The 57,671-nt window shown below is 43.3% G+C and carries 54 protein-coding genes and 2 riboswitches (1 of these 56 running past the window's edge); of the genes, 36 read left to right on the forward strand and 18 right to left on the reverse strand.

Annotation, left to right across the window (positions count from 1 at the left end):
• The coding region (locus tag EZ437_RS19795; protein ID WP_225869589.1) for a DUF6266 family protein at nt 1-204 on the reverse strand (204 nt) is incomplete at its 3' end.
• A 533-nt stretch (nt 205-737) separates the two neighbouring features.
• Here EZ437_RS19795 and EZ437_RS19800 point away from each other — a divergent pair.
• From EZ437_RS19800 to EZ437_RS19830, 7 genes are all read left to right on the forward strand, one after another.
• Nucleotides 738-2,435, forward strand: a complete 1,698-nt coding sequence (locus EZ437_RS19800) for an ABC transporter ATP-binding protein (protein WP_131597826.1) — start codon at nt 738-740, stop codon at nt 2,433-2,435.
• On the forward strand, nt 2,425-4,212 hold the full coding sequence (locus EZ437_RS19805) for an ABC transporter ATP-binding protein (protein WP_131597828.1): 1,788 nt from the start codon (nt 2,425-2,427) through the stop codon (nt 4,210-4,212). The genes EZ437_RS19800 and EZ437_RS19805 overlap by 11 nt, the downstream gene beginning before the upstream one ends.
• Before the next feature lie 62 nt (nt 4,213-4,274).
• Nucleotides 4,275-5,177, forward strand: coding sequence for a helix-turn-helix domain-containing protein (locus EZ437_RS19810; protein ID WP_131597830.1), 903 nt, complete (start codon nt 4,275-4,277; stop codon nt 5,175-5,177).
• A gap of 153 nt (nt 5,178-5,330) precedes the next feature.
• Nucleotides 5,331-6,098 carry an SDR family NAD(P)-dependent oxidoreductase gene (locus tag EZ437_RS19815; RefSeq protein WP_205942772.1) on the forward strand — a complete coding sequence of 256 codons (768 nt, stop codon included), beginning with the start codon at nt 5,331-5,333 and terminating at the stop codon, nt 6,096-6,098.
• Nucleotides 6,099-6,160: 62 nt separating this feature from the next.
• A complete protein-coding gene (locus tag EZ437_RS19820; protein ID WP_131597831.1) occupies nt 6,161-7,126 on the forward strand; it encodes a YpdA family putative bacillithiol disulfide reductase in 966 nt (321 codons plus the stop codon).
• A 103-nt stretch (nt 7,127-7,229) separates the two neighbouring features.
• On the forward strand, nt 7,230-8,507 hold the full coding sequence (locus EZ437_RS19825; RefSeq protein ID WP_131597833.1) for an AAA family ATPase: 1,278 nt from the start codon (nt 7,230-7,232) through the stop codon (nt 8,505-8,507).
• On the forward strand, nt 8,482-9,165 hold the full coding sequence (locus EZ437_RS19830; RefSeq protein ID WP_131597835.1) for an RloB family protein: 684 nt from the start codon (nt 8,482-8,484) through the stop codon (nt 9,163-9,165). The genes EZ437_RS19825 and EZ437_RS19830 overlap by 26 nt, the downstream gene beginning before the upstream one ends.
• Before the next feature lie 101 nt (nt 9,166-9,266).
• On the opposite strand, the gene EZ437_RS19835 is transcribed toward EZ437_RS19830, so the two are convergent.
• A complete protein-coding gene (locus EZ437_RS19835; protein ID WP_131597836.1) occupies nt 9,267-11,840 on the reverse strand; it encodes a PAS domain S-box protein in 2,574 nt (857 codons plus the stop codon).
• A 174-nt stretch (nt 11,841-12,014) separates the two neighbouring features.
• Here EZ437_RS19835 and EZ437_RS19840 point away from each other — a divergent pair, with 174 nt between their 5' ends.
• On the forward strand, nt 12,015-12,197 hold the full coding sequence (locus EZ437_RS19840; RefSeq protein WP_131597837.1) for a hypothetical protein: 183 nt from the start codon (nt 12,015-12,017) through the stop codon (nt 12,195-12,197).
• Between the two features lie 55 nt (nt 12,198-12,252).
• Here EZ437_RS19840 and EZ437_RS19845 read toward each other — a convergent pair whose 3' ends face one another.
• Complete coding sequence (locus tag EZ437_RS19845) at nt 12,253-13,440, reverse strand: PQQ-dependent sugar dehydrogenase (RefSeq protein WP_131597839.1); 1,188 nt, start codon at nt 13,438-13,440, stop codon at nt 12,253-12,255.
• 58 nt (nt 13,441-13,498) lie between these two features.
• Here EZ437_RS19845 and EZ437_RS19850 point away from each other — a divergent pair, with 58 nt between their 5' ends.
• The 10 genes from EZ437_RS19850 to EZ437_RS19890 all read left to right on the forward strand — a co-directional run bounded on the left by EZ437_RS19850 (nt 13,499) and on the right by EZ437_RS19890 (nt 20,903).
• On the forward strand, nt 13,499-14,122 hold the full coding sequence (locus tag EZ437_RS19850; protein WP_131597840.1) for a M23 family metallopeptidase: 624 nt from the start codon (nt 13,499-13,501) through the stop codon (nt 14,120-14,122).
• 53 nt (nt 14,123-14,175) lie between these two features.
• Nucleotides 14,176-14,499, forward strand: a complete 324-nt coding sequence (locus EZ437_RS19855) for an ArsR/SmtB family transcription factor (RefSeq protein WP_131597842.1) — start codon at nt 14,176-14,178, stop codon at nt 14,497-14,499.
• Nucleotides 14,500-14,505: 6 nt separating this feature from the next.
• Nucleotides 14,506-14,973 (forward strand): SRPBCC family protein, encoded by a 468-nt coding sequence (locus EZ437_RS19860; protein WP_131597843.1) that lies wholly within the window; start codon nt 14,506-14,508, stop codon nt 14,971-14,973.
• A 6-nt stretch (nt 14,974-14,979) separates the two neighbouring features.
• Nucleotides 14,980-15,363, forward strand: coding sequence for a DoxX family protein (locus tag EZ437_RS19865; protein WP_131597845.1), 384 nt, complete (start codon nt 14,980-14,982; stop codon nt 15,361-15,363).
• An 11-nt stretch (nt 15,364-15,374) separates the two neighbouring features.
• The gene (locus EZ437_RS19870; RefSeq protein WP_131597846.1) at nt 15,375-15,941 is read left to right on the forward strand and encodes a DUF4256 domain-containing protein; all 567 of its coding nucleotides are present in this window, start codon (nt 15,375-15,377) and stop codon (nt 15,939-15,941) included.
• Between the two features lie 92 nt (nt 15,942-16,033).
• Nucleotides 16,034-17,500 carry a PAS domain-containing sensor histidine kinase gene (locus EZ437_RS19875; RefSeq protein ID WP_131597848.1) on the forward strand — a complete coding sequence of 489 codons (1,467 nt, stop codon included), beginning with the start codon at nt 16,034-16,036 and terminating at the stop codon, nt 17,498-17,500.
• Between the two features lie 71 nt (nt 17,501-17,571).
• Nucleotides 17,572-17,697, forward strand: coding sequence for a hypothetical protein (locus EZ437_RS21985; RefSeq protein WP_262708939.1), 126 nt, complete (start codon nt 17,572-17,574; stop codon nt 17,695-17,697).
• A gap of 21 nt (nt 17,698-17,718) precedes the next feature.
• Nucleotides 17,719-18,738: a DUF3500 domain-containing protein gene (locus EZ437_RS19880; protein WP_131597849.1), complete on the forward strand. Its 1,020-nt coding sequence runs from the start codon at nt 17,719-17,721 to the stop codon at nt 18,736-18,738.
• Between the two features lie 14 nt (nt 18,739-18,752).
• Nucleotides 18,753-20,030: a hypothetical protein gene (locus EZ437_RS19885; RefSeq protein WP_131597851.1), complete on the forward strand. Its 1,278-nt coding sequence runs from the start codon at nt 18,753-18,755 to the stop codon at nt 20,028-20,030.
• A 30-nt stretch (nt 20,031-20,060) separates the two neighbouring features.
• Entirely contained in the window at nt 20,061-20,903 is an 843-nt protein-coding gene (locus tag EZ437_RS19890; protein WP_131597852.1) for an endonuclease/exonuclease/phosphatase family protein, read from the forward strand.
• A 4-nt stretch (nt 20,904-20,907) separates the two neighbouring features.
• Here EZ437_RS19890 and EZ437_RS19895 read toward each other — a convergent pair whose 3' ends face one another.
• Nucleotides 20,908-21,330, reverse strand: a complete 423-nt coding sequence (locus EZ437_RS19895; protein ID WP_131597853.1) for a c-type cytochrome — start codon at nt 21,328-21,330, stop codon at nt 20,908-20,910.
• A gap of 2 nt (nt 21,331-21,332) precedes the next feature.
• Nucleotides 21,333-21,983: an SCO family protein gene (locus EZ437_RS19900; protein ID WP_131597854.1), complete on the reverse strand. Its 651-nt coding sequence runs from the start codon at nt 21,981-21,983 to the stop codon at nt 21,333-21,335.
• 105 nt (nt 21,984-22,088) lie between these two features.
• Nucleotides 22,089-22,284, forward strand: a riboswitch (cobalamin riboswitch).
• A 211-nt stretch (nt 22,285-22,495) separates the two neighbouring features.
• Between EZ437_RS19900 and metE the strand changes: the two genes are divergently transcribed.
• The 13 genes from metE to EZ437_RS19965 all read left to right on the forward strand — a co-directional run bounded on the left by metE (nt 22,496) and on the right by EZ437_RS19965 (nt 43,820).
• Nucleotides 22,496-24,823 carry a 5-methyltetrahydropteroyltriglutamate--homocysteine S-methyltransferase gene (gene metE, locus EZ437_RS19905; protein WP_131597855.1) on the forward strand — a complete coding sequence of 776 codons (2,328 nt, stop codon included), beginning with the start codon at nt 22,496-22,498 and terminating at the stop codon, nt 24,821-24,823.
• A 56-nt stretch (nt 24,824-24,879) separates the two neighbouring features.
• The gene (locus EZ437_RS19910) at nt 24,880-25,896 is read left to right on the forward strand and encodes a beta-ketoacyl-ACP synthase III (RefSeq protein WP_131597856.1); all 1,017 of its coding nucleotides are present in this window, start codon (nt 24,880-24,882) and stop codon (nt 25,894-25,896) included.
• A gap of 11 nt (nt 25,897-25,907) precedes the next feature.
• Nucleotides 25,908-26,318, forward strand: coding sequence for a hypothetical protein (locus EZ437_RS19915; RefSeq protein ID WP_225869635.1), 411 nt, complete (start codon nt 25,908-25,910; stop codon nt 26,316-26,318).
• A gap of 225 nt (nt 26,319-26,543) precedes the next feature.
• Nucleotides 26,544-28,850, forward strand: a complete 2,307-nt coding sequence (locus EZ437_RS19920) for a TonB-dependent receptor domain-containing protein (protein WP_131597857.1) — start codon at nt 26,544-26,546, stop codon at nt 28,848-28,850.
• Between the two features lie 2 nt (nt 28,851-28,852).
• Entirely contained in the window at nt 28,853-30,136 is a 1,284-nt protein-coding gene (locus EZ437_RS19925) for a sialidase family protein (protein ID WP_131597858.1), read from the forward strand.
• A 26-nt stretch (nt 30,137-30,162) separates the two neighbouring features.
• The gene (locus EZ437_RS19930; protein ID WP_131597860.1) at nt 30,163-30,606 is read left to right on the forward strand and encodes a hypothetical protein; all 444 of its coding nucleotides are present in this window, start codon (nt 30,163-30,165) and stop codon (nt 30,604-30,606) included.
• A gap of 83 nt (nt 30,607-30,689) precedes the next feature.
• Nucleotides 30,690-33,623, forward strand: a complete 2,934-nt coding sequence (locus tag EZ437_RS19935) for a DEAD/DEAH box helicase (RefSeq protein WP_131597862.1) — start codon at nt 30,690-30,692, stop codon at nt 33,621-33,623.
• A 68-nt stretch (nt 33,624-33,691) separates the two neighbouring features.
• Entirely contained in the window at nt 33,692-34,867 is a 1,176-nt protein-coding gene (locus tag EZ437_RS19940; protein ID WP_131597864.1) for a Pycsar system effector family protein, read from the forward strand.
• A 7-nt stretch (nt 34,868-34,874) separates the two neighbouring features.
• Nucleotides 34,875-36,845, forward strand: a complete 1,971-nt coding sequence (ppk1, locus tag EZ437_RS19945; RefSeq protein WP_131597866.1) for a polyphosphate kinase 1 — start codon at nt 34,875-34,877, stop codon at nt 36,843-36,845.
• Nucleotides 36,842-37,714, forward strand: a complete 873-nt coding sequence (locus EZ437_RS19950) for an SdiA-regulated domain-containing protein (RefSeq protein WP_225869636.1) — start codon at nt 36,842-36,844, stop codon at nt 37,712-37,714. The genes ppk1 and EZ437_RS19950 overlap by 4 nt, the downstream gene beginning before the upstream one ends.
• Complete coding sequence (locus EZ437_RS19955) at nt 37,695-38,825, forward strand: metallophosphoesterase (protein WP_131597868.1); 1,131 nt, start codon at nt 37,695-37,697, stop codon at nt 38,823-38,825. The genes EZ437_RS19950 and EZ437_RS19955 overlap by 20 nt, the downstream gene beginning before the upstream one ends.
• A 28-nt stretch (nt 38,826-38,853) precedes the next feature.
• The gene (locus EZ437_RS19960; RefSeq protein WP_131597869.1) at nt 38,854-41,214 is read left to right on the forward strand and encodes a GAF domain-containing protein; all 2,361 of its coding nucleotides are present in this window, start codon (nt 38,854-38,856) and stop codon (nt 41,212-41,214) included.
• Nucleotides 41,215-41,222: 8 nt separating this feature from the next.
• A complete protein-coding gene (locus EZ437_RS19965; protein WP_131597871.1) occupies nt 41,223-43,820 on the forward strand; it encodes a BamA/TamA family outer membrane protein in 2,598 nt (865 codons plus the stop codon).
• Nucleotides 43,821-43,983: 163 nt separating this feature from the next.
• On the opposite strand, the gene EZ437_RS19970 is transcribed toward EZ437_RS19965, so the two are convergent.
• The 9 genes from EZ437_RS19970 to thiS all read right to left on the reverse strand — a co-directional run bounded on the left by EZ437_RS19970 (nt 43,984) and on the right by thiS (nt 51,498).
• Nucleotides 43,984-44,829: a CvfB family protein gene (locus EZ437_RS19970; RefSeq protein ID WP_131597873.1), complete on the reverse strand. Its 846-nt coding sequence runs from the start codon at nt 44,827-44,829 to the stop codon at nt 43,984-43,986.
• Between the two features lie 131 nt (nt 44,830-44,960).
• Entirely contained in the window at nt 44,961-45,212 is a 252-nt protein-coding gene (locus tag EZ437_RS19975; RefSeq protein WP_131597875.1) for a hypothetical protein, read from the reverse strand.
• Between the two features lie 118 nt (nt 45,213-45,330).
• Nucleotides 45,331-46,443 carry a 2-iminoacetate synthase ThiH gene (gene thiH / locus EZ437_RS19980; RefSeq protein ID WP_131597877.1) on the reverse strand — a complete coding sequence of 371 codons (1,113 nt, stop codon included), beginning with the start codon at nt 46,441-46,443 and terminating at the stop codon, nt 45,331-45,333.
• A gap of 7 nt (nt 46,444-46,450) precedes the next feature.
• The gene (locus EZ437_RS19985; RefSeq protein WP_131597879.1) at nt 46,451-47,224 is read right to left on the reverse strand and encodes a thiazole synthase; all 774 of its coding nucleotides are present in this window, start codon (nt 47,222-47,224) and stop codon (nt 46,451-46,453) included.
• A 6-nt stretch (nt 47,225-47,230) separates the two neighbouring features.
• Nucleotides 47,231-47,899 (reverse strand): thiamine phosphate synthase, encoded by a 669-nt coding sequence (locus EZ437_RS19990; RefSeq protein ID WP_131597881.1) that lies wholly within the window; start codon nt 47,897-47,899, stop codon nt 47,231-47,233.
• A gap of 2 nt (nt 47,900-47,901) precedes the next feature.
• On the reverse strand, nt 47,902-48,684 hold the full coding sequence (locus tag EZ437_RS19995) for a hydroxymethylpyrimidine/phosphomethylpyrimidine kinase (RefSeq protein ID WP_225869637.1): 783 nt from the start codon (nt 48,682-48,684) through the stop codon (nt 47,902-47,904).
• Complete coding sequence (locus tag EZ437_RS20000; protein ID WP_131597885.1) at nt 48,677-49,291, reverse strand: thiamine phosphate synthase; 615 nt, start codon at nt 49,289-49,291, stop codon at nt 48,677-48,679. Before EZ437_RS20000 ends, EZ437_RS19995 begins: the two co-directional genes overlap by 8 nt.
• A 4-nt stretch (nt 49,292-49,295) precedes the next feature.
• Complete coding sequence (gene thiC, locus EZ437_RS20005) at nt 49,296-51,179, reverse strand: phosphomethylpyrimidine synthase ThiC (protein WP_131597887.1); 1,884 nt, start codon at nt 51,177-51,179, stop codon at nt 49,296-49,298.
• Nucleotides 51,180-51,195: 16 nt separating this feature from the next.
• Nucleotides 51,196-51,498 carry a sulfur carrier protein ThiS gene (gene thiS / locus EZ437_RS20010; RefSeq protein WP_225869638.1) on the reverse strand — a complete coding sequence of 101 codons (303 nt, stop codon included), beginning with the start codon at nt 51,496-51,498 and terminating at the stop codon, nt 51,196-51,198.
• A riboswitch (TPP riboswitch) is annotated at nt 51,458-51,546 on the reverse strand. Its footprint overlaps the gene before it by 41 nt.
• A gap of 333 nt (nt 51,547-51,879) precedes the next feature.
• Here thiS and EZ437_RS20015 point away from each other — a divergent pair.
• A complete protein-coding gene (locus EZ437_RS20015; protein WP_131597891.1) occupies nt 51,880-53,352 on the forward strand; it encodes a sialate O-acetylesterase in 1,473 nt (490 codons plus the stop codon).
• Here EZ437_RS20015 and EZ437_RS20020 read toward each other — a convergent pair.
• On the reverse strand, nt 53,349-53,900 hold the full coding sequence (locus tag EZ437_RS20020; protein WP_131597893.1) for a GNAT family N-acetyltransferase: 552 nt from the start codon (nt 53,898-53,900) through the stop codon (nt 53,349-53,351). The two genes, EZ437_RS20015 and EZ437_RS20020, sit on opposite strands and share 4 nt — an antisense overlap.
• Before the next feature lie 26 nt (nt 53,901-53,926).
• Nucleotides 53,927-54,403, reverse strand: coding sequence for a DUF1905 domain-containing protein (locus EZ437_RS20025; RefSeq protein ID WP_131597894.1), 477 nt, complete (start codon nt 54,401-54,403; stop codon nt 53,927-53,929).
• 103 nt (nt 54,404-54,506) lie between these two features.
• Between EZ437_RS20025 and EZ437_RS20030 the strand changes: the two genes are divergently transcribed.
• Both EZ437_RS20030 and EZ437_RS20035 read left to right on the forward strand, forming a co-directional pair.
• The gene (locus tag EZ437_RS20030; protein ID WP_131597896.1) at nt 54,507-54,845 is read left to right on the forward strand and encodes a gamma-glutamylcyclotransferase family protein; all 339 of its coding nucleotides are present in this window, start codon (nt 54,507-54,509) and stop codon (nt 54,843-54,845) included.
• 35 nt (nt 54,846-54,880) lie between these two features.
• The gene (locus tag EZ437_RS20035) at nt 54,881-55,174 is read left to right on the forward strand and encodes a hypothetical protein (protein WP_131597898.1); all 294 of its coding nucleotides are present in this window, start codon (nt 54,881-54,883) and stop codon (nt 55,172-55,174) included.
• Between the two features lie 9 nt (nt 55,175-55,183).
• On the opposite strand, the gene EZ437_RS20040 is transcribed toward EZ437_RS20035, so the two are convergent.
• On the reverse strand, nt 55,184-55,684 hold the full coding sequence (locus EZ437_RS20040) for a DUF1579 domain-containing protein (RefSeq protein ID WP_131597900.1): 501 nt from the start codon (nt 55,682-55,684) through the stop codon (nt 55,184-55,186).
• An 82-nt stretch (nt 55,685-55,766) separates the two neighbouring features.
• Between EZ437_RS20040 and EZ437_RS20045 the strand changes: the two genes are divergently transcribed.
• A complete protein-coding gene (locus tag EZ437_RS20045) occupies nt 55,767-56,351 on the forward strand; it encodes a Crp/Fnr family transcriptional regulator (protein WP_131597902.1) in 585 nt (194 codons plus the stop codon).
• Between the two features lie 60 nt (nt 56,352-56,411).
• On the forward strand, nt 56,412-56,852 hold the full coding sequence (locus EZ437_RS20050) for a carboxymuconolactone decarboxylase family protein (protein WP_131597904.1): 441 nt from the start codon (nt 56,412-56,414) through the stop codon (nt 56,850-56,852).
• Here EZ437_RS20050 and EZ437_RS20055 read toward each other — a convergent pair whose 3' ends face one another.
• Nucleotides 56,853-57,671, reverse strand: partial view of a glycoside hydrolase gene (locus tag EZ437_RS20055; protein ID WP_131597905.1) — the 3' portion only. Its footprint extends 690 nt past the window's final position; only the last 819 of its 1,509 coding nucleotides appear in the window; its start codon lies beyond the right edge, outside the window; it ends in the stop codon at nt 56,853-56,855.

A 57,671-nucleotide genomic window follows, 5' to 3' on the forward strand; every position in this document is an offset into this window, starting at 1 on the left:
TATCGCCACAAACGTTTTTGCCGTGTTGATAAATTTGACTGCTACCGACATTCTCTTTCTTGCCTCGACCTGCTTGTCCGAAGCCTTCTTTTTTTTCTTTTTGGATTTCATCTTAATGTAAGATTTCCCAAATCGGATGTAACCGATTACATCCCCGATTTTTCCTGTAAATCCACCAAGGATTCCGCCTTTTAAAATTGCCATATGTTCTTTTTTTTTGTTTCTGAGTTCTTGTTAATTACTACTCTTAATTTTAATATTTTTGCTTCAAAAATGTTTGGCAGATGCCTTCTACCGTTGCTGTACCGTTCCTGCACCGTTGCTGTACCGTTACTGCACCGTTACCAATAAGGTAGCAGTCGGTAAGCTTTTAGTCTTCAGAAGTAAATGTAATGGGAAAAAAAATAGGCGATGTCGCATTATGTCGTGTTATGTCGCATTATGTCGCAATTAGTACTTTATGTCGCATTTTGTACTTTATGTCGTTTTTATTGGATTAGTTACTGAAAATCAATTGTTTAGCTGCTTGTTTCTGTTTCTTAACATCTGGATTTCACTAAGTTCTTTTCACGACCAGTCGCGAAAAGAACTGGGCAAATGCATTGATTTTTATTCAGACGTACTATTGCCGAGGCTACACGTCTTTCTTTGAAGAGATCATTGCATTATAGCACCTATGTTCAACAGTTTCCTCAAATATTTTTTCAGAGATGTGACCTTATTAATAACTTAGCAGGATGCTTAAACTGCTAAAACCCTACTGGGGTATCATCCTTGTTTTACTGCTGCTGGCCTTATTTGGCAATGCGCTTAGTCTGTTGCTGCCAAAGATCATCGGGAAGGTAATAGACGGCATATCTCATTCGCAGTTTTCGATGGAGAAGGCGATGCTGGAATTCTCAGGCATTACCTTGCTGGTATTTTTACTGGGCTATTTCCAAAGTCTGATACAGATCCATGCCTCCGAACGCGTAGCCAGGGATTTAAGGTCGCGGCTGGCAGATAAGATCTCCAAACAAAGCATTGCATTTATTGAACTGGAAAACCCTTCTAAATTATTGACCAACCTTACGTCTGATGTGGATGCCATCAAGTCTTTCATTTCACAGGCCATTGTATCCATTGTCTCCTCTGTGGTGATCATATTTGGCGCGACCATCCTGCTGTTTAGCATTGACTGGGAACTGGGATTGATCGTGATCCTGATCACTTCCTCCATTGGTGTTAGTTTTTATCTGGTCTTGCGCAAAGTCAAAGCACACTACAAAGCCGGCAGGGAGGTATTGGACCGCCTCAATAAGATCATTAATGAAAGCATATTGGGTGCATTTCTGGTCAGGGTGGTAAATTCACAGGCACTGGAATACGATAAGTTTATGGAATCCAGTGTAAAAGGAAAGGAGCTGGGCCTTAGCATCCTGAGGTTGTTTGCCTGGCTTATCCCGGTCATTACTTTTACGGCGAGTATGGCAGCACTGGTTATCCTGGCTTATGGCGGGCACCTGGTGATCACCGACCGGATGAGCATTGGGGACCTGGCGGCTTTCAACAGCTATCTGGCCATGCTGATCTTTCCGATCATCGTGATCGGTTTTATGAGCAATGTGATTGTACAGGCTACGGTTTCCTATGGCAGGATCAGCAAGGTGCTGGATACGGATGATATTTTAGACAGCGGAACGGTAGATGTGGAGCTGAGCGGACAAATAGAAGTGATGGGCTTAAACCTGAGCTATTCCGGCAGAAGCGTGGTGAAAGATGTTGATTTTACGGTGAGTCCGGGGTCTAAAGTGGCTATAGTAGGGCCGACTGTGGCAGGCAAGACACAATTGCTGCAGTTGCTGGCCGGGATGACCAGACCGGATAGCGGCAAGATACTTTTTGACGGCTATCCTGTAGAACAACTGAAACAAGATGCATTTTATCGCCAGCTGGCATTTGTATTTCAGGACAGTGTGCTGTTTAACCTGAGCCTGCGTGAAAATATTGGTTTTAGTGAACTGGTGACAGACGAAGCGCTGGCACTGGCCATTAAGAGTGCGGAACTGGAGGGCTTTGTTGCTTCGTTACCGGAGGGGTTGGATACAGTGGTCTCCGAACGGGGATTAAGCCTGTCAGGCGGACAGAAGCAACGCCTGATGCTGGCCCGGGCTTTGGCCATCAATCCAAGGATTTTATTACTGGATGATTTTACAGCGCGGGTGGATTTGCAGACGGAGCGGCGCATACTGGACAACATACAGCGCAATTATCCATCCATCACCTTGATTTCGGTGACCCAAAAGATTGCGGCTATTGAAGATTATGACCAAATAATATTAATGATGCAGGGCGAAATTTTGGGTAAGGGCAGCCATGCCGAGCTGATTGCAAAGAGTCCGGAATATGTTCAGATCTATAACTCACAATTAAGCACCAGCGATTATGAACTATAACCTGAACGAGCTACAAAAGAAGGATAAAAAGCCGGTTTTTCAGGAGCTGAAAGGTCTGGTAGATGCGGCGGGAGGTGAACAGCGGAACTTGGTGGTTGCTTTGCTAATCATGCTGCTCAATACGGCCCTCAACCTGTCGGGCCCGCTATTGGTAGGTTATACCATCGACCATTATATACAGACTAAGCAGTTTGACGGTGTTTTGCTTTTTTCGGGTATTCTGCTGGCGCTGTATGTAGTTGTATTTGGAGGGAGTTATCTTCAGACGCGGCTGATGGGTAGCGCGGCGCAGCGGATTGTATTTGGCCTTCGCAATGCTGTTTTTCACAAAATCCAGGCTTTGCCGATAGCTTTCTTTAACCAGAATAAGGCCGGCGACCTGATCTCGCGGGTGAACTCAGATACAGACCGTTTGAACCAGTTTTTCTCGCAGGCATTGCTGCAGTTTGTCAGCAATATCTTTATGCTGGTCGCCTCTGGTTCATTTATGCTGATCATTAATTTTAAGCTAGGTGTGGTGACGGTACTGCCGGCATTGTGTATCTGGTTGTTTGTAAACCGGTTATCGCCCTGGGTACGGAAAAGGAATGCCGCCAATCTGGAAAGTGTGGGACTGATGAGCGGGGAGATTCAGGAGAGCCTGAACAATTTTAAGATCGTAGTGGCATTCAACCGGCGCGATTATTTCAGAAAGCGTTTTAATAAAGTGAACCAGCAGAATTATAAGACTGCGACAGGAGCAGGGATTGCGAATACAGTTTTTATGCCGGTGTTCAGTTTGTTTTCCAACATTGCACAGCTCTTGCTGTTGATCTATGGCGTGTACCTGATCCATGAGGCTTCGCTGACGGTGGGGCTGCTGATCAGTTTTTTTGCCTATGCAAACAGCTTTTACAATCCGATCAGGCAGCTGGCAACGCTGTGGACCAGTTTTCAGACTGCGCTTGCTTCCTGGGACAGGATTTCGCTGATGCTAGGATTGAGCAATGACCTGGAGGTAGTGGCAGACGGTTTTTCTACAGGCCAAGGGATTTTGAAAGACACAAGAGGTGCAGCCATGGATATTTTGGAATTTAGAGAAGTACATTTCGGATATCCTGGCGGAAAGGAGATTTTGCATAATATCAGTTTCAGATTGGAACGTGGAAAAATGTATGCTTTTGTCGGGCCAACGGGTGGTGGGAAGACTACTACGGCTTCGCTGATGGCGCGTTTGTACGATCCTTTGAGCGGGTTAGTGTTATTGAACGGCAGGGATATCAGGTCTTATACCCCGGACGAGCGTGCGTCGAGGATCGGTTTTATCCTGCAGGAGCCATTGTTGTTTACCGGTACTGTGCGCGACAATATTTTGTATGGGAATGAACGCTATACTGGTCTGGATAATATTGCCTTTATGAAGATTGTAGAAGAGGCGGGTCTGGGAGAGCTGCTGGCGGTATTTGATAAAGGACTGGAGACAGCGGTAGCAAGTGGCGGGGCCAGTATGAGTTTGGGCCAGAAGCAGCTGGTCGCATTTATGCGTGCTTTCCTGCGCAAACCTGAGTTGCTGATATTGGATGAAGCTACTGCAAATATTGATACCGTCACCGAGCAGATGCTGGACAGGATATTGGATAAACTGCCTTCGGAGACGACATTGGTAATTATAGCGCACCGGCTGAATACGATTGAAAATGCAGATGAGATCTTTTTTGTGAACTCAGGTGAGGTCGTTAGGGCGGGTTCGTTTAAGGATGCTGTGGAAAAGCTAATGATGGGAAAAAGGGAAAGTTAGCTGTATTTTCTTACATTTGAATTTTGCAAATATTTTGCTGGGTTTGTTTTAAGATCAGGATCATGGAAATCACCTCACTGGAAGAATTTTATAAGGAGACGGCTTCGCTGGTTCCGGAAGGGATCAATAAAGAGATCGGGCATTTTAATGTGTTTAAAATCGAGGACCTGTTTGCGAGAAAAGGTTACCGGGTGATGCCGTACAACAGGAGGGCTTATTACAAGATCAGCATGATCAGCGGGCGCAACAAAGCAGAATATGCGGATAAGGTGGTGGATATTGAGAAGAATGCGCTGCTGTTTGCTACACCCAAGATTCCGTACAACTGGTTGCCAGAGGATGATAACCAGCATGGCTATTTCTGCATTTTTACACATGATTTTCTGGTGCAGAATAAAAGCGGTGTGGTGCTGGACGATTTGCCGATCTTTCAGCCCGGGGGCTATCCCATTTTTCAGCTGACAGATGATGCTTCAGAAGATATAACCTTTATATTCAAGAAGATGTATAAGGAGTTGTCCTCCGATTATGCTTTTAAATATGACTTACTGCGCAATTATGTGCTGGAACTGATCCACTATGGGCAGAAACTGCAGCCTGCCACGTCGCTTTATCCTTCTCATACTGCCTCGGCAAGGGTTTCTTCGTTATTTATTGAGTTGCTGGAAAGGCAGTTCCCGATAGAATCCCCGCATCAGAAACTGAGCTTACGGACAGCTAAGGACTATGCAGATAGGCTGGCCGTACATGTAAACCATCTGAATAAAGTATTGAAGGAAAATACGGGAAAGACTACTACCGAGATCATTACCGGGAGGATTGTGCAGGAAGCAAAGATCTTGTTGAAGCAGACGGACTGGAATATTTCGGAGATCTCTTATTGCCTGGGTTTTGAACAGGTGGCGCATTTTTCTAACTTCTTCAGAAAGCAGACGTCATTTGCTCCTGGAAGTTTCCGGTCCTGATGGGCTGTACCTTAAAATTGTCGCCATCCTGACCTTAAGATAAAGACATACACTGCCTGCTTCGATTTGAATTTTGCAAACATTGGATTGATGCTTGCAAACTCCCGAGCCGGTAACCTCCCTACCTTTACATCATCAATTTAAAACAAAGAAATGATGACAAGTAATAACAACAAAATCGCTTTAGTAACCGGCGGCAGCCGTGGTCTGGGCAAAAACATGGCATTAAGCCTTGCAAAAAAAGGGATCAATGTGGTGATGACTTATAATAGTAAAGAAGATGAAGCAAGGGAGGTAATAGTAGAAATTGAGCAAATGGGTGTGAAGGCTGCGGCATTGCGGTTGAGCGCTGGTGAAGTGGGAAGTTTTGATGGTTTTTTTGAGCAGGTAACCAGGGTATTGAAAGGCTTTGGAGCAGAGCGTTTCGATTTTCTGATAAACAATGCCGGTATCGGGATCAATGCTCCGATCACTGATACAACGGAAGAACAGTTTGATCTTTTGATGAACATCCATTTGAAAGGGGTCTATTTTCTAACCCAAAAGGCCTTACCATTGATCAACGATGGAGGCAGGATAATCAACCTTTCCAGCGGTCTTGCCCGTTTTACAGCCCCTGGCTATTCAGTATATGCAGCTATGAAAGGCGCCATAGAAACCCTGACCAAATATCAGGCAAAAGAACTGGGGGCACGTGGAATTACGGCTAATGTGGTAGCTCCAGGTGCAATAGAGACAGACTTTGGCGGGGGAGCGGTAAGGGATAATCCTGCTTATAATGCCGCCGTTGCCGGAGTTACGGCCCTGGGACGTGCGGGTCTTCCGGACGATATAGGAGGTGTGGTTGCATTTTTATGTACAGAAGATGCCAGATGGATCAACGGACAGCGGATAGAAGTGGCTGGTGGAGCAAATTTGTAGGGATTTGGTAATATCTCTGCCACCCTGTTTTAGATAATAAAGGATTGCCTTATCTTTAAAAAATGGCAGAGAAGGTACTTGATATACTCATTATTGGTGGCGGGCCGATAGGCATTGCCTGCGGATTAAATGCGAAGAAGGCAGGCTTGGATTTTTTGATTGTAGAGAAGGGTTGCCTGGTCAATTCGATCTACAATTATCCATCAACCATGACCTTCTTTTCTACTTCTGAAAAGCTGGAAATCGGCGGTGTTCCCTTCGTGACGATCAGCAATAAACCTACACGGGCAGAGGCGCTGGAGTATTACCGAAGGGTGGCGGTGGCTAATGAATTGCCGGTCAGGTTGTTTGAAGAGGTTACTGAATTGAAAAAGGAAGAAGGTGTGTTTATTGTTAGCAGTTCGAAAGGGACCTATCGCGCTAAGCATGTGATCTTATCGACCGGTTTTTATGACATTCCTGTACTGCTGGATATTCCAGGTGAAGATTTGCCTAAAGTGATGCATTATTATAAAGACCCGCATTATTTTGCGATGCAAAAAGTAGTGGTGGTGGGTTCGAGCAATTCGGCCATAGACGTGGCACTGGAAACTTATCGCAAAGGAGCGGAGGTTACTTTGGTGATCCGTGATGAGGAAGTCAGCCAGCGGGTAAAGTATTGGGTAAGACCTGATATTATCAACCGGATTAAGGAGGGTAGTATCAAGGCCTATGTTAGCTCTGAACTGGTGGCTATCCGTAACGATGAAGTGGATATTCAGACACCGGAGGAGCTGGTGACTATTCCGAATGATTTTGTGATGGCGATGACGGGTTATCAGCCGAATTTTTCGCTGCTCAGGAAATTTGGAATCGAACTTTCTGGAGATAAATTGCAGCCTTATCATCATCCTGAGACAATGGAGACCAATATCAGCGGGCTTTATCTGGCTGGTGTGGTATGCGGCGGCATGGATACGCATTTATGGTTTATAGAAAATTCCCGGGTTCATGCGGATGTGATTGTCGAGCATATTATGAGAATTTGAGGTTTGCATTGTTTCTTGTTCGATAAAATAAGAAATTACTCCAGAGTCGTAATATTGGTATATATAATTGTATATTTACGATTATTTCACAAATATTGATTTTATGCTGATTGAATTTGCAGTAGGTAATTATAGATCGATTAAAGAGATCCAGACGCTAAGTATGGTGGCAGGAAATATTGTATCGAAATCCAAGGAGCTGGATGAGTTAAATGTTGTCCAGGTTACCGAAAAATGGAAGCTGTTGAAAAGCAAAGCTATTTATGGTGCCAATGCTAGCGGTAAAAGTAATATTATTCGGGCGATGGTTGCATTTATCCGGATCGTAAATAATTCGGTTAAGGACGATTCGGTTTTATACCGTTTTATTGAGGAATTCAGACTTTCCTCCGACTGTGATGATCAGCCATCATTTTTTCAGATCATGCTATTGATTGGTGGTGTTTTTTACAGGTATGGATTTGAGGCTACAAGAACAGCTATTATATCTGAATGGCTATATGGGACACCAGGGAAGAAGGAGGTTCAATTCTTTTTAAGACAAGAAGATGATATTACGATCAATGAGAAGCAATTTTCAGAAGGATCGAAACTAAAAGAATTGGTAAGAAAAGATGCCTTGTTCTTAACAGTTGTCAAATCGTTGAATGGAGAAATATCGAAAAAGGTAAGCAACTTTATTTATAGTATTGCGGTAATACCAGGCCTTTCAGATCAGGAAATGATACACAATGCAATAGGATTTTTAGAAAATGAGACAGAGCGACCAAGACTTGTAGAAATGCTTAAAGTTGCTGATACCGGTATACAAGATATTGTGAAGATCGATATCAAAGAAGATGAAGGGGATGGAAATATAGTTAAGGAAGAAAGAGCAAAATACGGTCGTGTAGTGATTGGCTCGGCACACCAGAAGCTGGATGTCAAAACGAATACTAAGTTTCTTATAGGGTTTGATTTCTTGCTCAACGAATCCGAGGGAAGTAAGAAGATGTTTGAGATTAGCCCTGTGATATTGAGGGCGCTGGAAAGAGGAATTCCTGTGATTATTGACGAATTTGATGCCAGATTTCATCCCTTACTGAGTAAAAAGCTGGTGCAATTGTTTAACTCTAGTGTTAATATTAAAAGCCAGTTCATATTTGCTACACATGATACTAATCTATTGGATGCAAGTGTTCTAAGGAGAGATCAGATCTGTTTTGTGGAAAAGGATCAGGGAGGAGCCAGTCATTTTTATACCCTTGCAGAATTTAAAGGGGTTAGGAATGATGCCTCTTTTGAAAAAGATTACATTAGTGGTAAGTATGGAGCGATTCCATTTTTAGGGGATTTTAATTCTTTATTTGATATTGATGCCGAAGAAAACAAGAGCAACTAAAATTACAGATATAAGAGCTGAAAAGGCATGGCTGAAAAAGACTAGACCTTCTGCATATGCTCTTGAAAGCAGGGATAGAAAAAAGACTTTTTTAATAGTCTGCGAGGGTCAGACTGAAGAACAATATTTCAAGTCATTTCCTGTTGTAAGTGCTTCTGTAAAACCTGTACCACTAGGGTGTTCTAAAACTGCTTTGGTTGAATGTACAAAGCAAATAGTAGCTGAGGATAATTATGATGAAGTCTGGTGTGTATTTGATATGGATGTAAAAGGTGATATCGTTGGGCAAAAAGAGGACTATAATCTTGCCATCAGGTCGGCTTTAAAAGCAGGTTTTAAGTGTGCATATTCTAATGATGCTTTTGAACTTTGGTTTGCACTTCATTATAATTATTATGACCAGCAGCAGCACAGAAGCTTCTACTATGAAAAACTCAGTGATTTTTGGAATATAAATTACGAAAAGCATGGTAAGCTACTAAGCTTTTCTAAGACAATTTATACTAAATTACTCGAAGGTGGTGCTGATCAGCTGGAAGCAATTAGGCGGGCCAAGCAGCTGCATAACAAGTATAGTAGTGAGAATTATCATGAGCATAACCCGGTTACTTTAGTATATAAACTCGTTCTAAAGTTGAATCAATATTTGAGAACCTAGTTTTAATTATTGCCTTTAATGAGATAAATCGCCGGACATAAGAACCGGGCTTAATTGATGGAGACGGCAGTACCTTGTAGCTACCCTCTGCAGGGTTTCGCTTAATTCAGGTCATTGTTGAGGAGTGTCTTTGAGGTAATGTTTTTGACGACATCATCGAGTTCGTTTGCGGCGCTCATCAGATAGTCGAGCATTTCTTGTTTTTCATCTTTGCTTAAATCGTTTAGTTTCAACAAGCCCACGAGGCCCATGATGCGGGAGAGCGGTGCACGGACTACGTGAGATTGTATCCAGGAAATTTCTGTAAGTTTTTTATTGTGGTCTTCTATGGTTTTAATATAGGTAACACGTTCTGTAATGTCTTTGAAAAATACGGAGAGGCCTTTGTCGGAGGGGTAGGCGCTAATTTCAAACCAGGCTTGTAAAGGATGGAAGAAATCTTCAAAATGCACCGGCCGGCCACTGTCCATTGCTTCCTGGTAATTTATATGAGAGGTGCTTCCGATAGCCTCATGGAAAGGTTCCCAAAGGTTCTTGCCCAGCATTTCTTCTTTTGATCGCTTCAGTATCTGTACAGCTGCATAATTCCAGTAAGTGACTATCCAGTTCCTGTCTGTCGCAAAAAAAGCATCACCAATACTCTCCAAAATGTTATTTTTCTCGTTAAACAATTCCTTTTTTTCTGTAATGTCTTTTGCTACACAAAACAGCTCATTTTTTTCAGGCTCTTTGGTCGCGGTCCAGGACAAATGCTTGATCTTTCCGGATTTGCTGAGGTACCTGTTTTCAAAATAAAGCGTAAGGCCATCCTGTAGCTGGAAATCTTTCATTCTGTCCAGGCTTTCCTGCAGATCATCGGGATGGATGAGGTCGTTTATAGTCATACTGTGAAGCTCCTGCTGACTATACTCAAGGAGGTTGCACATGGCAGGATTGACCTTTTTGAACTGCCGATTGATGTTTACCACACAAATCACATCTGGTACGGAATTAAACAATTGTATGGTTTCATATTCGAGCTGTTTCCTTTTGATCTCCAGACTCAGAAATGTACCGTACTTTTCGAAAAATCCGGTATAAATATCCTGTTGGTTCTCGTCTCTGTCGAGCCCCAACACAAGCACGCCGAGAAACCTGCCGCCAATGGAGAGTGGAATTCCGTAGGCGCTTTTCAATCCATATTTCCGTGCGCCTTCATTTCTTAAGAACACAGGGTCGCTGCCTAAGTTGCGCCAGTACTGAATCTCACCGCTTTCCCAGGTACGACCGGGAAGACCCTCACCTTTGGAAAATGATTTATTTGATGTGGTGTGTTGGAAAAAGGCAAGGGCGTTCCCTGACGGTGAATAGTGTGTCAAGAGCTCAAGTTGACCCTCTCCACCGAGCACCCAGGCCTCGGCAGACCAAAAATTGCCAAAATTAACCAGCTGTCTGAGAACCTGGGTTAAACTTTCGCGCGTATCGGCGGAAGAGGCAAATGTTAATGTTATGTCGGTTAAAAGTGCCTTTTGAAGCTGGTCATTTTTCCAACGTGTAACGTCTCGTTCAATGGCGATAAAATGACTAGTTTGGCCAGAAATCCCGAGCACGGGGCTCACAGAAAATTGGTTCCAGAATTCTTCACCGTTCTTTTTGTAGTTTATCAACAGGGCTTCATAGGATTCTCCTTTTTCCATGGCTGATTTCAGCCGGTCCAGTTCATCCCGATCGGTTTTGGCACCCTGCAAGAACTTGGGCGAGCGTCCAACGACCTCATCAGGAGTATAACCGCACATTTTTTCGAAGGCCTCATTAGCGTAAATGATGATCGGATCCGGGTCATTTACATTTCCGGCTGTAGTGATTAGCACCGCGTCTGTGGTATTTGTTACTACCGATTCCAGGAGCTTCAGGTGTTCTTCCTTGTTTTTGCGTTCAGTGATATCAGATCGTATGGCTACATATTGATAAGGTTTTCCGCGGTCATTAACGAAGGGAATGATGCTTGTGTCGACCCAATAATAGCTGCCGTCTTTTGCTTTATTTTTAAGTTCGCCGCTCCAGACCTCTCCCGCCGCAATTTTGCGCCATAGTTCTTTGATATAAGACTTGTCATGAAATCCGGAATTAATTATTCTGTGGTCATTGCCAATCAGCTCCTCGCGGCTATAGCCAGAGATGCGCACAAACTGGTCATTGACGTGACGAATTGTTCCCTTTTGGTCGGTGACGGCTACAATAGCGGATTCATCGAGTGCATATTTATAGGCAGATAATTCATCCATGGTTTCGCTCAATTGCTGTTCGGCATTTATTCGTGCAGTCACATCAATATAATTGCAGATAATTGCATGCACGTCAGGATTTTCAAGCATATTGGTAAATACAGACTCCAGCCATATTAAATGGCCCTTAGCGTGCATAAACCGGAAAACACTTATGGCAGATTCGCCAGGTTTTTTAAGAAGACTTTCTAAAGTTTCTTTTACGGAGTTGCGGTCATTAGGATGTACGCTTTGTGCCAGGGCAATGCTCTTGCTGTCGGTATCTGACCACCCGGTGATCCTTTTAACTGAAGGACTGCGGTAGAGCACTTTAAAGTTTTCATCAAGCAAGGAGATGCCGGAGTAGCTTTGATCAATAATTTTTTGGAAAGCCCGTTCGGAGAACCGATCGGGTTTGTCTAAGCGCATCATATTTGGTTGGTTTAGGAAGTTCCGCTGCGTTGCATAGCCAATTTAACACATATATACTGGAATACGCATTCTGGTGGGATATATCTTTTCAATAGGCGGTAAATGGATAGGTAGCAGGTCAGTATGCTGCGGGTTTGTAAGTATTTTATTGAAATGTAGTGTTTTATGGTGTGAATGGAAAAGACTCAGCGTGATTCCTTGGGTATTACGGACTGGCTGGAGTGGTTTTTGGAATGCCTGGGCAGGGCGTTATCTGCAACAGACCAAACGCTGGAATCGGTACTGCGTAAAGCCAGGCTCTGGGAAAAACCAGAAACACATTTATTCGCGTGCTTCTCTGCCTGTTTGCACAGGTAAAGTGATGTAATGAGATGAGGCTGTGTGCTATTTGGCTGCACAGCCTCATTTTATTTTATTGTCCTTTTACCAGTTTATATACTGCTCCCTTGTCGTCATCGAGCAGGTTGGCAAGCAGATAGATCTCTCCGCTCTGGTCTTCCCCAAAACTGTAGATCTGCCATTGTCCTGGTTCTTTGGAGATGCTGAGTTTTTCTCTTTTCCATAATTCCTTATTAACGTCAGTGAGTGTCCAGACCGGGCCCATCAGGTCGCCAAAAATATATTTTCCATACAGCGCGGGAATTTGTTTGCCTCTGTAAACGAAACCTCCGGTGATGCTGATGCCTTCCTGCCGGCCATAATCTGTTATGGGATTGATCCAGTTCCGCGGATCCGGATCGCTTGGTGTTTTGATATGGGTGCCTTCTCTGACGCGCCAGCCATAGTTGCCGCCTTTGGTGACAATATCTACTTCTTCCCAGTTTTTCTGGCCTACATCACCTGCAAACAGCCGTCCGTTTTGTTTGTCGAAGCTGATTCGCCAGGGGTTTCTAAAGCCGTATGCATAGACTTCTGGTCTGGCGTTTTCTTTATTTATGAAAGGGTTATCGGCCGGAATGCCATAAGGAGTCTGGTTTACATCGATTCTCAGGATCTTGCCCAATAAGGTGTTTAAGCTCTGTCCATTGCCTATTTCTCCATGAAGGTCATTGTAGGCACCGCCGTCCCCGAGTGTGATGTAAAGGAGACCATCTGGACCAAACTTGAGGTCGCCTCCATTGTGGTTGGACTCCGGCTCGTCTATGACCAATACGTCTTTGGCGCTGGCGTTGTCGGCCAGGTCTTTGTTGGCAGATGTGGTATATTCCCGGACAATGCTTTTGTGATCTATGCCGGGAGTTTTTGGGATTCGCTTGCTAAAATATACGTAGAACTTGCCATTTTTGGCGTATTGGGGGTGAAAGGCAAGGCCCAGCAAACCCATTTCATCGCCACTGGCCATCATGAGCACTTCGCTGCTGAAATCAAGGAATGGGGTAGTGGTCAATGTGCCATTTTTGATGATGCGGATGCGGCCTTTCTGCTCGCAGACAAATAAGCGGTTGGTTTTGTCATTAGGCGCTGCAAAAGCAGTGGGATAGGACAACTGGTCGGTTAGGAGTCTGAGCGCTACTTTGACAGGGGATTCTGTGGTTTGTGCCGCAAGGCTGATGGCCATAGAAGTCAAAGCAAGGAACATTAAGATAGGACGCTGTTTCATGCTATCAAGTTAGTGATAATTTATTTTGTATATTGGTAGTAATACTAATTCATCTGTCATGATCGCTTTGCTCTTAAATATCTTCTTAATTACCTTCATTGCCAATCCTACTATCGAAAGCGATAAAGCAAGGTGGAAACCTTACTACCTCGATATTGCACCAAGCGCTACGGCGACGGACTGGTACCTGCCTTTTGAGCTGGCCAACCGCAAAGATATGAAGCAGATAAAAGTGATCAGCATATTTGGTGATCACCGGGATAGCTTCCTGAAAAGCCATATTCATACGGCTATCGACATCAATCCGGCGAAGCCTATAGGGAAACTGGTATCGGTATATGCCATGGCAACGGGAATAGTATGTTCGGTTCACCTGGGCGAAAACCAGAAAACCGTAGTAGTGAGACACAAACTGGCAGATGGGAGCACCATGTTTACTTCTTATAAACACCTGAAAGAGGTATATGTACAGCAGGGTCAGCAGGTGGGTCAAAAGACCAAACTGGCCAGGCTGTTTACGGTGCAGGAATCAAAGAAGTATAGGGGCGATTACCATCACCTTCACCTGGAGATCCGTAAGGCTTTTGATGATTATGGCTGCGCCAGCTGGCTGACGATGAACAAGCAGCAATTGAACCTCAGATTTTATAATCCGATGACGTTTTTGAAAGAAAAGCTTTAAATACTTGCGTAGTTAAATAACTACATATATATTTGTAGTCAAATAGCTACGCAATGAATTTAAGAAGAGACGTATTTCAAGCCATAGCAGATCCGACCAGGAGGGCGATCCTTATGCTGGTTGCTTCGCAATCCATGACTGCCGGCGTCATTGCTGCCAACTTTGATACAGCGAGACCGACAGTTTCTAAACACCTGCAAATACTTACCGAGTGTGAATTGCTGAAACAGCAGCAGAACGGCAGGGAGATCTATTATCACCTTAATGCAAAAAAGATGAAAGAGGTAGCGGATTTTATTGAGCCATTCCGCCAGATGTGGGATGACAGGTTTAATAAACTGGAAGCCATCATGAAAAACTACACACCAGAAATATAACATTGTATGGAACGAAAGACAAAAATCCATGCCGAAGACGGCAGACAGGAATTGGTGATCACCAGGGAATTTGACCTGCCCCTGGAATTGCTTTTTAAAGCTTATGTGATGCCCGAGATAGTGGAGCAGTGGATGGGCACGAAAGTGCTGAAGCTGGAAAATAAAAAACACGGCAGTTATCAGTTTGAGACATCTGGCCCTAAAGGAAATGTGGCATTTGTGGCCAGCGGGGTAATCCACGACTTTGTGCCTAACCAAAAAATCACCAGGACATTTGAAATGGAGGGTACACCTTTTGCCCCTCAACTGGAGTTTTTGGAATTTGAAGCAGTCAGCGAGGGAAGCAGCCGGCTCACTATGCACATCGTGTATAAGTCTGTAGCGCTCAGAGACCAGATCCTGCAGCTGCCCTTTGCTCAGGGCATTAATATGGCGCACAACAGATTGCAGGAAATTGTAAACCAATTAAACTAACATAAGATGACTAAAAGAAACAAGATTATCTATTGGGTGGCCACCCTCTGGCTGGCATTGGGAATGCTATCAACCGGAATTGTACAACTGATTAAAATGAAGGAAGAGGTAACGATGATGGAGCATCTGGGATATCCGCTCTATTTTCTGACCATACTTGGTGTCTGGAAGATATTAGGAGTGGCAGCAGTGCTGATCCCTAAATTTCCTTTGTTAAAGGAATGGGCGTATGCAGGCTTTTTCTTTGCGATGTCGGGTGCTACATTTTCACACTTAGCAGCAGGAGACGGAGCTGTGGAATTTTTTGGGCCGGTGTTACTTTTGATCCTGACTTTTGTATCTTGGTATTTCAGGCCTGCGGACCGGAAAATTATTTCTGTAATTAATTAAGTAGAAAAGACATGGATAGTTTAAAAAAGGAGCTGTTGCCGGAACAACGAGAGGAACTGCTCAAAATTTTGAAAGAACGCTTTGAGAAAAACACGAACAGGCATGAGGGGCTGGAATGGGATAAAGTGCAGGCAAAGCTGGAGGCTAATACCGGTAAAATGTGGTCGCTGGATGATATGGAACGTACGGGCGGTGAACCGGATGTGGTTGGTTATGATGAGCAAACGGCTGAATACATTTTTTTTGACTGCGCTCCTGAAAGTCCCAAAGGTCGTAGAAGTATTTGCTATGATCCGGAAGCGCTGGAATCCAGGAAAGAGCATAAGCCGGGAAATAGTGCCATTGGGATGGCTACTGAGATGGGCATAGAGATTTTGGATGAGGATCAATACCGGCTGCTGCAACAGTTTGGAAAGTTTGATACGAAAACATCGAGCTGGATCAAAACACCGGCTGATATTAGAAAACTGGGCGGTGCCATCTTTGCTGATTACCGTTACGGTACCATCTTCGTGTACCATAACGGGGTAGAATCATACTATGGGGCCAGGGCATTCCGCGGCTCGCTAAGGGTCTGATTTTTTGGTCATAGGCTGTAAAAACATCTTAATTCAGTAACAGTAAGTCTGGACGGTTTGTTATATTTACCCTGTATAATCGATCCCGTCCAATGATAGAATTAAAATATGATCAGGACCTACAGACTGTAGTGCTCCATGCGCCTATTGGTATTTGCATTTTATCTGCTGCTAATTTGAAAGCAGAAATTGTAAATGACAAGTTTCTGGAAGTAGCTGGAAAAACATCTGACATGATTATCGGAAAGCATTACTGTGATGCTTTTGCGGAGGTGAGGCAGTACCATGAGCAGGCGCTGAATGATGTGATAAGATATGCCGAACCCTATCAAGCAAATGAAGTAGAACTGGAGCTGATCCGTCATGGAAATCCGGAAAAGGTATATGTAACTTTTGTATATTCCCCTATATTGGATATGCAGGGTTTTGTGTCAAAAGTAGCCATATGGCTGCTTGACAATACTCCCCAGGTCATGGCCAGACTAAAGACTGAGGCGGCGAATAAGGAACTGGAACTGGCACAGGATGCCTTGAAAGTGGCACTTTCAGCTGCAAATTTTGGTACCTGGTATATTCACTCTGTCACACGCGCTTTCGTAACCGATGCAAGATTGAAAGAACTTTTTGGTTATGAACCAGATCAGGAATTATCAATAGAACAGGCACTTGCTCAGATCACTGATGAATATAGGGATTATGTATCGACAGCTTTAGAAAACGCTATCAATAAGGGTGGGGATTATGATGTAACCTATTCGGTGATCGGGTTGAATGACCGCAAATTGCGCTGGCTGCGTGCCATTGGGAATTTGAAGGCGGACCCTTCGGGAGAGTTTTCGGCTTTTACTGGTGTGGTGATGGACATAACGGAGCAGAAACGGGATGAGCAGCGAAAAAATGATTTTATAGGAATTGTAAGCCATGAGCTGAAAACTCCCCTTACTTCTTTAAAAGCTTATCTGCAGGTATTGCAGGCGAAGGCAAATGCAGACGATACATTTACCAACAGTGCGCTAAACCAGTCGGTAAAGCAGATTAGAAAGATGACGACGATGATTAATAGCTTTCTAAATGTTTCCCGTCTGGAAGCAGGCAAGATCCATATGAATAAGCAATCCTTTGATATGTCGCTGTTGATAAAGGAGATAGAGGAGGAAACGGAAGTGATGAATGCTTCGCACCATATTATGTTTGAAGAAATGGAGACTGTCTTTGTAAACGCAGACCGGGATAAGATAGGTCAGGTAATCAGCAATCTGATCAGCAATGCGATGAAGTATTCTAATGTAGGAACGACCATCAGGATTGCCTGCATAAAAATGGATAATACTATTCAACTTAGTGTAAAAGATGAGGGTATCGGTGTGGCAGAAAAAGACAGGGAACAGCTTTTTGACCGTTATTATAGGGTGGAAAGCAATACGCTGGTTTCCGGATTTGGCATTGGACTGTACCTCAGCGCGGAGATCATTGATCACCACCAGGGAAAAATTTGGGTGGAAAGTGATTTTGGAAAAGGATCTGTTTTTTATTTTACATTGCCATTGGTCGATGTTTAGGTAATAAGTTTTTTATCTATAATATACAACGTATAACCAATATTCTTATATTAGAGTCAAAACAGAAGATTATGCAGAAAGTATGTGCTTTATTGGAGAACAAATATTCGCTGGCAATCTTAATGCTCGCGTCTGTATACAGCATTTACCGTTTCGGTAAGGTGATTGGCGAACTGGCTTATTATGTGTCTCACTAAAGGTCCGTTAGCTTTATTACAATGAAGTGTTTCTTTATAGGTTGTTTCTTGTTTCTATGTGTTTCAAAGCCGGGTAGAGCGGAAATTTATGGGCATAATTATGGCCCGGTAGATAAGATTGTAAACGCAGCTACAGCATTTATCAGTTCACTTGATCCAGCTCAGCGGTCGGCCGTAGTACTGGAGTACAATAAAGCCAATGCGGGTAAATGGACAAATTTGCCCTGCGGATTACAATGCCGGCAGGGGATTTTATTTGCTTCATTAAACGTAGTACAGCTGGATTTGGCAAAAAAGGTGATTGGGGCTGCTTTGGGGAAGTTACCTGATAGAGGTACTGATCAGGCCATGCAGATCCTGGCGGCGGATGGTGTGCTGGGTGCGAACCGGCAGGGGTATTCATCGGGAAATTACATCATTGCATTTTTGGGAAAACCTGATTTAAAAGGTACATGGCAACTTCAGTTGGGCGGACATCACCTAGCTGTAAACCTGACTTTTAACGATGGTAAATTGGCTGGAGCTTCGCCTTTGTTTATGGGGCTGGAGCCTAAGAGCTGGGAGGCGGATGGAAAGACTTATTCGCCACTCAAAGACAATCATGCTCAACTGGTTGCAATACTAGCATCATTGACCGATGAACAAAAAGCATTGGCCAGACTGGATAAGGGCTATGACGATGTGTCTGTAGGTCCTGGTAAGGACGGGCAGTTTCCTGCAGCAAAAGCCGGATTGAGGATTGGGTCGTTGAGCAGCAAGCAAAAGGCAATGGTGCTGGAGGCGATCAGGACCTGGGCAAACATAGCGGATGAAACTTCAGTAAAAAGCTTGATGGCTGCTTATTCGAAAGATATTAATGATACTTATATTGCTTATTACGGGGATATTAACCTGGTGCATGTAAAGGATTATGTAAGGATAGACGGGCCGGGAGTGTGGATAGAATTTGCCTGTCAGCCGGGCGTGATCTGGCCTAAAGAGATTCATTACCATACGGTATACCGTGATCATATCCGTGATTATGGCGGGAATTTCCGATGAATAAACACTGACGATTGAGCAAGCAAAAGAAGAAAGTTTTAAATAATAATACGGCAGATGCTAAAGCACAGGCTGCTATGCATCATAAGCGTTTTGTAGAACGTATAGATGGTTTATGTAACGCAATGATCGGCCCGGGATATTTTGAAAAGATACCTCCGGTGGTGCTGGACCAGATGTATGCAACAAGATATCCCGCACTAAAAATAAAGGCCAGTCCGGATTCGCAGGTGGCTAAAGTTACCGTGCTGAAAGCCAATAAGCTGCTGGAAGCGTTTTTAAAGAATCAATACATAGACCTCAGAAATGGATCGCGGGTATTACTGCCGGTGCTTCTTTCGGAAGGTTTGATACTGCTCAATTTCCTGCACATGATTCCCAATCATTACTTTCCCCATGCCACGTTGTTGAAGGAGCAGTTTAAAGAGTATGGCCCGGAAAGCGAGGGCTATGAGGCCATACAGGATATGCTGGAGGTGCTAGTGCAGGATGTGACGATATTCCTAAGCGATCTGAAAGTAAGTGTATTGAGGGCCGACTACAGTGAAACCCCTGTGTTTAATATGTACAGCCGCCGTAATGACATCTTCATCATGGAGATTAAGACGGAGAAAAGTACGATGGTAGTGAGGGACAAAAAGCGGGAGGTGGTAAGGCTGGGTTGGGTAGGCCCCGAAATGGAATGGATCTGGGTAAAAGTGAAACCTTCTGCACTGGGTTTTGATGTTGGTTCGTTTGATATTCCACTGGATGTGTATATTCAAAACCATGCACTGGATAGGCTGCAGGAACGAATAGATATTACGCCGGGAATAATGCATTCTATTGTGTTTTTTATCTTCAATGATCCGGAGATTAAACATGTGCGGTATCGTGACAGGACATTGGTGGAGTACTATGTGGCTGATCAGAAGATTGGTTATCTTCATGTTGAACTGCATGTAGATAAATTTCTAATACACACCTTTTTATTTCTCACAAATAATGGTACTCCGGAAGGCATTAAGCTGGAAAAACTGGCTGCCCTGGAGAAGGATGATAAAAAGCATCTGGAGATCGATAAACTTTCGACCTTCAATTCTTATCACATCGAAAAGAATGAAAAGCTGCGTAAGCTGTTTGTCGAAGCGGGTTGTGAATCGCTGCTTGGACTGGGGCACCTGCAGGAGTTTTCTGCGAAGGAGATCAAGGATAAAGACCCGGAATCTATATTGAAGTACCTTTCAGATTCTAAATATTTCAGGGAAGAGGAGCATGAGGAAGATGCTGCCGGTGGAGAGGAAGGAAAATAAATTTGTATATTTAGGCCTTAACATACAATAATGAGCACAAAACATTTCTTTCTTCCGGTACTGCTTGTGATAATGAGCATGACGGCTATGGCACAGCAATTTACTTTTGGATCTTTTAATGTACGCTATGATAATGCGGGTGACGTAGGTAATACCTGGGCATTGAGGCGTGAAGCTGCAGCCAACATGATCAGATTTCATCAGTTTGATGTATTTGGTGTGCAGGAAGCATTGAAAACCCAGATCGATGACCTGTCTAAGTTCCTGCCTGAGTATGCCAACTATGGTAAAGGCCGTGATGACGGAATGGATAAAGGTGAGCACTCGTCTGTGTTTTATCGCAAGGATAAGTTTAAGCTATTGAATAAAGGGGATTTCTGGCTTTCTGAAACTCCTGACAAACCGGGCCTGGGTTGGGATGCTACCTGCTGCAACAGGATCTGCTCATGGGTACAGCTTCAGGACCTGAAAAGCGGTAAGAAGTTTTACTATTTTAATGCACACTTTGATCATCAGGGAAAAATAGCCCGCGTGGAGAGTGGTAAACTGATTGTGAAAAAGATTAAAGAGATTGCAGGGTCTGCACCAGCTGTGTTTACTGGTGATCTGAACGGGGGGCATGACAGTGAGTGGTATTTAACCCTGGCCAATTCAGGTTTTTTAACAGATACCTATAAACAGGTGAAGAATCCTTATGCAAATAATTCATCCTTCAATGCATGGGGGAAGAGTGTGGACGGCTATGAGATCATCGACCATGTATTCGTTACTAAAACTTTTACAGCCAAGAGGTGGGGAATACTAACAGATACCTATCATGGTAAGTTCATCTCAGATCATTTTCCAATACTGGTAGATGTTGTGTTGAAATAAGTTGTTATTGACAGTTTTTAAGGTCTTTCGCTACTTGTTCGGGACTGTACATGCCTTGTTTATTCCCAAAGGTATTGGTGATGTAAACCACTAACTGAGCGATATCGATATTGGCGAAATTAAAATCGGGCATCTTGCCGTCGTATTTCTTTCCTGCAATGATCATGGTAGTATCGCTGATGCCGTTTTTGATAAAGCAGGCTATTTTTGATTTGTTGTCTTTAAGCGACGTTGTGTCGGTAAGCGGTGGCGCTAATAGTGCTAGTCCCTCACCATTGGCTCCGTGACAATTCTGACAATGCCTGATGTAAAGATCTCTTCCATTGACGTAGTAAACGTCTTGCTGAAGCTGTCCGGCATTTTGGCAGGAATATACAACACAGGCTATGGTGATCAAAAAGGTTATAGCTAGAAGAGGTTTTCGCATGGTTATTTAGTTTCCTCTTTTTCGTCAAGTAAGATGGCGATATCTTTTTTAAGCTGTGCTACCGATTTTTCATCTGTGCCTTCATATGATCCGCGGAGACGTTTGTGTTTGTCAATCAACACCAACCAGCCCTGATGTACATAATTTTCCTTTTCGGCGCTGTCTTCGATTACTGCTACTAGGTAATCCTTTTCAGCGATTTTATAGATGCTGTCTTTTGAGCCATAGGCAAATTGCCATTGCTTGCCGTCAACGCCTAGCTTAGTCGCGTATTTCTTTAATACAGATGGCTTATCATATTTGTAGTCAATAGTATGTGATAGGAACATTACCTGGTCATTGTCTTTGTATTGGTCAAATATCTCTTTCATATGGCGGTGCATCGTCGGACAAATACTGCTGCATGAGGTGAAGAAGAAATCTGCTATATAGATCTTGTCCTTGAAAGTATCATTGGTGAGTAGGGTACTGTCCTGATTTAAAAAGCTGAAAGCAGAAATGGTTTTGTAAAGGGTGTCTGTTGAAGTGCTACCATCAGGGTTTTTTATTTCTATTGCTTCCCTTGGCCCGAGAATGGGAAGCTTTGGCTGCTCGCTGCAGGCTGAAAATAAAAGGAGCGTTAATGCAAATAAGAGGGTGTGTTTAATGTTCATATCAGTTGGTATGGGAATGCTACAAAGGTACACTCCTTTGAAAATAAAGTGTAATGTGTGGGTAATAAAATGTAGTTTTGCAACTGATAAGTTCTTTACTTTATTTCTTCATCAACCGGAAGAGGTTTTACTTAGCTGTAGATTAATAGGGAATCGTGTGTAAATCACGAACTGTCGCGCAACTGTAAGTAACACATAAAAGGTTTTTACCAATAGAATGTCCACTGTGCCGATTTGTCGGAATGGGAAGGATGGTAGAAATGTTACAAGTCAGGAGACCTGCCTTTACCGAATTGACAATGCTTTCGCGATTTGAAGCAGGGGTTAAATTGATGTGTTTAAGAAGCTCAATTAAGACATACCGTCATCCTCGACCGGTTCGATAGCTGCCGTTGAAGTCGCAAGCAACAAGCCTTATACACCAATCTCTCTTTTCTTCCTTCATTTCCGTTCGCATTGCGAAGTTCAGCACAAGAGCTTTTAATTGATTTTTTCATTTAAATGCACGAAAAATGCTAACAAACAATCTTGGCTATCCGCGAATTGGTAGCAACAGAGAACTCAAAAAAGCCTGCGAGCAATATTGGTCAGGCAAGACAACGATGGCGCAACTGGCGCAAACCGGCAGTGAAATCAGAAGGAAAAACTGGGAACTGCAAAGCGAGGCAGGAATTGATCTCATCCCTTCCAATGACTTTTCATTTTATGACCAGGTGCTTGACTGGTCGCTCACCGTAGGCGCGATCCCAAAGCGTTACCATGAAGTGATCATGGGTAAAAGTAACGGGGAACTGGACCTGTATTTTGCAATGGCGCGCGGATATCAAAAAGATGGTCTTGATATTACTGCTATGGAGATGACCAAATGGTTTGATACCAATTACCACTACATAGTGCCTGAGTTTGTCGGAGACCAACAGTTCAAATTATTCTCTACTAAAATATTAGATGAGTACAATGAGAGTAAAAGGTTAGGTATAAAAACAAAGCCTGTCATTATTGGCCCTATTACTTATCTCTTGCTGGGCAAGGAAAAAGAAGCAGACTTTGACCGGATAGACCTCATTAAAAATCTGCTGCCTGTGTATATAGACGTGCTGAAAAAGCTGGAAGAACAGCACGTGGAGTGGGTGCAGTTTGATGAGCCCTTTCTTTCACTGGATCTTAGGGAGAAGGATAGGGCTGCCTATACGTATGCGTATAGTGAGATCAGGAAAGCTTTTCCGAAACTAAAGATCATGCTGGCTACTTACTTTGGGTCTTTGAAAGACAATGCTTCACTTGCGGTGTCTTTGCCGGTTACGGCATTGCACATAGACCTAATTAGAAACCCTGAACAGCTTGAGTCTATACTGGCAGTTTTGCCTGATAATGTGTCGTTGTCTGTGGGGGTAGTAGATGGCAGGAACATCTGGAAAAGCGAATATCAGCTTGCTTTGCAGCTACTTGAAGTATCACTTAGCTATATTGGAAACAATAGGTTGATTATTAGTCCATCATGTTCATTAATTCATTCGCCCTGCGATCTGGATACTGAGGATGATGGTACTATTTTAACACCTTTATCACCTGAAATCAGGCAATGGCTTGCATTTGCAAAACAAAAGGTAAATGAGGTAGTGGAATTGAAACAATTGCTTAATAATGAAAAAGATATATTACCTAAACTGGATGAAAACATTAGGTGTGCTGAAAATCGCAGAAGCTCCACCCTTATTCATAAGACTGAGGTAAAAAAAAGGGTTGCTGGGATCAGCCAGAAGGATGAAAACAGGTTGAATTCATTTTCGGTCAGGAAGGATGCGCAGCACAAAGCATTGAAACTTCCGCAGTTTCCTACTACCACCATTGGCTCATTTCCCCAGACCCCCGAAGTTCGCAGCTGGAGGTCAAAGTATAAAAAGGGTGACCTGACTTTGGCGGAGTATGATGCTTTGCTGGAAAAGGAAACAGAAGAGACCATCCGGTTTCAGGAGGCATGCGGCATTGACGTGCTGGTACATGGTGAGTTTGAGCGAAATGACATGGTGGAGTACTTCGGTGAGCAGTTGGCAGGTTTTGCATTTACCAGGAACGGTTGGGTGCAGAGTTATGGCAGTCGCTGTGTAAAACCTCCTGTGATCTATGGAGATGTCTATCGACCTACGCCAATGACGGTCAGGTGGGCGGAATACGCACAGTCGTTAAGCAGTAAATGGGTGAAAGGGATGCTGACCGGACCGGTAACTATATTGCAGTGGTCTTTTGTGCGTAATGATCAGCCGAGGTCGGAAACCTGCACCCAGATAGCCCTAGCGATAAGAGATGAGGTGTTGGACCTGGAAAATGCCGGGATCAGGATCATCCAGATAGATGAGCCAGCTATACGCGAAGGTCTGCCACTACGCAAGGCCGACTGGGACGGGTATCTGCAATGGGCAGTTCGTGCTTTTAGGATTTCGGCCAGCGGCGTGGGCGATGAAACACAAATCCATACGCATATGTGCTATTCTGAATTTAATGACATTATCCAGAATATTGCTGATATGGATGCAGATGTGATCACAATAGAGTGTTCCCGTTCGCAAATGGAACTGCTAGATGCTTTTGCTGATTTCAAGTATCCGAATGAAATAGGACCTGGGGTGTATGATATTCATTCTCCTCGTGTACCATCTAAGAATGAGATGGTTAGGTTGCTTGAAAAAGCAAGATCAGTGATACCTGCGGGGCAACTTTGGGTGAATCCTGACTGCGGATTGAAGACCCGGCATTGGCATGAAACCAAAAAAGCTTTGACAGAAATGGTAGCTGCTGCAAAAGTTCTGCGGGAATATGTTGAAGAAGCCGTAACTTTGTAAAAATTTAAGGGCAGGTAAACGCACCTGCCCTTTATTTACAGAATTACACACACTGAATGAGAATAAGGAAAAATGCGGTGATTACCGCTGTTGGAGGTTATGTTCCGGATACTGTTTTAAGTAACCATGATCTGGAGCATATGGTTGACACCAATAATGAGTGGATTATTTCAAGAACGGGAATAAAGGAGAGAAGGATAGTGAATGATCCGGAGATCGCTACGTCAGACATGGCTACTTTTGCGCTGAAAGTACTGATGGAAGAAGGAAACGTGAATCCTGATGAGATAGATTGTGTAATTGTATCTACCTCTACACCCGATTATGTAATGGTATCTACTGGTAGTATGGTATGCGAAAAGGCTGGTTTAAAGAATGCCTGGGGCATTGATACCAATGCCGCATGCAGTGGATTTTTATATGCACTGACACTAGGGGCCAGTATGATCGAAAGCGGCCGTTGTAAAAAGGTGGTAGTGATAGGAGCTGATAAAAACAGTGCTATCGTAAACTATACCGACCGCAATACCTGTATTCTTTTTGGTGATGGGGCCGGAGCTGTGCTGCTTGAGCAGACAGAAGAACCGGTGGGTTTGATGGACAGCTTTTTCAGAACGGATGGCAGTGGTAAGGAAAATCTGATCGTTACTGCGGGAGGATCGCGCTTTCCAGCAAGTCAGTCTACATTAGACGATAAACTACATTATGTGCGTCAGGATGGAAGAGTGGTATTTAAGGCTGCTATCCAGGGCATGACAGATACCTGCAACGAGGTATTAAAATCTAATGATCTGGTAAGTTCACAGATCGATTACCTGATACCACATCAGGCCAATTTAAGGATCATACAGTCGGTGGGTGAATATTTAGGATTGTCTGCTGAACAGGTGAAAGTAAACATTGACCGTTATGGAAATACCACTGCTGCAACAATTCCGCTATGCTTGTGGGACTTTAAGGATGACTTTAAATATGGAGATAAAATGATCCTGACGGCTTTTGGTGCCGGATTTTCATGGGGGGCTACCTATCTGAAATGGGGTACGCTCCGTAATCGTCAAACTACCGGTTAAAATTTACCTTAATGTTGCACTGGAAGCTCATTTTTACTAAGTTTGCAGCAATGTTTTTAAGACCCATATCCATAGTGCTTTTGTTTAGTTTGCTGTTTGCAAACTTGTCTCCCGCATTTGTTTACCTGGGCTTTGAAGCTAACCAAAGTTATATTGCCAAAGTACTCTGCGAGAATAAAGACAAACCCCAGTTGCACTGCGAAGGAAAATGCTATTTGATGAAAAAGCTAAAGCAGGCACAGGAGAAGGAACAAAAGCAGGAGCGGCAATCACAAAAATTACAGGTACAGGACGCTGTGTTGAGTAAGACTGTGACTTTTAAACAATATCCCTTTGCGGAAATGAATGTCCACGTTCCTTTTTCTACAGGAATGCCGCAAAGTATTAAGAATTCTATATTTCATCCGCCACAGGAAAATTGACCGTTCTCTTCGAAGACTGGAATAAATGCGCTGAAGAAGCGCAATGATTCCTATGTCTTCTCTGAGAAGGTAAATTTTCGACCAAACAGGTAGCGAAGCTAAAAAGCAGATCGAAATGCGAAAGCATAGCGATGTGCTGCATGTTTTTAGCAGAAAGCATAAGCATGCAGTGCATGTTTGGTGATCGGATAATTTTCTGGAATTCTTACTTATATAATTTTATCGATGAACCTATACAGGTATCTAATACTTTCTATAGGGCTATTGTGCTGCCATGAGCAGGGCATTGCCCAAATAAAGGCTGTAACAGGCTATATTTATGATTCACAGACCAGGCAGCCAATTGCTGGTGTGATATTAAGCAGCATGGCGGACAAACAAATCGGTCTGTCAGATGCGAGAGGTTATTTTGAGATTAGTGCTGATCAGCCTGAACATCAGGTAAAGGCACTAATGGTTGGCTATAAAACACAGGTTATTAAGATCAGGAAAACGGAAAGCAGCCTGAACGTTCAGCTTGATGCGGATGCCTTAAATCTTAATGAAGTGAAGATAGCTGGTTATAACGAAAACAAGACGATCAGGGAGAGTGCCGGTTCCGTATCGGTGATTACTTCAAAAGACCTCAGCAGGGGGAGTGCGGTTTCTCTGCAGCCGGCACTTAACGGTATTCCGGGAGTACGGATGGATCAAAGTACGCTTTCTGAAGCACGCATTTCCATTCGCGGAAATGGTGTCCGTGCTGCTTATGGCATCAGAAATGTAAAGATCTATGTCAATGAAATCCCCGTAACGGAAGCTGACGGAACTACCAGGATAGAAGCACTTGATGTAAACAGTATTGGTCGCGCTGAAGTGATCAAAGGACCTGCTTCCAGTATTTACGGTGCAGGTACAGGGGGGGTGATCAACTTCCAGATGCAGCGTTCGCCATATCAGGAGCAAAGTATCGAAGCTTCAGGATTGGCTGGTGCCTATGGCCTGCACAGGCTGGCTACGACATACCGGAATGGTGGTGATAAAGTGAACAGCTATGTATCTTACGGATGGCAGGAGTATGAGGGCTATCGCCAGCATAGCAAGGACATGCGCAGGTTCCTGACGGGTAATTTTCAGCTGTTCCCTAGTGACAGGCGCATCATTACTTTATTGCTGAACAGGACTACTCAATATTCCCAGATTCCGGGTTCGCTAACCCTTGATCAGGTACAGGCCGATCCTTTGCAGGCCAATGCCACCAATCTGGATAAGGCAGCCGGGAGGTACCAGACCTGGACAAGGATCGGACTTGGTCAGCAATACCACTTCAATGATCAGTTTTCTAACAGTACCAGCGTATTCACTTATTTCTACGACCTGAACCATCCGCTTCCTTATGCCTATATCCGTAACTTTTACCAAAGCTATGGGGGGAGGACAAAATTCAGCTATGATCCTGAATTTGGTATTTTACCGACCCGTTTTACAGTCGGCGCTGAATTTAATGAAGGCCTGACAAAGGGCGCCCAGTATGTCAACAACAAAGGTACAGAAGGGGCGATGAATGCAAATGTTGATTACCGCAATACCAATTATTCCCTCTTTTACCAATCGGAAACATCATTGGGTTCCAAAACCACGCTTACGTTAGGTTTAAGCTATAATAGCCTGAATTATGATGTAAAGGATTATCTTAAAACCAACCAGACAGGTGTGAAAAAGTTTAATCCACAGGCCAGTCCACGCATTGCACTGAGCCATAATTTCAGCGAAGCGCTGAGTCTGCATACCAGTGTAAGTTCAGGGTTCTCACCTCCGTCCAGTTCAGAAGTCAAGAATGTAGATGGGTCTATCAATCCCATGCTTCAGGCTGAAAAGGGCTGGAACTACGAAATGAACGCTAAAGGAAACCTGTTTAAATCACGCTTGGCCTATGATCTGGCTGTATTTAAGCTGGATATGAAAGGGGAGCTCATTGCACAGTCTGTGCAGCAGGGAATTACCATTTACAATAATTCAGGCAAGACAAGTCACGATGGTGCAGAACTGGCCCTCTCGTACCAGCTTTTCAGAGAAGGCGACCGGCATGAAATCATCAATCTGCGTCCTTTCGCAGCGGTTACTTATTCTGATTTTAAATTTAAGGATTACAAAACGCTGAACGCACAGGGTGTGATTACCGCCACCTACGACGACAACAAACTGACCGGTGTAGCGCCCTGGGTAGTAAATGCGGGGATTGATCTGGAAACCAGGACAGGTGTTTATTTTTATGGCAATTATTTCTTCAGTGATAAATTGCCGCTGAATGATGCAAATTCTGCATATAATGGTTCTTATCAGGTATTGAATGCTAAAATTGGCTATAAAAGACAATTTGCAAAATGCCTGGAGGCGAATGTATATGCCGGGCTGGATAACATCCTGAATGAAAGCTACAGCTCGATAGTATCATTGAACGCAGTTGGGTTCAACGGTGCACAATCTCCCTTTTATAGTCCTTCCCCTAGAAGAAATGGTTACGGGGGCTTAAATCTTAAATATATATTTTAACTATGAAACGTTTATTCATTTTGCTAATGGTAGTCGTGGTATTTTTGACCGAATGCAGGACAGAGAAAACTGAGTCTCAGGTACTGATAAGTGCTGCGGGATCATTTGCTGCGGCACCTTATTTTACCAATGATCATCAAGGGAATGCTGTGCTCTGCTGGACAGAACAGGATAGTAAAGATTCCCTGTTCCGCTTAAAATACGCTGTTTACGATGCGCAAACCAATACGTTTAATCAAACAGTTACTGTTCCCGCTTCGGCGGGCAGCAGCAACTCTGCTGAAAGCATGGGCAAGATAGCATTTAAGTCTGATGGCACCATTGTCGCCCTTTTTTCGAAGCGTTTTCCTGAGGAAAAAAATCCTTTTGCGGGTGCGATCTATTACAGTAGCTCTGATGATGCAGGAAAAACATGGTCTGAAGCACAATATCTTCATTCCGATACCGCTCATGCTTATGGGCGCAGTTTTTTTGATTTAGCGGTTTTAAAAGACGGAGAACTTGCAGCTGTGTGGCTGGACGGCAGGTATGCAAAGGAAATCAAAGGTTCAGCCCTGTTTTTTGCACGTACAGAAAAAGGCAAAGGCTTTGGATTGGACACTTGTTTGGAGAAAGGAACCTGCGAGTGTTGCCGTACAGACCTTTTTACAGATAAAGATGGCAACCTGCACCTAGCCTATAGGAACATCATGTATCCTTCTGCACTTTCAGGTAAACAGGTGAGAGATATGGTATACAAGCTTTCCAAAGACAATGGAAAACACTTTAGTGCGCCAAAGACCATCAGCAACGATAACTGGGAAATAGAAGGATGCCCGCATTCCGGGCCGTCAATGGCCCGTACAGCAGGAGGTATCTGCGCCTTGTGGTTTACGGCTGGCGGAGGTGCTGGTTTGTATTATACAGCATCAAAAGCACTTGGTGGTGAGTTTAACCGCAGAAAGCTTTTCAGCGCTTCGGGTAGACATCCTCAGATGATAGCACTTAAAGATGGTTCACTGGCCATGGTGTTTGAAGAATTGGCGGCTGCAGCGCCTGAGCACAGCATGAAAATGGACCATTCCAAAGGAAGCATGAAGATGAACCATGGACCGTCAGCTTCTGCTAAGGTGGTCCTCGAAATTGTATCCGGTGGCGAGCTCAAAGAATCAGTGAAACTGACAAATGGTGACCTTTCGGATAACCATGCTGTGTTGACCGAGACCGGGGAGGGACTGCTTGTCGCCTGGGTCAGAGAAGGACATAACGGATCTGAAATCTATTGTACATTGGTAAAACCTTTATAAAAGTGATTTATTATAATTTTATACGGATGAAAAAAATAACAGGAATAGTACTATTAGCAGTATTCACTGCTTGTCAGCAAGGAACTGACTATAAAGTTGTGCGCAACGATGTGATGAAATTTCATGATATTGTAATGGCTGATCACGGGACTATTATTAGCAATCAGATGAAGCTGGACACACTTTTAAAAGATATAAAGGTATTAAAGGAAGCATTTCCTGAGGTCGATACACTGAAAGAGCGGGCAGCAATGACTGCGCTTAAATTTGAACTTGTAAAAGCTGAGGATGTGATGAATAACTGGATGCACCAGTTTGAACCCGATGTCTCCGGCAAATCAAATGAAGAGGCTGTAAAGTATTTTGAAGCTGAAAAAAAGAAGATAGCGGATATTGACAGTATTTATAAACAGGAGATCAAAATTTCGCGTGAATACCTCCTTAAATTCAGAAAACCGCTGCGCAACTGATGAAGGATATGGAGATTCTCCTTAGAACGCATGGAGAGTTTCGTTATCTTTAGCAGCCGCAATAGATTGCCGATAAAGATTCAATGAACGATAAAGAAGAACGAAATTCAGGGAAACTGGACTTGACCAGGTTAAATGCCGTTTTAAAGGCTGATAAAACAGCTAATTTACCTTCCAAAAATAGCGTTGCTTTTACAAAAATGGTGCTGATATTGAGTCAGCACCGTTTTTATCGTCATCTTGTAATCGAGCTCGCTGAAGCTGAACTGGCCCAAAACGGCAAACTTAAAAATCCGATCAGGTTCATTGATCCCCTGGATATGGTTTGGAAGACAGACAGGCAGGAAGAGCTGAAGTTCTACACCGGGGTTTCACGGTTTAAAAACAATTACTCTGAAAGCCGGGCAGCATCTGATCTGGATGCACTGAAAGCAATTGTACGCAATCCCTTGCACATGGAAGTTTATCTGCACGATGAAAAAATCGCTTCCAGTATTACTGCGAGCTCAATTTTTCCAGCTAAAATGGAATCATTGATGCCTGACCTCATTCTTGCTGTAAATGAAAAAGCAGATCATTTTGAGGTGTCAGGTAAATTGATCCTGGAAGACCGTTCTTACGGCCTGGAGAGCATAAGGTTGAGGTATAATTACTTTATCCAGGTTAAAAACCATCTCTACCTGATTGATAATCCCTATTTTTTGAGCATCATTGATTTCTTTAAGTTTCAGAATGATACCATTGTTCTGGAAAGATCTGAATATGAAGCTTTTTATGAAAGTGTACTTTCGGTACTGGAGGAAAGGATCAAAATCAACTATTCTTATCTGAAAAGGGCTACGAAAAAGCAGATCATAGAACAGGGCTTTGACCTTGACAATGAGCTGATCCTTTACCTTTCAGAATCGGAAGATTTTGTATTGCTCACGCCGGTGATGAAGTATGGCAGTCTGGAGATTCCTGTAATTTCACAGAAACAGATCAGATCGAAGGACAAGTTGGGCAAAATGTTTACGCTGGCGCGTGACGAAGAAAGCGAATTGCAGTTCATCACTTTCATTGCAAAAATGCATCCTCAGTTCATAGAGCAGATGGAAGAATTTCCTGAGCAAAAGCATGCCGATTGTTTTTACCTGCACCGGAAGTATTTCCTGGATTCAGCGTGGTTTTTAGATGCATTTGAAGCCTGGCGAAGTAAGGGAATTGCAATACTGGGATTCAATGAGTTGAAAAATAATCATGTAAACCCTTATAAAGCAGAGATCTCTATCGTTGTAAACAGTGGGATGGACTGGTTTGAAACCGCCATTAAGGTTAAGTTCAACAAAGAAACTGTTGCCTTGAAACATTTGCATAAATCTATCCGCAACAAAAGCAAGTTCGTACAGCTGGATGATGGTACTATGGGTATGCTGCCTGATGAATGGATTGAAAAGTTTACCGCATATTTTGGTGCCGGGGAGCTGGTGGAAGAGAAGATCCGGACAGCAAACATCAATTACAGTACAGTGGAAGAACTGTATGATGAGGAAGTGCTGGACGAGCAGGTAAGAGACAGGCTGACACAGTATAGATCTAAACTCAATGCTTTTAAAGAGATCGAAGCCATTGATGTTCCGGCAGGATTGAATGCAGAATTAAGAGGCTACCAGAAGGAAGGGCTGAACTGGCTGAATTTTTTAGATCAGTTTAATTTCGGGGCTTGCCTGGCCGATGATATGGGACTGGGAAAGACCGTACAGATCATCGCTTTTATCCTGAGCCAACGCAACAAATCAGCACACAATACCAACCTGGTTGTCGTGCCCGCTTCATTGATTTTCAACTGGCAGAAGGAGGTGGAGAAATTTGCTCCTTCTATAAAAGTCCGCACAATTTATGGTGCTGACAGGGCTAAAGTAGTGCATGATTTTGACCAGTATGAGATTATCCTTACTTCTTATGGAACCCTGCTGGCTGATATCCGCTTCCTGAAGGATTACCGGTTCAACTATGTCTTTTTAGATGAATCGCAGACGATTAAAAATCCGGATTCACAGCGATATAAGACTGTTCGGATGTTGCAATCCCGTAATAAAGTGGTGCTGACAGGTACACCAATAGAAAATAATACTTTTGACCTGTATGGACAGTTGTCCTTTGCCTGTCCTGGTTTGCTGGGCAACAGGCAATACTTTAAGCAAATCTATTCTGTGCCGATCGACCAGTTTAAAGACAGCAGGAGAGCTGCTGAACTTCAAAGGAGGATCAATCCCTTTATTTTAAGGAGAACAAAGGAGCAGGTAGCCAAAGAACTCCCTGACAAGACTGAAATGGTCATTTACTGTGAGATGGGTGAACAGCAGCGGGAGGTGTATGACAGTGCAAGAGAAGAGATCCGGGATTTTCTGATGGGAAGATCTGAAGATGAACTGGCTAAAAGCAGCATGCATGTTTTGAGGGGCATTACCAAACTGAGGCAAATTTGCAATTCACCTGCTTTATTGAGCAACGAGCGGTTTTATGGCAATGCTTCGGCCAAAATGGATGTCCTGATGGAACAGATTGAAAGCAAATCCCCCCATCATAAAATTCTTATCTTTTCTCAGTTTGTGACCATGTTGGATCTGATCAGGGAAGCGCTTCATGTCAGAGACATACGTTATGAGTACCTGACCGGGCAAACACGAAACCGGAAAGCTGTAGTAGAATCTTTTCAAAATAATCCGGAGATCCGCATTTTTCTGATCAGTCTTAAAGCAGGAGGGATAGGCTTAAACCTTACGCAGGCAGATTATGTATACCTGGTAGATCCATGGTGGAATCCTGCAGTGGAGAACCAGGCAATTGACAGGGCATACCGGATAGGTCAGGAGAAAAAAGTCATGGCGGTACGCCTGATTTGTCCGGATACGATAGAAGAAAAGATCGTGGCTATGCAGGAGTCTAAAAAAGAACTGGCAGGTGACCTGATCAGGACAGAAGCATCAATTTTTAAAACGCTAAATAAGAAAGATCTGTTGGGATTATTTGATTGACAGAATAAAACCCTCATATTTATACCTAACATAATTCTATCAACTTCAAAACAATAATTGTAAGACGAATGCACTATCGGGAAATATTAGATCAGCTCAGAACCCATGTCGCACAACTGTTTCATTCCAGTTGTGATGAGCGGTTTATCTACCACAATCTGGACCATACCGAACAAGTAGTCGAGAACGTGGTTAATATTGCGAACCACTATCAGCTGTCTGATCAGGACTTTTTTATCGTTGTGGCAGCCAGCTGGTTTCATGATATAGGATATCTGTTCGATTGCGGGCGGCATGAGGCTAAAGGAGTGGATTTGGCAGTTGCCTTTCTGGAAGAGCATAACGTTGATACGGATGTTGTCGCTAAGGTAAAAGGCTGTATCCTGGCTACCATGATGCCCCAGAGGCCGGAAGGATTATTGCAGCAGATCGTCTGCGATGCAGATCTGTTCCATTTGGGAAGCAGCAGCTTTAAGGAGCGAAACAAGTTGATGAGAAAGGAAGTAGAGGCTTTTTCCAATCATAAAATAGATAAGGATGACTGGAACAGGAAAACAATCAGTCTGTTTATGGCACATCATTTTCATACCGAATATTGCCAGACATTGCTCAACTCAACGAAGGCCATCAACCTGGCCCGACTTGAGGAAAATCTCTTAAACCAACCAACAGTGGATATCATAAAAAAAGAAGGAAAAGAAAAGAAAAATTCAAAACCCGAACGCGGTGTTGAAACGATGTTCAGAGTTACCTCTACCAACCACCAGCGGCTGAGTGATATGGCTGATAACAAGGCGCACATCATGATTTCTACCAATTCAATCATACTTTCTGTAATATTGAGTTTACTACTTCGTAAGCTGGAGGACAATCCACATCTCATTATACCAACACTACTACTGCTGATCATTTGCGTGGTGACAATGGTTTTTTCCATTCTGGCTACCAGGCCCTCTATTCCTAAAGGTATCTTTACCAATGAGGATATTCAGGAAAAAAGGGTTAACTTATTGTTCTTCGGCAATTTTTATAGAATGAGCCTGCCCGAATATGAAAATGGAATGAATAAACTAATGGATGACAGTGATTTCCTGTATGGTAGCTTAATCAAAGATATATACTCACAAGGGGTAGTCCTGGGTAGAAAATACCGGCTTCTTAGGGTAGCTTACAATGTATTTATGTTTGGTATTGTAGCTGCGGTGCTTGCTTTTATCATTGCTTCTTTTCTCGTAGCCATGTAAATTAACCATGGAAAAATCTGTTTTCTTTAACAGGGACCTAAGTTGGCTTGGATTTAATGGTCGTGTACTTCTGGAGGCTGCCAAAGATGCTGTTCCCGTTCTGGAGCGGGTTAAGTTTTTGTCTATCTATTCTTCAAATCTTGATGAGTTTTACAGGGTCAGAATGCCTGTACTGATGGCTGTTGATGAAGGCAATGCAGGAAATGAGGAGGCTGGTAATTATCGGCTTGCCCGGGAAGAGATCAACCGGCAGCAGCAGACATTTGGTGAGATCATCTCTGGCCAGATCCTGCCTCTTTTGGCCAGTCAGGACGTTCACTGGATTTATAATAAACCCATTCCGGAGCTAATATCTGCTAAGGTTTCTGAACTTTTTTTTAATGAAATACTTGCGCATGTTTATGCGGTAAGCGCTACAGGCCTTAACAGTTTTTTTGCGGAAAACAATAAACTGTACCAGGCGGTTATTTTAAAAGACGTACAAGGAAATGAACGGCTGGAGTTGGTCAATGTTCCTTCTGATGTGATCGCACGTTTTTATTCAATTATGGAAGGTGCTGTCCAATACGTTGTTTTTCTGGAAGACATTATAAAGCATAATATCCAGTATCTGTTTCCTGAAGACTCGGTGGTGAATGTTTTTAATCTTAAAATAACAAGGGATGCAGCGTTAAACACAGATTATAACAATCAGGATGATGTTGCTGTTGCTTTAGAGCAGCAACTCGAAAACCGTGACTTTGGCCTTGCTACCCGTTTTTTGTGCGAACCGGGTATACCGCTCAGGCATCTTTATAGCATGATCTACTCACTTAAACTACAGGGAGCAGCTATAGTAGATGGAGGAAAGTATCATAATCTGAAAGATTTGGCCAGTTTCCCGCTTAATGGATCTAAAGTCAGCTATCCTAAATGGTCAGCTGCATCTTCTGTTATGGTACCTGAAAATGAAACACTTTTTGATGTCATTCAAAAAAAGGACATTCTTCTCAATGTTCCTTATCAGCGTTATGATCCTGTACTCCGTTTTTTTAATGAGGCTGCTACTGATGCCTTTGTACTGGAAATCTACGCCACATTGTACCGTGTCGCTCACAATTCCAGGATTGTAAGCGCCCTGATAACTGCTGCCAGAAATGGAAAAAAGGTTGTGGTTATGGTAGAGCTAAAAGCCAGATTTGATGAGGCCAATAATATAAAATGGGCTAAGCAGATGAAAGCTGCCGGTGTGAAGGTGATCTATAGTAACATAGACCTTAAAGTACATGCAAAAGTTGCACTTGTAAAGAGAAGGATAGATCTGCGAGAGGAATACCTTGGGTTATTTGCCACAGGAAACCTGAATGAAACCACAGCCAGGTTTTACACAGATCATATTTTGTTGACTTCGCATCAGTCCATGCTTAAAGAGCTGGAGGCATTGTTTGGTTTTCTGAGCAAGAATAAGAAGGTACCTTCTTTTGAAGATCTGATAGACTTCAAACATCTGCTTGTGTCGCAGTTTAATCTGCAGGATCGTTTCATCGAACTTATCCAGCGGGAAATTGACCATTCAAAACAGGGTTTGCCGGCGGGAATAACCATAAAGCTCAATAACCTGGAAGAGAAAGTCTTGATTAGAAAGCTTTACGAGGCATCACAGGCAGGAGTTAGGGTCAGGTTAATCGTAAGGGGTATATGCTGTCTTGTTCCGGGACTAAAAGGTATAAGTGAGGGTATTACTGTGACCCGCATTGTAGACCGGTACCTGGAACACGGAAGAATATTTATATTTGAGAATGCCGGAAGCCCGGATCTACTGATGGGTTCGGCCGACTGGATGAACCGCAATATTTACAGCAGGATAGAGGTTTGCTTTCCTGTTTATGATCCTGTTTTAAAAAGTACCATCATGGAATTGATAAACTTACAGCTAGGGGCCAAAGCCCAGGAATCCATTTATCTATTTTTGCAAAAGAAACTTAACGAGGTATTATGAAGAGATCTTACAGTGCATGCATACCTATCCTGATGGCAGGGTTTACTGTTTTATCATGTGGCCATCCGAAGAACAAGTACACGAGTCCGGAGGGATATGATTTTACCAAGGCAGATAAGTTCAATATGCCCTCGAGTCTGCTGGAAATATCGGGCATAGCCTTTAATGAAAGCAATAGTGATACCGTTTACAGTGTTCAGGATGAAAATGGAAAGCTATTTAGGCAGCAATGGGATGTCAAGAAGCAGAAGAACACCAAATTTGCGCCAAATGATGATTTTGAAGATATCTCTATCATGCATCAAAAGGTTTTTATACTCAATAGCAATGGATCTGTCTATTCCTTTCCTTTGAGTGAATCGCTAAAAAAAGAAACAGATCAGGTTAAAGAAGCTAAACACATTGTGCCCAAGGGTGAGTACGAAGGGATGTTTGCTGATGCGGAAACCAATAAGGTTTACATCATATGTAAGAGTTGTCCGGTAGACAAGAAAGCGAAAACTGTTACAGGTTACATATTTGACTATGGCGCTGTGGCGGACAGCCTCATTTCCATCGATACTTTTAAGCTTGATTTGAAACAGCTAAAAGTAGTCAATGCCAAGCTAAAAACCAGCTTCAGCGCCTCAGCGCTTGCCAGGAATTTGAAAACCAATGAATGGTATGTGCTTTCTTCGGCCAACAAGCTATTGGTGGTTACCGATGCCCAATGGAATATAAAGACCGCACACCGCTTAAATTCATCCGTATTTAACCAGCCCGAAGGCATTGCATTTGACAAGGAACAGAATCTTTTTATATCTAATGAAGGAGATGAAGTAACAGATGGTAACATCCTAAAATTCAAATATGTTCATAAACAGAAATAGCCCCTATAAAGCGCTGATCTTTTTATTGTTGCTTTTGACAGGAGCGGTGTCAGGTTATTGCCAGGAGCGGTATTTGGATTCTGTCGTATCCAGGACCATCCTGATCGGTGATGCAGGTGAAATGGATATGCAGCAGGATGGGGTGATCCAGCATGCGGTAAAGCGTGTCATCGCTGGTAAGACCAATGTCTTTTACCTGGGGGATAATATTTACCCGCGAGGGATGGGCTTGCCGGGAAGTAAAGAGGAACAGCAGACTAAAGACATCATTACTTCTCAATATAAACCTTTCAGGGCGGCAGATGTGCCTGTATATTTTATTCCCGGCAATCACGACTGGGACAAAAGTGGTCCGCTGGGCCTGGCAAAGATTAAAAGGCAAGGGGCATTTTTGAAAGAGCAGAACGATAGATCGCTGGCATTAGTACCCGCTGAAGGCTGTCCCGGGCCTATTGAAATTCCACTAGCGCGAAACATGGTGGTGATTGCCTTTGACAGTGAGTGGTGGCTTTACCCGTATAATAAAACAAATGAAGCAGGAGTATGTGAATGTAACACTAAAGAGGAAATGCTATCTAAGCTTAAATTACTTCTGGAGAAAAATAAACACAAAATGATCCTGCTGGCTTCTCATCATCCTTTCCAGACCTACGGCTCCCATGGTGGGTATTATTCTTTTAAGGATCATGTATTTCCACTCACGTCATTAAAAAAAGGGCTTTATATCCCTTTGCCTGTAATCGGTTCACTTTATCCTTTGATGCGTACAGTTTTTGCCAATCCGGAAGATATGGGTCATAAGCTATACAAGGAAATGGTGAGCCGCGTAGACAGTGTCTTTGCAGGATTTCCTAACATGGTCCATGTAGCCGGTCATGATCACGGTCTGCAGTTCATAAAATCTGGACAAACCCAGGTAGTCAGTGGCTCAGGTGCTAAGCATAATTACGTTAAAAAAGGAAAAAATGCTTTGTATGCATCTACACTGCCAGGCTATGTTGTTGCAGATCAATTGATAAATAATTACGTTCGTTTTACTTATTATGCAAATACGGGTAGTACCTTTGAACAGGTTTTTACCTATATTAAAGAATTTAAGCCAGGTCTTTAAAATACAAGGCAATAAACAGATTAAAAAGATGCAGTCAATAACGCTAGATTTAAATAATGATATTAACGGATACGGAGTTCATCCTGTCAGTGCTAATATTAAATTTTCTTTAAATCCGTTTATTGAATATGTGCAGCAAAAAGCTGCTGCTGAAAAGACTGCCAAGGTAAATTTTTATCGTTATATTCTTGAGCAGTTTAATCAGTATCCTGAATTAAAGTTTCCGATTGCCCCGGAGAATACTAAAAAATATACGGCGCTGTTTGAACTTATCTACACATCATTATCGCCGATTATCAATGAGGAAAAGCAGCACTATTGGGCTATAGGAACGCCTGTGTCACCATTTTTTCACTATGGCACAGATGCTTTTTACAATGTTTTTCTGGAATCATCCAAAAACATCTTTAAGACCAATCTTGGGTTGCCATCTAAAAGGGAGATGGACAAGAGTCTTTTGTCTGCATTTTATAACCTGATCACTGAAAGGTTTTATAACTTCTCACTGGCCGGTAGCCGTTTTATTGTTAAATCAATTGTTGATCCCGAAACGCACCTGCTCAAATATTACAGACTAAACGTAGATACCCGGTTTTTAAACATAACTGCCAAAGTAAAACTTCCGGAATATAACCTTAAGGACGTAAAGGATTATATAAAGGATGAAAGAAATACACTGAAAATCCTGACAAAGTTGATACCGCCGGAAGTATTTGAGATAGAAGGCATGTCTATCGTGACGCTGGTAGATGTTACCGCAGAATACGCACTGGAGACAGTTAAAAACATTGTTATCGAACACAGTGAATCACAGCAGGGCGAACAAACTAAGGATATTTATACGGCACTAAAAACACTTGTAGGTACCGATCAGGTCGATTTTGGCATGCTCCCGTATATCAGGGTGAATAAAAAACTAATGATCAACGATCAATCCGGATTTCAAAGTGTCATTGTCCAGCTTGCAAAGGAAAAAGGGATGACTGAAGAAGAGTATGCCGCATTGATAGAAGATTATCTCGACAATCCCCGGACTTTGATATTTCCAGAGATTACAGCGGAGGAGGATGCAAATTATCCGATGTTAAAACTGCTGGTAGAAGTAGGAATCAGATCATATGCACTTTTTCCACTGTATTACAACGCCAGGCTTGTGGGTTGCCTGGAGCTGTATACTACAGATCAAAGCCAGTTTAACGGCAATACAATTACCAAAATTGAAGCTGCTTTTCCGTTGCTGGCCCAGCTATTTCAAAACATCATCATAGAGTTCAATAATGATATCCAGGATGTTATTACAGACAAGTTTACCGCTTTGCAGCCTGCTATACAATGGCGCTTTAATGAGGCCGCATATAATTATTTACAGTCTGGAGCCAGAGACCGAAACCTTCCTGTAGAGCCTATTTTTTTTAGGAATGTCTATCCTTTTTACGGTGCTGTTGATATCAGGAATTCCAGCGTACAGCGTAATGCGGCGATACGAAAGGATTTATATACACATTTCGAAATTCTGGAAAGTACCATCACAGCTATAAAAGGTAAAATCTCCCTATGCAAAGAAAATGAAATTCCTCACGAAGAGGCCATATGGAACTATAAAGACCTGGATGAACTTTCTGACAGGGAGATTCTCAAAACTGAGGATTATTTACAGCGCCAGATTCCTGCTTCTTTACATAATTTGAAGTCGGCACATCCTGAATTGTCTGCTATTGTTGATAGTTATTTTAAGCTTACCAGTCATCAGGGAAAGGTATTTGAGAACCGTGACCGCTATGAAAAGAGCATGCAGATGATCAATGTAGCAGTTACAAGGCATTTGGACGAATTTAACCTGGAACTTCAAAATATCTATCCCAATTATTTTGAGAAATTCAGAACTGACGGTGTAGAGTTTGACATCTACTTAGGCCATTCAATAGCGCCTCAGATCAAATTTACGGATGATCTGTTGAGCAAATTCAGATTGAAGCAGTTGCGCGTAATGGCAGAAATTGCACAAACTACCAATAATCTTGGTCCTTATTTTTCATTGCCTTTAGAAACCACACAGCTTATTTTTGTATATGATAAGCCCATTGATGTAAGTTTCAGGATAGATGAACAGAGATTTGATGTAGAGGGCAGTTACAACATCAGGTACCAGATGGTTAAAAAACGGATCGATAAGGCGCATATTAAGCATACAACTGAGCGATTGACCCAGCCTGGTAAAATATCAATAGTTTATTTCAATAGTTCTGAAGCTAAAGAGTATCTTGGATATATTAAAAAGCTTCAAAGCCAAAAGCTACTGAACAACGACCTGGAGTATCTTGATATTGAGGAATTACAGGGGGTGGAGGGTTTAAAAGCACTCCGGGTTGGTGTAACCCTGAAAAGATAATCAACGATATGAATCCTTTAAAAAGCCTGTTAAGCCTTTGCCTGATGATCTTTCTGGTCAATATTGCCGCTGCTCAAAAGGTGGTTCCCGGCGACTCTGTTACCGTAGCAGCGGGACCTGAATATGATAAAGTAGGCGGTTTTCACCGGTTTTTTCTTGGAGAGAGTTATCGGAAAATATGGGCTACCCCGGTTAAAATGCGGGTTATCGACCTTAAAACAGAGAAAGGTGGATTAAAAATCGTAAAGCTTGGGGGTGGCATGCAGACTCGCTCATTAAGGCTGGTAGATCCCACTGGAAAAGAATGGGCTTTGCGTACCATACAAAAATATCCCGAAAGGGGCCTTCCCGAAAAATTGAGACCTACTATCGCTAAAGACATTGTTCAGGACCAGGTATCTACCAATCATCCTTATGCAGCCTTAATTGTTCCAATACTGGCGGATGCCCTGGCTATTCCCAATGCTAAACCTGAAATCGTTTATATAGCTGATGATGCGGGGCTAGGGGAGTACAGAAAAGATTTTTCAAATGCAGCATACCTGCTTGAACCGCGTTCGCCATTTGAAGAGGAAACGGATAATACGCTCAAAGTACAACGGAAAATACAGGAAGACAATGACACAAAAGCAGATCAGAAGCTAACATTGAGATCGAGGCTGCTGGATTTTGTACTTGGCGATTGGGACAGGCACGAGGACAATTGGCGCTGGCTGGCAAAAAAGGAGAAGGGAGAAACAACCTATATTCCTGTGCCACGCGACAGAGACAAGGTGTTTTATAAAACATCAGGTGTATTCCCCTGGGTGCTCAATCACCAATGGTTAAAATCTCATTTGCAGCCCTACAGTGAGACCATACGGGATGTGAATCACTGGAATTTTAACGAACGGTATTTTGACCGGTATTTTCTAAATGAACTCAGTGAGCAGGATTGGAGAGCGGAAATTACGTTTGTGCAGAGCAAACTGAGCAATGAAGTTATTTCAAGTGCCTTTAAAAAGATACCGGATACCATCTTTAAACTTAGCGGGGCTGAGCTGATCAGAAATGTTACCTCAAGACGGGACAAGCTAGAAGGACTGGCAATTCAGTATTACAGGTTCCTTTCTATAAATGTGGATGTTCCTGCTTCTGATAAGAAGGAGTTTTTTGAGGTGATAAATAAGGAAAATGGTGATGTGGGCATTAAGGTATATAACATCAATAAAGAAGGGAAAAACGGACGCCTTGTATACAGCCGTACTTTTAGTCCTGATGTAACCAAAGAAGTGAGACTGTACGGAATGGCCGGTGAGGATGTGTTTAATGTGGAAGGAAATAGCGTTTCAAAGATAAAGCTGAGGATGATCGGGGGGGCAGATCCGGATAAATTCGATATTACTCCCGGGATTACTAATAAACCATTTATATACGACCGGGCGGACGAAGCTAACAGCCTCCCGTCCCGTGCGGAGGCCAGGCTTAGGCTGGCCAAAGATACTGCTGTCAATTATTTTAATAAAAATGCTTTTCTCTATGACAGATCAGGCATTCTCTTTAATATTAATTACAACATAGATCAGGGGTTGCAGCTGGCAGGAGGATATTTGATAGAAAAGCAGGGTTTTAGAAAGGAACCTTACGCATCCAAACATGAATTTTGGGCGAATTATTCAACGGGTCGCCAGTCCTTTATTCTCGATTACCTTGCCGATTTTAAGAAAGCTGTTGGCAATAATGACCTCACCGTACATGCCAATCTGCTCGGCCCTAATAACCTCAGCAATTTCTTTGGCCTGGGCAATAATACTGAATTTATCGACCTCGACCTGGATGATGATGAAGAGGAATTGCTTGACAGGGAAGAGGGCATCTCTTATTATAGAAACCGCTATGATTATTTAAATATCGATGTAAAATTAAGCAGAAAACTCAGTAATCGATTAAAGCTGGAGGGCGGAGTGCTTGCTTCTTACTATACCAGCAGTTACGACGGCAATGATGAGCGGTTCTTCAACAATTATAATGCTGCGAATCCCGGTGAGCAAATCTTTGACGATAAGTATTATGGCGGATTGGTAGCAGGCTGGACATTCGACAGCAGGGACAATGTTGCCATACCGACAAAAGGTCTTTATTGGAAGACATCATTTATCGCCCAACAGCGCATTGACCAGACCAGTGACCGCTACGGTTCTTTGTTCTCCGATTTCCGCTTTTATATCAATCCATCAAAAGGAGGCCTTACTATAGCCAACAGGATCGGTGCAGGAACCACAGTGGGGTCACCTGCTTTTTTTCAGCGGATGCAATTGGGTGGTGTAAACAGTTTAAGGGGGTTTAACAGTAAACGGTTTACCGGTACCTCGATGGCCTATCACAACATGGATCTGAGACTTAAACTCTTCAATTTCACCTCATACCTTGTTCCAGGCACTGTTGGTATGATCGGCTTTAATGATATAGGCCGTGTTTGGGAAAAAGGAGAATCATCCGGCAGATGGCATCACGGTTATGGAGGAGGATTGTATGTAATGCCCGGAGAGGTAATTTTAGTTCAAGCTTCCGTTGGATTCTCAAAAGAAGCAACAATGCCCTATTTCTCTATCGGCTTCAACTTCTAATATTCAGCGTTCAGTACACAAAATTAGCGCTCACTACTCAAAACACCCATCATACTTTACCACCCAACTTCCTTAAAATATGCCTTCTGTGAAAGGACATAGGGAATTGCGCGCTTCTTTCTTCAGCGTGCAAGATCCAGTCCTTGAATAGAACGGCTTATTTTTACTCTGCATCCTGATCCACATACAATCTGATCTCATGATCAGAAATCGTAATCAGCCTATCTTTGTAAAGTCCGCCAATTACCTTTTTGAAAGCATTCTTGCTGATTTTAAAGCGGTCATAAATATCGTCAGGAGCGCTTTTATCTCCCAAAGAAATCACACCGCCACTTTCTTTCAACTCGGCCAGTAACGAGTCTTTGGTGTCCAGAATATGGCCATATCCCATTGGTTGCAGACTAAGGTCGATCTTGCCGCCTACACGGACCTTTTTTATCCAGCCTTTTCTCTGATCTCCTGGATTAAGGATGTCAAACAACTCATTGGTGTACAACAAGCCAATGTATTTATTGTCTATGATGGCATTATAGCCCATGTCTGACCTATCCACTATTAAAAGGCTCACTTCATCACCTTCTTCCAGGTCAATGTCTTCCTCCTCTACAAAATTAAGTAGTTTAGATGAAGCCAGCATGCGGTCATTACTCTCATCCAGATAAACATATACCACATGATGGTCGCCCTTAAACATCGGTCTTTTTTGTTCCCGGCCGGGGACATATATGTCTTTATCAATGCCAATGTTTACATAAGCACCGTCTTCATTGTCATCCACCACAGTCAGATAAGCAAAATCTCCTACACAGGCCAGAGGTCTTTTTGAAGTGCCCACGAGCCTGTTGTCTTTGTGCATGTAAACAAAGACATTAATGTTTTCCCCTACCTCTGCATTTTTCGGAACCTCTATATAGGGCAGTAAAACTTCTTTTTCACCATCCGTTAAAATAAGACCTGTATCGGTCTTTTTTATTATCCTTAAATCGTTGTATTGCCCTATCGCTATCATGTTGTGTTGGTTTGAAAGTTGCTGACTGAAATGGACAATATCAAACATCCATTCAGTCAGCAACTTCTTTTATTTCTGCAAAGGTAGCAATCTGATCTTCAATATCTCTATCAATTGCTTGGTTTGATATTTTAGATATTGCTAAGTGTTCCTGGCTCTATACCAAAGTATCGTTCTATAATTATTCCAACCTCATACGGTATCATCTCTTTACTGTCTAGTAATATATTTCTGTAGTTGGTCAGGGTGTTCCTGGATTTCCCAATAAGTTCAGGCAATTCCTTAAGTGCCTGCAGATACTTGTGATAAGGCTGGTTGATTAGCAAATCATCTAGTTTGTACTTTTTAGCCAATCCTTTTGATGATTGATGTTTTTTTCTCATTTTAAGTTAGTTTATTGAATAATTACTAAATTTTTCGCAAAACTACTACACAAATGAGTTTTACCACTACATTTTTTACATAAATATTTATATTATTTCTAGCTAAATCATTTTATATCTATAATAGAACTGCATCCCAGTCTTTCCATACCGGTTCGTAACTCTGATTGCTGATCATGGAAACTATCTCCTCCGTGGTCCTTTCATCAGATATTTCAAATTGCTCCAGAGAGGCCGGCTCAACTGCATATCCGCCTGGATTTGTTTTGGAACCCGCACTCATAGCAGTAATTCCAAGTTTGATTATGTTATTTCTGAAGTCCATGGATTCCCGTGTAGAGATCGATAGCTCTACTTCCTCGTTAAACAATCTGTAGGCACAAATCAGCTGCACCAGTTCTCTGTCGTTCATCACTACTTTAGGTTCCAGTCCGCCGCTAAACGGCCGCAACCGCGGAAAGGAAATGCTGTATTTACTTTTCCAATACTGTTTTTCCAGGTAGCTAAGGTGCAGGGCCGTATAGAATGAATCTGTGCGCCAGTCTTCGAGACCTATCAGTACTCCCAAGCCGATTTTATGGACACCTGCTTTGCCCAACCTGTCGGGAGTTTCCAGTCTGTAGTGGAAATTGGATTTTTTACCCTTTGGGTGATGTTTTTTATAATCTTCCTCATGATAGGTTTCCTGGTAAACGAGAACAGTATTCAGGCCCTCAGCACGCAATTCCTGATAATCACTCTGGTCTAATGGCTGTACTTCCATCGAGATCTGTGAAAAGTGCGGCCTTATCAATTGAAGTACCATTTTAAAGTAGTCAGTATGTACGGACTGATTGGCTTCTCCAGTCACCAGCAGGACATGGTCATAGCCCATTTCCTTCAGAACAACTACTTCCTGCATGATCTCCATTGGGGACAGTGTCTTACGCTTTACTTTGTTGTCGTAACTGAAACCGCAATACGTACAGATATTGTTGCATTCGTTGGAGAGATACAGCGGAATATATAGCTGAATTACCTTTCCAAACCGCTTTAAAGTCAACTGCTGACTGATCTGTGCCATTTGCTCCAGATAAGGGGCAGCGGCAGGGGAGATGAGGGCCTTGAAATCCTCCAGTGTCCGTTTATTGGCGGCCAATGCACGTTCTACATCTGCACTTGTTTTATTGTAGATGCTGTCACTTGTTTCTTTCCAGTCACACGTTTCAAAAATATCATTAAAGCTGCTCATAGGCTGGTTATAAATCATCTAAAAAGGAAGTCAGCGGACTGCTTGCTATAGCCCGTACATCAGTTGCTACCGCTCCTAATTTGGCTTCAAAAGCCATCCTGCCGGCTATGATTGCCATTTTAAATGCCTCAGCCATCAGTACTGGGTTGCTGGAGACAGCGATTGCCGTATTTACCAGCACCGCATCTGCACCAATTTCCATAGCCAATGCGGCATCGGAAGGGGAGCCTATACCCGCATCCACAATCACAGGTACGGTACTCTGATCAATGATGATCTCCAGGAAGTCGATGGTTTTCAGCCCTTTATTGCTGCCAATAGGCGATCCTAAGGGCATCACAGCGGCAGTTCCCACCTCTTCCAAACGTTTGCACAATACCGGATCGGCATGTATATATGGCAAAACTATGAAGCCCATTTTGGCCAGTTCGGCTGTTGCTTTCAAGGTCTCGATAGGGTCGGGCATCAGGTATTTTGGGTCTGGATGAATTTCCAGCTTTATCCAGTTGGTTTCCAGTGCTTCCCTGGCCATTTGTGCTGCAAACACAGCTTCCTTAGCATTTCTGACGCCGGAAGTATTGGGCAGCAGGTTGATGTGCGAATGCTTTAACCTGCTCAGGATGTCGTCTTCACCAGTTTTCAGGTCCACTCTTTTCAGCGCTACTGTCACCAGTTCCGATCCCGATGCCAGTAGCGCAAGTTCCATTTCAGCAGCTGAACTAAACTTGCCAGTTCCCGTAAATAGTCTTGATTCAAAGTTTTTATTCGCTATTTTCAACATATTGCTTTATTTAATAGATGCACGATTCTGGTGGTTAAAATAATTTGTCTGGATCTGTAGATTCGCATTCATGGCCTGCATCATTTTTTCGGTTGCAGCCTGATTGGTTAAACTACCGGAGACTGCTACTCCGTACAGCCCTTCCTGTATCAAATCTGGGATATCGGCAGCAACAATGCCACCGATGGCAATGATGGGTATGGTAAAACCTGCGTGCCTCGCTTGTTCCATGATCGATCTGTAGCCTTCAAGCCCTATCACCGGACTTAGATTTTGCTTGGTAGTTGTAAATCTGTAAGGGCCCAGTCCGATATAATCGGCGCCCTCCGCTACTCTATGTATGATGTGTTCAAAGGTATTTGCCGTCCCGCCAATGATCATGTTTGGTCCCAAAATGAACCTTGCCTCAGCGACAGGCATATCTGTCAAACCCAAATGCACGCCATGTGCAGCTGCCTGAACCGCAATAGAGGGATAGTCATTGACAATCAGCCTCGCTCCATATTGCTCACACAATTTGCGGCTTTGGATGGCCAGTTCCAGGACCTCCGGCAAGGGCTGGTCTTTTACCCGCAACTGTATCCATTTACCGCCTGCTACCAATACAGATTCAATAGCATCCAGCTGTGTGCCTTTTAAAGGCTTTTGTGAAATATAATGTAGTTTATCGATCATCGCTAATTATTGATTTTAGGTGATAATGAATGATAGCCCAATAGGCTTTCATTGCTTTTTAAAAAGAGCTCCGTATAATGCTTGGCCTTTCTGCAAGCTTCATCTAAAGGAAATCCCAGGGCCAGATTGGCTGTGATGGCTGCAGACAATACACATCCTGAACCATGTTTTTGATACACTTCGCCCCAGGTGATTGCAAATGCCATAACCGCTTTGTCAGCGCAAAACAAAAAGTCTGTTCCGGGAGCCTTGGAGTTGTGGCCACCTTTCAGCAAGACCGGACAATGGGCCGACCACATCCTTGCCGTTTCTTCTGCATTTTCACTGTTGCCCATGTGCTGCATCTCCTGATAATTGGGTGTGATCAGATCCAGTCTGGTAAGTACAGCAGTCATTCCTTCCAGATCCCAATGATGAAATGAAAAACCGGAACTGCTCTTCAATACCGGATCTAGTATAATCTTAGTATGCTGATTATTAGATTTTATATAGGATATTACTTCAAGTAATACACTACTATCTTTTATCAGCGCAACCTTGCATGCCCTGACGTCAAACTTATCCATCAAAGGTTTTAGCTGCGCAATAATCTGTGAGGCATTCATCCATTCGCAACTGATAAATGAAGCGTCCGTTTGCACAGTAAGCGCAGTACAAATACCAAATCCGTATACCTGATGCTGCTCAAAACATTTGATGTCTGATAGCACACCTGCACCGGCACTGGGGTCGAAGCCCGCTATGCTCAGTACATATGGCCGCTTATCCATATCTTGTTTATCCATTGGCATTTTTACTGATTTGTTTAAAGGTAGACGGTGCTTCGGATGGATTATTCCAAAGCGCTCCTAGTACTGCGGCCTTGTCAAATCCCAGGTCAAAAACCTCTGCAATATTATCCTGAGTAATCCCTCCAAGTGCCACAAGTTTTGCTTTCAAATGCACAGGCAAGATAAAGTGATGCAGGTCTATCCCTTTGCGTCCAGGTTTAGAAATACTATCAAACACAGGCCCGAAAAAGACATAATCAAAATCCATAAGCTCATCCGCCTGTTCCAGTGAATGAATAGAAGTACTCAAGATCGTTGAGGCAGAAGAACCTTTAATCTCGCTGCCAAATCTTTGATCTTTAGTCCATAATCTCTGCCTTTCTGCTTCTGAAAAATGAAACCTATGAATACCTTCTAATGCACCTGATTCATGAAACTGATGGAGCACAACCTTATCACGAAAATCAGGATTGATACCGTTCAGCAACGTGCGGTATGACACTAATAAAGTGCCGGGTTTTCTCAAATGAAAAAGCCCCATGCCAGCATCAAATAGCCCGTTCACAAGTGCTATTTCTCCAGCAATATACTCAGCACTTGAAATCACAATCAGTTCTTTCATCCTCTTACAGATAGATCTCACTGCCTTTTTCGGCAAATTCCTTAGACTTCTCCTTCATGCCTTCCGCCAAAGCGGCTGCTTCATCCACTCCCTGCTGGGCAGCGTATTCCCTTACATCCTGGGTGATCTTCATCGAACAGAAATTAGGCCCGCACATAGAGCAGAAATGCGCTATTTTAGCACCCTCTGCCGGGAGGGTCTCGTCATGGAATTCTTTGGCCGTATCGGGGTCAAGCGAAAGATTGAACTGGTCTTCCCATCTGAATTCAAACCTTGCTTTGCTCAGCGCATTGTCGCGGTACTGTGCGCCCGGATGGCCTTTTGCCAGATCAGCCGCATGCGCTGCAATCTTGTAAGTGATCACACCATCTTTCACATCCTTTTTATTGGGCAGTCCCAAATGCTCTTTGGGCGTAACGTAACACAACATTGCCGTACCGTACCAGCCTATCATGGCCGCGCCAATGGCAGATGTAATGTGGTCATATCCAGGTGCAATGTCGGTAGTAAGCGGCCCTAAAGTATAGAATGGTGCTTCTGCACAATGCTCCAGCTGCTTTTCCATATTCTCTTTGATCAGGTGCATTGGCACATGACCCGGTCCTTCAATGATCGTCTGCACATCATGCTTCCAGGCAATCTTTGTCAGCTCTCCAAGCGTTTCCAATTCGGCAAACTGTGCCGCATCATTCGCATCTGCGATACAGCCGGGACGCAAACCATCTCCCAAAGAAAAAGATACATCATAAGCCTTCATTATCTGACAGATCTCTTCAAAATGGGTATATAGAAAGTTTTCTTTATGATGGGAAAGGCACCATTTGGCCATAATTGAACCACCACGTGATACAATACCGGTCAGCCTTTTGGCAGTCAGTGGTACGTAGCGCAACAGCACACCTGCATGAATGGTAAAATAATCTACTCCTTGTTCCGCCTGTTCTATCAGTGTGTCCCTAAACAATTCCCAGGTCAGGTCTTCCGCCTTTCCGTTCACTTTTTCCAGAGCCTGGTAAATCGGTACGGTACCTATCGGAACAGGGGAGTTGCGGACTATCCATTCCCTTGTTTCATGTATGTTTTTGCCGGTAGATAAATCCATAATGGTATCAGCGCCCCATCTGCAGGCCCAGACTGCCTTTTCTACTTCTTCTTCAATAGAAGAGGTGACGGCCGAGTTGCCGATATTGGCATTGATCTTTACCAGGAAATTGCGCCCGATGATCATTGGCTCCAATTCCGGGTGGTTGATGTTGCAGGGGATAACCGCCCTTCCTGCTGCCACTTCTGAACGCACAAATTCGGGTGTGATGTAGCCCTTAGGCGTATTTGCACCAAAACTATGGCCGCCATGCTGATGGCCCATTACCTCGTATTGCCCAGCCAGCTGCTCCTTTAATAGATCAATTCTTTGATTTTCCCTGATGGCAATGTATTCCATCTCGGCGGTGATGATGCCCTTTTTGGCATAGTGCATTTGCGATACATTGGCACCATTTATAGCCCTGTAAGGCTTGTGGTGGTGAGAGAACCTTAGTACGTCCAGTTTGCTGTCTGCCAGGCGCTGTTGCCCGTAATCAGAGGAAATCTGGTCCAGCTGCTCCACATCCTGACGGTCTTTTATCCACTGTTCACGCAATCGGGGCAGGCCTTTTTTTACATCTATATTGGCTTCCGGATCAGTATACGGGCCACTGGTATCGTATACGGTAATCGGCGGATTGGGCTCCGTAAGTCCAAATCCGTTGTGGATCTTCGTTTCGCTCAAGCTGATTTCGCGCATCGCAACGGCGATGTCGTGCAGCTCACCTTTTACATAGATTTTGCGTGATGCCGGGAAGGGGGTACGGCTAATCACCTGATCGTTGGGGGTCTTTTCTTGTTTCATGAGTTAAATTTTAGGGTTATCCACCTTGGGTTGCCTTGATAAGTATGACCTGGTCGCCTGGCATGAGCAGGTGCATGTGCCAGTTTGATTTGGCGACGATGCTTTGATTGACGGCCACAGCAATGTTTCTGGGTTCAGCTTGAAGCACAGAAGACAGCATTTCGGCCACAGAACAGCCGGCAGTAAGGTGATAGTTTTGATGATTGACAGTTATTTCCATATTCAAAAAATTAGGAAAACTGTAGGGATACCCACACGGGGTCGAAAAGACAGCAAATAGATTTGCTTCTACTTTTCCCTTCGGCAGTACTAACTGCATCAGGTTCAAAGGGTATTTCTCAGCACAACGGCACCCCTAAAGTTTTTTGTAAAGCTATATTATTTTTTTTAAAGTAAGGAAGGTTTTTGCAGTAATTCCTTCAGAGCCGCTTTTTACAGCTTCTATATTGGGATGTTTAAATGCTCTGGCCAATTTAATCTTGCATTAGTGATGGTATACTAAACCTGGCACAAGCGGTAGAGATATAGCACACGTAAATAACCACTTGCTAACCACCTTCGGGTGGACAGCGGGTGGACGAGTGGTGGACTAGTGGTGGACGAGTAAGCATACCAAAAAGAAAACAAGTCCTTCGCTGAGTCATTGCAGAAGCCGGTGAAAATAGTTAGTTTTATCAATGATGACCAATATAATTAGCCCATGAGGACCTTTGTCGTTTTAATATTACTTTACTTATTTTCTGCCAAAACTGGTATAGCGCAGACCATATTTAAAATTGCTGAAGTATTGCAGAGCAATATGGTAATCCAGCAAAAGAGGCCTTTCAAGGTATGGGGTACAGCTACTCCAGGATCTGTAGTAACAATTGAAGCAGATTGGTCAAAATCATTGACAATCAAGGCTGATAATCGGGGAAATTTCATAGCCCTCATCTATGTGCCTGCAGCTCAAAAAGGTGATTTTACCTCACGCAAGATCAGCATCAAAAACAACGGTCAGGCTACAGTTTTAAGTAATTTATTGATTGGCGATGTATGGCTCTGCAGTGGTCAGTCCAACATGCAGTTTAAGGTATCTGAAGATAAAAACGCTGCTACGGAACTGCCCGCCGCCAACTATCCAAATATCAGGCTTTTTAGTGCCGACCTGAATTTCAGCGCTACACCCATACACACGATAAAGGGCAAATGGCAGGCCTGTACACCCGAAAGCGTAAAAAACTTTAGCTCCGCTGGTTACTTTTTTGGTAAAACCCTGTTCCATCGGCTCAATATTCCGATAGGCCTTATTTTTTCGGGCATAGGGGCTTCCAAAGTGGAGGCATTCATTCCACAAGATGTGCTGGCCGCTGATAAAGCATTGGATTCAGCTTACTTAACACCTTATCTGAACAGCCCTAAATCGAAGGAAAAGATAGACGGGGGCTTTAGTTTTGAAAAAGTAATGCGTCCTTATTTGTTGTACAACGCCATGATCCATCCCTTGATAAACCTTTCGCTGAGTGGATTTTGCTGGTACCAGGGAGAGGGCAACCGGAATGAGCGGGAAGTATATACACTGGCTACCCAGACGATGATTAGGGCTTGGAGAGAACGGTTTGGGCAGGGCGATCTGCCGTTTTACTACATACAGGTAGCTCCGTATTTCTATGAAAAAGAAGATCCGGAACTCAACGATTATGCATTTTTCAGAGAGGCGCAGGAGCGGATCAGTACCTTAAAGAATACCTCGATGGTGGTGAGTATGGATGTAGGTGAAGCCAAAGACCTGCATCCGAAGCAGAAAAGGGCACTCGGGATCAGACTGGCCAGAACAGCACTAAACCTTCATTATGGCATGGATACGGTTGCATATAAAGGCCCGCATTGCAAGTCTATGCAGGTAAAAGGCAATACTGCCGTAATCTATTTTGACAAGGAATCGGTAAAAAGCGGACTGAGCACCAAGGATGGCAAGGCACCTCAGTTCTTTACCATTGCAGGGGCAGATGGGGTATTTCATGATGCGGAAGCCAAAATAGCAGGACAAACAGTGGTAGTCAGCTCTGATAAGGTGCCGCAACCTGTAGCAGTCAGGTATGCTTTTACCAATTATCCGGTTACGAATTTGCAGAATACCAAGGGCCTGCCGGCAGTTCCTTTTCGTACGGATAACTGGCCTGAAAAACGCTAACTGGTTAGTAGCCCATATATCTCGCTGTCCAGAAACTGGCCATTAAAATAGTAGTCTTCTTTGAAATAGGCTTCTTTTTTAAAGCCATGCTTCAGTAATAGCTGGCGTGAGGCCTTATTGTCCGGGTTGATGTTGGCGCAAATAGAATGAAAGCCGATGGTGTTAAATCCAAATTGGAGTACTTCTTTAAGCGCTTCAGAAAGAATACCTTGCCGCCAGTAATCATGGTGCAGGATGTAACCCAGTTCAGCCCTGTGATTGGCCAGGTCGGTACGCCAGAAGCCCAGGTTGCCGATCATCTGTCCGGGATCTGATTTTAATTCGATTGCCCAGATCAGGCTGGCACCTTTGAAGAAGTTGTCATTAATGATCTGGATCATGCTTTCAGATTCCTGCACATTAAGGGGATGTATGCGGTCTATGTAGCGCATTACCTGTTCGTGGGTACGTAAATAAAACAGCGCAGGCGCATCTGACAGCACCTGCCCACGCAGGATCAAACGGTCGGTTTCTATTACAGGTATTTTGGTTAAAGTAAATTGGAGCATATTTGGTACTTGGTCTTAAAATTAAATTAGAATTGCACTTTTTGTCGGCAGGCGATCCGTGTTACTGCTTCGGCGATGCGCTCGATCCGCAGATCTGTAGAAGATGCATCTGCAATCCATTGCAGATATTTTTGTTTATCAGCGTCGCTTAGTGCCCTGTAGTTGCTTTCTGCATCCGGCTCATCTGCCAGACAAACCATAAATTCTTCCTGAATGTTGAATTCCTTTTCCAGGGTATATAGTCTTACCCTTATGGTTGCACCTGCTTCCTTACCGATCATTTTTCGGATTTCCGCTTTCACCGGAAAAAACAGTTCGCCATTGCCCAATGGCATCAGGCTCAGTTGCTCGATCTCATGTTCATCCAGGATGGCCTTTAATTTATGCATACCGAAAGACTCACCTTTCTTTGAAGAAAGACCAGGAATATGGGCATAGGTCCAGCCTCCCTTTCCCGGGAATTTCTTAAGCAATATTAGCTGGTCTATGATCGGTTGTTCCATGAATGTGATCAATTGGATCAAAGATCGAAAAAATGTGGTAAAATCAGTTTTTATTTGATAAGATCATCAGGAATCAGTTATTTTAGTCACATAACTTCTAAAGATGGCAGAATACCTATTTTCATACGGGACACTTCAAAAAGACAAAGTGCAACTGGAAACATTTGGCAGATTATTAAAGGGTGAGAAAGACGTCTTAACAGGCTATACGCTTTCATCGGTCGAAATCACAGATGCCGAGGTACTGGCGGCTAGCGAACAGCAATTCCATCTGATCGCCATCCCCACGGAAGCAGATACAGACACCATAGAGGGTGTTATTTTTGAGATTACGATGGAGGAGCTGCTTGCAGCTGATGAGTATGAAGCGGAAGATTATAAAAGAGTTAAGGAAAAGTTTAAATCCGGTAATGAGGCATGGGTATATGTTACGGCAGGATAGTTAATGAGGCGTGGTAACGATATAAATTGAAGCAAATGAATATTCAGGAGTTTAAAAATAGTATGACAGATAGTGAGATTCCGGCGGGTCTTACCGTTCACATGCAGTCACTATGGTATGACGGCAAGGGCGACTGGACTAAGGCGCATGACCTGATTGACAGTCTGGGCGACAAGCGCTCCGCGCATCTGCATGCTTATCTGCACCGTAAAGAAGGAGATTTGTGGAATGCCGATTACTGGTACACGAGGGCCGGACAAAAAAGGCCTGATATTTCATTGCAGCAAGAATGGGACCATCTGGTTGTTTTATTTATGCTGGAAAGGTAATCTATTCAGTTAGATTCTATTATAAACTACTTCGGTAGCTTTTGCTTCTTCTCCCTCCGGCGATATATTAAAGGCAGTAATGATGATGCTATTTTCATTAGCCACAGCTATTTCAGTTCTCCAGCCCCAGGGTTCTGGCATGCTGCTTCCTCCGTAGCTGCCTAGTACCGCATGTCCGGCAGCCGTAGCCGGTCCTTCAGAAAAAAGGATCCCCGTGCCCATATGAAAACTATCTACCCATGCAGTTTGAAACTGCTGATTGTCAAAGCTATATCCGATTATGGCCAGGCCCTCCACAGGCTCGCCCTGCATGCCACCTTTGTATTGATGAAGCACAAAACGTCCACCCAAAATTGAAGTTATTGTACCGCTGACCGGGGATTCGTCTGCCAGCACATCTTTCTCAAACCAGGTGCGGGCTACGCCTTCCCATTTCCCGATCAAGGTGTTTAGCTGACTATGATGGCCACTCTCCAGCGATATTTCAAATTTGCTTTTTGCTGCTTCCATAAGAGTTTTTGATTAATATCTTTGATCAATGTTTTTACTAAAATAGTATTTATATTTCAAGCTCAAACTAAAACTCAACTAAATGTCAGCAGCCCTGATCCAGCATTTCCGAAAACTTACTACCATCGAAGATGAAGAGGTGGATGCTATAGTGGCTTTTTTTAAGAAGGTGCAGGTCCGCAAAAAAGAAAACCTGCTGGACAATGGAAATGTCTGCCGGTCAAATTACTTTGTGATTAAGGGTTGTTTACGCATGTTTTTTATCAATGAAAAAGGAGTGGAGCAGACTACGCAGTTCGCTATTGAAAACTGGTGGATTGCTGATTATATGTCTTATCAGAGCCAGGGGTCATCAGATTTTTGCATTCAGGCAGTAGAGAAAAGCGATTTGATGGTCATTGATTTTAACGAGCAGGAGCGGTTGATGCTGGAGTTTCCGGCGATGGAACGTTATTTTAGAATGGTATATCAAAAGGCAAATGCCGCATCACAGATGCGGGTAAAATTTATGTATGATTATTCTAAAGAAGATCAGTACCGTCACTTTACCAATAGCTTTCCGGATTTTACTCAACGTATACCCCAATACCTCCTGGCTTCTTATCTTAATTTCACACCTGAATACCTCAGTGAAATAAGGAAAAAAGTATTTCTTAAACCAGTTTAAGTTTTTTGGTTATCTGATTGCCGATTTTTGTAAGACAAAACAAAATAATATCGTAATCACATGGGAACTAGAATTAACATCCTTGAAACCGAGCCGCAGGCATATAAAGCAATGGCAGGCTTAGAAGCTTACATCAACAGCACACCTCTTAATAAATCACACAAAGAGCTGATCAAAATACGCGCATCACAGATCAACGGTTGTGCCTACTGTATAAATATGCATACCCAAGACGCACTAAAACAAGGTGAGACGGTACAACGTATTTTTCTGTTGAACGCCTGGAAGGAAACCGATCTTTTCACTGAAGAAGAAAAGGCTATCCTGGCATTGACGGAAGAGGTTACACTTATTCATCAGCATGGTGTTTCTAACTCAGCGTACGAGGCAGCAGCACAATTGTTTGACAAGAATTATCTGGCGCAGCTTGTAATGATGATGGTTGCTATCAATGGCTGGAACAGGATACAGGTAACCTGTCAGGTACAACCAGCTAGCTAATTAGCGCTGGCTTATTATCGTAGTAACAGATTGGGCAGGGATGGTAATCCCTGTCTGTCTATTGTACTTCTGAACCGGAAATAAGCTGTATTGCTCTGATGTTACATGGATTTCAGCTGCGTTGTACCTGCTTTTATTGGTGAGCAGGTCAATGTTAACATCCTCTTTTGTTCTGTTTACGACTACAGTAACCAATTTACTTCCAGTCTGGTACGAAGAAATATGCAGCCTGTTGCCATCTGATCCGGTCATCGTGACTGGCAGCCTTCTGCTTCCCGGTTTAATAAACCTGCTGTAATTGCCCATTGCCCAGAGCAATTTACTGTCATATACTTTTCCATCTTCTTTATTGCGGTCTATGTAGATCAATCCGTCCTTATAGTCGCCGGGCGATATGGCCAGCCACCATTGCCAGGAGGTCGCATTGGAGATACTGAGATCGTGGTGGATCAGCTTGGCGATGAAAAGCGCAGTTTCCATGCCGAGATCCCTACCTGGACCCTTTAATGAATCGTCGCCCAACACACAATATTCTGACATCCAATACCTGAGGTCTTTGATTTTAGCCACCTCTTCGGCTACTTTTTTACGGATGTCCACAGCCTTCTTTTCAGGGCTTGTGGTAAAGTAACTGTGACCTGATATAGAACGGTCTACATTAGCGAGCCCGCCAAGGTATTCTTTAGAATCAGGGTGAAAAAAGGCGTTTACCTGATGACCTTTAGATTTTCCCTGTCCGTATAGGTAATCTAATTGGCCAGCATCACCGACTTGTATTTTAGTCAAAAGCTTGCTTGCTATAAGTTTCTCACTTAGATT

It is taken from the genome of Pedobacter psychroterrae, assembly GCF_004331695.1.
GTDB lineage: Bacteria > Bacteroidota > Bacteroidia > Sphingobacteriales > Sphingobacteriaceae > Pedobacter > Pedobacter psychroterrae.

What these genes read in the sequence shown, in the direction of transcription:
- EZ437_RS19800 (WP_131597826.1), top strand. Translation starts at nt 738, where the DNA reads ATGCTTAAACTGCTAAAACCCTACTGGGGTATCATCCTTGTTTTACTG.
- EZ437_RS19805 (WP_131597828.1), top strand. Translation starts at nt 2,425, where the DNA reads ATGAACTATAACCTGAACGAGCTACAAAAGAAGGATAAAAAGCCGGTT.
- EZ437_RS19810 (WP_131597830.1), top strand. Translation starts at nt 4,275, where the DNA reads ATGGAAATCACCTCACTGGAAGAATTTTATAAGGAGACGGCTTCGCTG.
- EZ437_RS19815 (WP_205942772.1), top strand. Translation starts at nt 5,331, where the DNA reads ATGATGACAAGTAATAACAACAAAATCGCTTTAGTAACCGGCGGCAGC.
- EZ437_RS19820 (WP_131597831.1), top strand. Translation starts at nt 6,161, where the DNA reads ATGGCAGAGAAGGTACTTGATATACTCATTATTGGTGGCGGGCCGATA.
- EZ437_RS19825 (WP_131597833.1), top strand. Translation starts at nt 7,230, where the DNA reads ATGCTGATTGAATTTGCAGTAGGTAATTATAGATCGATTAAAGAGATC.
- EZ437_RS19830 (WP_131597835.1), top strand. Translation starts at nt 8,482, where the DNA reads ATGCCGAAGAAAACAAGAGCAACTAAAATTACAGATATAAGAGCTGAA.
- EZ437_RS19835 (WP_131597836.1), bottom strand. Translation starts at nt 11,840, where the DNA reads ATGATGCGCTTAGACAAACCCGATCGGTTCTCCGAACGGGCTTTCCAA.
- EZ437_RS19840 (WP_131597837.1), top strand. Translation starts at nt 12,015, where the DNA reads ATGGAAAAGACTCAGCGTGATTCCTTGGGTATTACGGACTGGCTGGAG.
- EZ437_RS19845 (WP_131597839.1), bottom strand. Translation starts at nt 13,440, where the DNA reads ATGAAACAGCGTCCTATCTTAATGTTCCTTGCTTTGACTTCTATGGCC.
- EZ437_RS19850 (WP_131597840.1), top strand. Translation starts at nt 13,499, where the DNA reads ATGATCGCTTTGCTCTTAAATATCTTCTTAATTACCTTCATTGCCAAT.
- EZ437_RS19855 (WP_131597842.1), top strand. Translation starts at nt 14,176, where the DNA reads ATGAATTTAAGAAGAGACGTATTTCAAGCCATAGCAGATCCGACCAGG.
- EZ437_RS19860 (WP_131597843.1), top strand. Translation starts at nt 14,506, where the DNA reads ATGGAACGAAAGACAAAAATCCATGCCGAAGACGGCAGACAGGAATTG.
- EZ437_RS19865 (WP_131597845.1), top strand. Translation starts at nt 14,980, where the DNA reads ATGACTAAAAGAAACAAGATTATCTATTGGGTGGCCACCCTCTGGCTG.
- EZ437_RS19870 (WP_131597846.1), top strand. Translation starts at nt 15,375, where the DNA reads ATGGATAGTTTAAAAAAGGAGCTGTTGCCGGAACAACGAGAGGAACTG.
- EZ437_RS19875 (WP_131597848.1), top strand. Translation starts at nt 16,034, where the DNA reads ATGATAGAATTAAAATATGATCAGGACCTACAGACTGTAGTGCTCCAT.
- EZ437_RS21985 (WP_262708939.1), top strand. Translation starts at nt 17,572, where the DNA reads ATGCAGAAAGTATGTGCTTTATTGGAGAACAAATATTCGCTGGCAATC.
- EZ437_RS19880 (WP_131597849.1), top strand. Translation starts at nt 17,719, where the DNA reads ATGAAGTGTTTCTTTATAGGTTGTTTCTTGTTTCTATGTGTTTCAAAG.
- EZ437_RS19890 (WP_131597852.1), top strand. Translation starts at nt 20,061, where the DNA reads ATGAGCACAAAACATTTCTTTCTTCCGGTACTGCTTGTGATAATGAGC.
- EZ437_RS19895 (WP_131597853.1), bottom strand. Translation starts at nt 21,330, where the DNA reads ATGCGAAAACCTCTTCTAGCTATAACCTTTTTGATCACCATAGCCTGT.
- EZ437_RS19900 (WP_131597854.1), bottom strand. Translation starts at nt 21,983, where the DNA reads ATGAACATTAAACACACCCTCTTATTTGCATTAACGCTCCTTTTATTT.
- metE (WP_131597855.1), top strand. Translation starts at nt 22,496, where the DNA reads ATGCTAACAAACAATCTTGGCTATCCGCGAATTGGTAGCAACAGAGAA.
- EZ437_RS19910 (WP_131597856.1), top strand. Translation starts at nt 24,880, where the DNA reads ATGAGAATAAGGAAAAATGCGGTGATTACCGCTGTTGGAGGTTATGTT.
- EZ437_RS19915 (WP_225869635.1), top strand. Translation starts at nt 25,908, where the DNA reads ATGTTGCACTGGAAGCTCATTTTTACTAAGTTTGCAGCAATGTTTTTA.
- EZ437_RS19920 (WP_131597857.1), top strand. Translation starts at nt 26,544, where the DNA reads ATGAACCTATACAGGTATCTAATACTTTCTATAGGGCTATTGTGCTGC.
- EZ437_RS19925 (WP_131597858.1), top strand. Translation starts at nt 28,853, where the DNA reads ATGAAACGTTTATTCATTTTGCTAATGGTAGTCGTGGTATTTTTGACC.
- EZ437_RS19930 (WP_131597860.1), top strand. Translation starts at nt 30,163, where the DNA reads ATGAAAAAAATAACAGGAATAGTACTATTAGCAGTATTCACTGCTTGT.
- EZ437_RS19935 (WP_131597862.1), top strand. Translation starts at nt 30,690, where the DNA reads ATGAACGATAAAGAAGAACGAAATTCAGGGAAACTGGACTTGACCAGG.
- EZ437_RS19940 (WP_131597864.1), top strand. Translation starts at nt 33,692, where the DNA reads ATGCACTATCGGGAAATATTAGATCAGCTCAGAACCCATGTCGCACAA.
- ppk1 (WP_131597866.1), top strand. Translation starts at nt 34,875, where the DNA reads ATGGAAAAATCTGTTTTCTTTAACAGGGACCTAAGTTGGCTTGGATTT.
- EZ437_RS19950 (WP_225869636.1), top strand. Translation starts at nt 36,842, where the DNA reads ATGAAGAGATCTTACAGTGCATGCATACCTATCCTGATGGCAGGGTTT.
- EZ437_RS19955 (WP_131597868.1), top strand. Translation starts at nt 37,695, where the DNA reads ATGTTCATAAACAGAAATAGCCCCTATAAAGCGCTGATCTTTTTATTG.
- EZ437_RS19960 (WP_131597869.1), top strand. Translation starts at nt 38,854, where the DNA reads ATGCAGTCAATAACGCTAGATTTAAATAATGATATTAACGGATACGGA.
- EZ437_RS19965 (WP_131597871.1), top strand. Translation starts at nt 41,223, where the DNA reads ATGAATCCTTTAAAAAGCCTGTTAAGCCTTTGCCTGATGATCTTTCTG.
- EZ437_RS19970 (WP_131597873.1), bottom strand. Translation starts at nt 44,829, where the DNA reads ATGATAGCGATAGGGCAATACAACGATTTAAGGATAATAAAAAAGACC.
- EZ437_RS19975 (WP_131597875.1), bottom strand. Translation starts at nt 45,212, where the DNA reads ATGAGAAAAAAACATCAATCATCAAAAGGATTGGCTAAAAAGTACAAA.
- thiH (WP_131597877.1), bottom strand. Translation starts at nt 46,443, where the DNA reads ATGAGCAGCTTTAATGATATTTTTGAAACGTGTGACTGGAAAGAAACA.
- EZ437_RS19985 (WP_131597879.1), bottom strand. Translation starts at nt 47,224, where the DNA reads ATGTTGAAAATAGCGAATAAAAACTTTGAATCAAGACTATTTACGGGA.
- EZ437_RS19990 (WP_131597881.1), bottom strand. Translation starts at nt 47,899, where the DNA reads ATGATCGATAAACTACATTATATTTCACAAAAGCCTTTAAAAGGCACA.
- EZ437_RS19995 (WP_225869637.1), bottom strand. Translation starts at nt 48,684, where the DNA reads ATGGATAAACAAGATATGGATAAGCGGCCATATGTACTGAGCATAGCG.
- EZ437_RS20000 (WP_131597885.1), bottom strand. Translation starts at nt 49,291, where the DNA reads ATGAAAGAACTGATTGTGATTTCAAGTGCTGAGTATATTGCTGGAGAA.
- thiC (WP_131597887.1), bottom strand. Translation starts at nt 51,179, where the DNA reads ATGAAACAAGAAAAGACCCCCAACGATCAGGTGATTAGCCGTACCCCC.
- thiS (WP_225869638.1), bottom strand. Translation starts at nt 51,498, where the DNA reads ATGCAGTTAGTACTGCCGAAGGGAAAAGTAGAAGCAAATCTATTTGCT.
- EZ437_RS20015 (WP_131597891.1), top strand. Translation starts at nt 51,880, where the DNA reads ATGAGGACCTTTGTCGTTTTAATATTACTTTACTTATTTTCTGCCAAA.
- EZ437_RS20020 (WP_131597893.1), bottom strand. Translation starts at nt 53,900, where the DNA reads ATGCTCCAATTTACTTTAACCAAAATACCTGTAATAGAAACCGACCGT.
- EZ437_RS20025 (WP_131597894.1), bottom strand. Translation starts at nt 54,403, where the DNA reads ATGGAACAACCGATCATAGACCAGCTAATATTGCTTAAGAAATTCCCG.
- EZ437_RS20030 (WP_131597896.1), top strand. Translation starts at nt 54,507, where the DNA reads ATGGCAGAATACCTATTTTCATACGGGACACTTCAAAAAGACAAAGTG.
- EZ437_RS20035 (WP_131597898.1), top strand. Translation starts at nt 54,881, where the DNA reads ATGAATATTCAGGAGTTTAAAAATAGTATGACAGATAGTGAGATTCCG.
- EZ437_RS20040 (WP_131597900.1), bottom strand. Translation starts at nt 55,684, where the DNA reads ATGGAAGCAGCAAAAAGCAAATTTGAAATATCGCTGGAGAGTGGCCAT.
- EZ437_RS20045 (WP_131597902.1), top strand. Translation starts at nt 55,767, where the DNA reads ATGTCAGCAGCCCTGATCCAGCATTTCCGAAAACTTACTACCATCGAA.
- EZ437_RS20050 (WP_131597904.1), top strand. Translation starts at nt 56,412, where the DNA reads ATGGGAACTAGAATTAACATCCTTGAAACCGAGCCGCAGGCATATAAA.